We start from the raw sequence: 57,671 nt of genomic DNA, 5'->3' as shown, positions 1-57,671 counted from the left end.
CCGACTACACCTTCGAGGGAGAACCCAAACCCGACCGCGACGCCGAGGCAGGGGGGGATCACTACGCCCCCGAGGCGGACGCCGATCACCCCGAGATGCCCGCCGAACCCAACTTCCCCGCCGACCACGACGACGCCTGATCGGTCCGGCGAGCGGTCGGTCGCTCCTCGGCGCCGTCGCCCTTCGGCGTCCGATTAGAACAGGCCGTCGACGTCGCGCCGCTTCCGTTGCTCGCGATCGACGCGATCGCTCAGCCGCGCGGCTATCTGCGGCCGCGCGTCCGGCGTCCGGAGGTACGCGAACAGCAGCTCGGCGAACTCGGTCCGGCCGGTCCCGCGCTCCTCGCGGGCGAGGTCGGCCGCGGCGGCGAGCGCCCCCGGGTCGCCCGGCTCGCCCGCTCTCGCGAGCGCCGGTGCCGCGATCCCGACCGCGGCGAGCGACAGCCCGTCGAACGTCGGCGGCTCGCCGTCGACGCGGATCTGCGGCGGGCTCGTCGGATCCGCCCCCTCGGGGGCCGCGGCGAGCCGCTCGGCCCACTCCCTGACCGGGGCCAGCGCGACGCCTCCCGAGTCGGGAGCGCCCGCCAGCGCGGCGACGGCGTCGTCCGCGCGCTCCGCGGCACCGGACCGGTCGCCGTCGCGGTCGCGATGCGCCGCCGCCGCGGCCGCGGCCAGCCCCCGGCGCAGTCGCTCGACGTCGTCGCGTCCGTCGCGTTCGTCGGTCTCGTCGGTCTCGTCGCCGTCCGCCGGTCGCCGTCCTCCCTCCCAGACGTCGCGGGCCGCGGGGAACGCCCCCTCGTTGAACAGCGCGGCGCCGGCGGTGAGCGCGACTGGGGCGCCCGCCGCGTCGCGAGCGTCTCGGTCCTGACCGGTCTCGCGGTCGGTCACGCCTCTCGGTCCGCGACGCCGACTGATAAATGGCGAGTTCCGCGACTCGCGAGACGGGGGTCGGCCGACGACGCGGGTGAGCGGTCGGGAGCGAATCGCTCCGGCCGCCCTCCCCGACCACCAGTACACTAAGGGAGGCGGGCCGCGTACCTCCGCTCGACGTGTCCAGCAGCCTGCTGCCGGTGATCGCCGCGATACTCGTGTCGGGGCTCGCGGTCCAGCTGCTCGCTCACCGGTTCCGGGTGCCGAGCGTCATCTTCTACCTCGCGATCGGGGTTGTGTTGGGGCCCGAACTGCTGGGGCTGGTCACGCTGGAGACGTTCGGCGACGGACTGGAGATCATCGTCGGGCTCAGCGTCGCGATCATCGTCTTCGAGGGGGCGTTCGCGCTCCGCCTCGACCGGATCCGGCGCGCGTCGACGGCCTCGCTCCGGCTCGTGACCGTCAGCGCGGTCGTGATGTTCCTCGGCACCGCCGCGGCGGTCCGGGCGTTCACGGACGGCACGTGGGAGATCGCGCTGCTGGTCGGCGCGCTGCTAGTGGCGACCGGCCCGACGGTCATCACGCCGATCCTCGACGTGGTCCGGGTGCGGGACCACGTCGCGACCGCGCTGGAGACGGAGGGGATCGTCAACGACGTGACGGCCGCGATCGTCGCGGTCGTGATCTTCGAGACGCTGCTGCTCGACGACCTCGGCGTCCCCGCGACGGTGGTCTCGTTCCTCCAGCGGTTCGGCGTCGGCGTCGCGGCGGGGCTGCTCGCCACCGTCACCATCTACTTCGTTCTGGACAGCGACCTCGTCCCCGAACGCGACGTTCAGGCGTCGCAGTTCCTCGTGCTCGCGGCCGCGATCGGGTCGTTCGCCGCCGCGGAGGCCGTCGCCGCGGAGGCCGGAATCGCGGCGGCCGCGACGAGCGGCATCCTCCTCGGGAACCTCGGGCTCGACAACCGCGAGGAGATCGAGCGGTTCGCGCAGAACACCACCACGATCGTCCTATCCTTCGTGTTCATCTCGCTGGCCGCGCTGATCGACGTCGAGGCGATCGCCGGGCTCGGCCTCGGCGTGATCGGGATCGTCGCCGTCGTCATGCTCGTCCTCCGGCCGCTGGGGGCGTTCCTCGCGACCGTCGGCGTCGAGCGGTTCACGCGCCCCGAGCGGCTGTTCATCGCGAGCGTCGGGCCGCGGGGGATCATCCCGGCGAGCGTGGCGACGCTGTTCGCCATCGAACTGGAGCTGGCGGGCAGCGTCGCGGCCGGCGAGCTGCTCGTCGGTACGGTGTTCGCGGTCATCTTCGCGACGGTCCTCGTCGAGGCGGGGCTCGCGCGGCAGATCGGAGAGTACCTCGGAGTGTCACCAATGCGCACGATAATCATCGGCGGGGGCCGGATCGGTCAGGCGCTCGCCACGCGACTGGAGAACAGGGGCGAGTACGTCGTGGTCGTCGAGTCGGACCCGGAGGTGGTCGAGCGCGCGCGCTCGGACGGGTTCACCGTCTACGAGGGCGACGGCAGCGACACGGAGACGCTTCGCGAGGCCCGCATCGACGACGCGAAGCGATTCATCACGACGACGGCCGACGACGACATCAACCTTCTCGCGTGCCAGCTCGCTATCACCAAGTTCGACGTCGAGTCGGTGTACTCGCGGGTGAACGATCCGGACAACGTCGACGCCTTCGACAGCATCGGCGTCACCGGCATCGACGCCACGACGGCGACCGCGGTCGCCATCGACGACGAGATCGAGCGGCCCGCGCTCACCCACTGGATGAACGAACTCGGCGACAGCCACGACGTTCAGGAGATCGAGGTGACCTCGGCGGCGGTCGCGGGCAAGACCATCCGCGACCTCAACGCGCAGATCCCCGACGGCACCTTCGTCGCCGTCGTGAGCCGCGACGGGGAGAACCACGTCCCCTCGGCGGACAGCGTCCTCGAAATCGGCGACCGCGTGACGTTCATCGGCGACACCGACGCGGTCCGTCGCGCGATGGAGCGCTTCCACCCGCACGACTAAACAGTTGCTTGCGGGTCGACGGCGAACAGCGTCAAAGCCCCAGCCGGGCGGCGGGCGCACGCTCGCTGCGCTCCTCGGTCGCTCCACTCCCTGCGGTGCTTGCGTCACCTGCGCCCGCCGCCCGGCTGCCCCTTTGAGTCCCGCCCCGCACAGCACCGCAACCGCACCTCACGCCTCCCCAGCCTCGTCGGCGGCTCCCGTCGGTCGCCGCCGACTCCCTCGCGCGTGCTGCTCGGCCGCGGGGCGGCCTCGCAGGCACGCGCCACCGCCTCCGAGTCATAACGGACTGAGTGTGTCGCGCATGACCCACGCACGGCTCGCTACGCTCGCCGTTTGGTGTGTCCGAAAACGTCCTGACGGAGATTTGAACTCCGGTCCCTGGCTCCGCAAGCCAAGAGGATAGTCCACTACCCTACCAGGACTCATCTCCACGTACCGCGGTTGAACTTAAGACGGTTACGGTCCGCGGGCCGCGTGCCCCCGGTCCGCACGCACCCCGGCGCGGGATGAACACCTTTTGTACCGACGGGACCCATGAGCCTCTATGAGACGCCTTCGAGCCGCGACCGCGACCCGGATCGGTCGCCGCGACGACCGATCGGGTCCCGGCGCGAACCCCGGGCAACGGCAACGCTTATGCGCGACCTCGCCGACCACGGAGGGACGAGTATGGGAGCCATAGAGGAGGTGTACGAGGACCTCGACACCGACGTCGAGTTCGAGGAGTTCGAGGCCGCCGTCGAGGACAAGGTCGAGCAGATGGGCGGGCTCGCCGACGAGGAGACCGCCGCGATGCTCATCGCGCACGAGCTGCGCGACGAGGAGGCCGACACCATCGCCGACATCGAGCCGGGGATGAACGAGGTGAAGTTCCTCGGGAAGGTGACCGCCATCGGCGAAATCCGGACCTTCGAGCGCGACGACGAAGCGGCCGAGGAGGGCCGCGTCTGTAACGTCGACGTCGCCGACGCCTCCGGCTCTGTCCGAGTCGCGCTGTGGGACGACATGGCCGCGGCCGCGGAGGAGGAGCTCGAAGTCGGACAGGTCCTCAGGGTGATGGGCCGACCCAAGGAGGGGTACAGCGGTCTCGAAGTGAGCGCCGACAAGGTCGAACCCGACGAGGACGCCGAGGTCGACGTCCAGGTGCTCGACACGTACCAGGTCGAGGACCTCACGCTCGGCGCGTCCGACGTCGACCTCGTCGGCCAGGTGCTCGACACCGACTCGATCCGCACGTTCGACCGCGACGACGGCAGCGAGGGTCGCGTGGCCAACCTCACCGTCGGCGACGAGACGGGGCGCGTCCGCGTCACGCTCTGGGACGGGAAGGCCGACCTCGCCGAGGAGTTCGACGCGGGCGAGGTCGTGGAGGTCGGCGACGGCTACGTCCGCGAGCGCGACGGCGACTTGGAGCTCCACGTCGGCGACCGCGGCACGGTCGAGCGCGTCGACGAGGATGTCGAGTACGTGCCGGAAACGACCGACGTCGCCGACCTCGAGATCGGGCAGACGGTCGACGTCTCCGGCGGCGTCATCGAGACCGACCCGAAGCGGACGTTCGACCGCGACGACGGCAGCGAGGGACAGGTCCGCAACGTTCGGATCAAAGACGAGACGGGCGAGATCCGCGTCGCGCTGTGGGGCGACAAGGCCGACCGCGAGATCGAGCTGGCCGACCGGGTCGTCTTCACCGACGTCGAGATCCAGGACGGCTGGCAGGACGACCTGGAGGCGTCCGCGAACTGGCGCTCGACCGTCACCGTCCTCGACGAGGGGAGCGACGCGGCGACCGGCGTCGCGGACGGTGCGGCCGGGGCCGCCGCCGAGAGCGACGACCGCGGCGCCGACGAGACGGGCCTCGGCGCCTTCGCCGAAGACGGACAGAAGGCGGCCGCCGAGGCCGTCGCGGGGGAGTCCGGCGGCGACGACGGCAGCGCCGCGAGCGCCGAGGGCGGCGCGGCGGCCGCGACGGCGGAGCGGTCGAGCGAGGACGTCGAGTTCACCGGCACGGTCGTCCAGACCGGCGATCCGGTCGTCCTCGACGACGGTCAGCAGACGAAGGCGGTCGACACCGACGCGAGCCTCCGGCTCGGCGAGGAGATCACGGTCCGGGGGCCGGAGCGCGACGGCACCATCGACGCGGACGACGTCTTCTGACGCGGTCGGCCGCCGCGGTCGCCCCCTCTTCTCCGCCGGTCCGATTCCGGCTCCGGGTCCGTTCCGACACCGGCGGCGATGCGGCTAACGGAAAGCGTTATACGATACACGGACGCGACTGTGTGTATGAGTGTCGAGTTGCCGTTCGCGCCGGTCGACGGGATCATCCGGCGGAACGCGGGGGAGCTCCGGGTCAGCGCGGACGCCGCCGAGGAGCTCGCCCGACGGATCCAATCGCACGGCGCGGAACTGGCCGTCGACGCGGCCGAGCGAGCGACCACGGACGGCCGGAAGACGCTGATGGCGGCGGACTTCGGCGTCGAGCAGGTCGTCAGTCGGGAGGACCTCGCCCTGCCGGTCGCGCCGATCGACCGGATCGCTCGGCTCCGGATCGACGACCGGTATCGCGTCGGCGTCGACGCGCGGGTCGCGCTGGCCGACATCTTGGAGGACTACGCGGACAACGTCGCGAGCGCGGCCGCGACGCTGGCCCGACACGCGGACCGACGAACGGTACAGGCCGAGGACATCGAGACGTACTTCGCGTTGTTCGAGTAGATGCGGTTCGGCTACAGCGAGCGGTGTCTCGACCACGACACCGGCGAACGACATCCGGAGAACCCGGATCGGCTCCGCGCGATCCGCCGCGGCCTCGCGAAGCGGCACGGCGTCGAGTACGTCGAGGCGGACCCCGCGGAGAAAACGGCGGTCACGGCGGTCCACGACGCAGACTACGTCGACGAGCTGGAGTCGTTCGTGGCGGACGGCGGCGGCAGCTGGGACCCCGACACCGTCGCCAGCGACGGGACGTGGGACGCGGCGCTCACCTCGGCCGGGCTCGCCCAGTGGGCGGCTCGCGAGGCGCTCGGCGGGTCGACCGCGAGGCGGACGCCGTTCGCGATCGGCCGCCCGCCGGGCCACCACGCGGTCACCGACGACGCGATGGGGTTCTGCTTTTTCAACAACGCCGCCGTCGCGGCCCAGACCGCGCTCGACGACGACCTCGCGGACCGGGTCGCGGTCTTCGACTGGGACGTCCACCACGGCAACGGCACGCAGGACATCTTCTACGACCGCGGCGACGTCCTCTACGCGTCGATCCACGAGGACGGCCTCTACCCGGACACGGGGGATCTCGACGAGACCGGCGAGGCGGACGGCGAGGGAACGACGGTGAACCTCCCGCTGGCGGCGGGCGCCGGCGACGCCGACTACCTGTACGCCGTCGACGAGGGGATCGCGCCCGCGGTCGAGCGGTTCGACCCAGACTTGGTGATCGTCTCGGCGGGGTTCGACGCGCACCGCCACGACCCCATCTCGCGGATGCGCGTCTCTTCCGAGGGGTACGCGCTGCTGACCGACCGGATTCGAACGCTCGGCGACGACGCCGACGCCGCCACCGCGTACGTGCTGGAGGGCGGCTACGGCCTCGACACGCTCGCCGAAGGCGTCTCGATGGTCCACGAGACGTACGACGGTCGGACTCCCGTCGATACCGAAGAGGAACCGGACGCGAAGACCGAGACGCTCGTCGACGACCTCCGAGCGGAACTGGGCCTGTAGCTCGGGAGACGAGCCGCTGTCGGACTCGCTCGTCCTCAGATTCAAACCCCTCAGGCACGGTTTTGTTCCGACCGGACTCGCGGTTCGCGGTGCTCACCGCTCGTCGGTTAATCGGAACGAAACGCCCGGAGCGGGATTTGAACCCGCGTCACGACCGTGACAGGGTCGTATGATGGGCCACTACACCATCCGGGCAAACAAGCGACAGCGTCCCGAAACCGGGGACGCCCGGAGCGGGATTTGAACCCGCGTCACGACCGTGACAGGGTCGTATGATGGGCCACTACACCATCCGGGCTTGTCGCATCAGTTCGTATCCCTGTCTGGCAAATAAGGCTTGTCATCCCTGACGGGGGTGCGGGTCGGTGACAGGGAATCGGGCCCCGAGCCGCGACGCCGGACGGCAGTCGCGGCCGATATCCTTTTGTGTCGACCTCGCGTGTGTGGGAGTGTCGAACGCCCCGCGACCCGTGAGCCGCGCGCGGCGGCGCTTGGTAAGTCTTATGACGCTGGCGTATGTACATATCTGTAGTATCTCGTGATAGCTTCTCCCCACCACCAGCACCCATGGTAGACGTAAGCCAACACGAACTCGTCCCGGACCACGTCCTCCTCGACCCCGAGGAGATCGAGGCGGTCCTGGCGGAGTACGACGTGAAGAGAACGAACTTACCGAAGATCAAACGCACGGATCCCGCGCTCCCCGACGAGGCCGAGGTCGGAGACGTGGTGAAGATCGTCCGCGACTCCCGCACGACCGACGAGGCGGTCGTGTACCGACTGGTCGTCTCATGAACAGGCAAGACCGACGCGTGGTTTCACGCGAATACTTCTCCGACGAACGGCTCGCCGAACATCACTTCCGCTCGTTCAACAACTTCCTGGACCGCGGCATGCAGGAGGTCGTCGACGAGAAGGAGACGATCGAGACGGACATCGGCGACAAGGAGGGCCAAGAGCCGGTGTACGTCGAGCTCGGCGACGTGCGGATGGTCACGCCGCGCGTCCGCGAGGCCGACGGCTCCGAGGAGCTGCTCTACCCCCAAGAGGCCCGTCTCCGCAACATCACCTACTCGGCGCCCGTGTTCATGGAGATGTCCATCGTGCGCGGCGGCGAGGACGAACCCGAGCAGGTCGTCGACACGACCGAGACGAAGGTCGGCCGGATGCCGATCATGGTCGGCTCCGACAAGTGTAACATGGCGGGCTTCTCCGACGAGGAGCTCATCGACATCGGCGAGGACCCCGTCGACCCCGGCGGCTACTTCATCGTCAACGGCTCCGAGCGCGTGCTGATGACTTCCGAGGACCTGGCGCCGAACAAGATCCTCGCGGAGTACGACTCGAAGTACGGCGACGAGATTCAGGTCGCCAAGACGTTCTCCCAGCGCCGCGGGTACCGCGCCTTAGTCCTCTGCGAGCGCAACCGCGAGGGACTGCTCGAAGTGTCGTTCCCGTCCGTCTCGGGCTCGATCGACTTCGTGACGCTCGTCCGAGCGCTCGGGCTCGAATCCGACGAGGAGATCGTCCACCGCGTCTCCGACGACCCCGAGATCGTGAAGTTCATGCTGGAGAACTTGGAGGAGGCCGACGTCCAGACGACCGAGGGCGCCATCGAGACGCTCGGTGAGCGCGTCGCCTCCGGGCAGGGGAAGAACTACCAGCTCAAGCGGGCGAACTACGTCATCGACCGCTACCTCCTCCCGCACCTCCACGAGGAGGGCGTCGACGAGGAGGACGTCCGCATCAACAAGGCGTACTACCTCTGCCGGATGGCCGAGGCGTGCTTCGAGCTCGCCTTGGAACGCCGCGAGGCCGACGACAAGGACCACTACGCGAACAAGCGCCTGAAGGTCTCCGGCGACCTCATGCGCGACCTGTTCCGCACCGCCCTGAACAAGCTGGCGCGCGACGTGAAGTACCAGCTCGAACGCGCGAACATGCGGAACCGGCAGCTCACGGTGAACACCGTGGTCCGCTCCGACGTGCTGACCGAACGGCTCGAACACCCCATCGCGACCGGGAACTGGGTCGGCGGGCGCTCGGGCGTCTCGCAGCTCGTCGACCGCACCGACTACATGGGCGTGCTCTCGCACCTGCGTCGCCTGCGCTCGCCGCTGTCGCGGTCGCAGCCGCACTTCGAGGCGCGGGACCTTCACGCGACCCAGTGGGGTCGCATCTGCCCCTCCGAGACGCCGGAGGGACCGAACTGCGGACTCGTGAAGAACTTCGCGCAGGCGATGGAGCTCTCACAGACGGTCGAGGACGAACAGGGGCTGAAACGAGAACTGGCGTCGATGGGTGTCGAGGGGATCCCCGGCATCGAGGGCGTCGAACGACAGACGGCGGACGACTGATCATGGCACAAGCAGAACGCGAAGCGAAGGTGTACGTCAACGGGAGCCTCGTGGGCACCCACGAGAACCCGGACGAGCTCGCCGAACAGATCCGCGAGGCGCGCCGCCGCGGCGACGTCTCGGAGATGGTGAACGTCTCGGTGAAAGACCGGACCCGCGAGGTCATCGTCAACGCCGACGCGGGGCGGGCGCGGCGCCCGCTCATCGTCGTCGAGAACGGTGAACCGCTGCTGGGCGACGAGGAGATCGAGGCCCTCGAACGCGGCGACGTCGAGTTCGAGGACCTCGTCGAGCGCGGCTACGTCGAGTTCATCGACGCCGAGGAGGAGGAGGACATCCTCGTCGCCGTCGACGAGGAGGACGTGTCCGACGACCACACGCACCTCGAGATCGACCCGCAGCTCGTCTTCGGTATCGGTGCGGGGATGATCCCGTATCCCGAACACAACGCCTCTCCCCGCATTACGATGGGCGCGGGGATGATGAAGCAGTCGCTCGGGCTCCCCTCGGCGAACTACCGGATCCGGCCGGACACGCGTCAGCACCTCCTCCACTACCCGCAGCTGGCGATGGTGAAGACGCAGACCTCCGACCAGATCAGCTTCGACGAGCGGCCGGCGGCGCAGAACTTCGTCGTCGCAGTGATGTCCTACGAGGGGTTCAACATCGAGGACGCGCTGGTGATGAACCAGGGCTCCGTCGACCGCGCGCTCACCCGCTCGCACTTCTTCCGGACCTACGAGGGCGAGGAGCGCCGCTACCCCGGCGGTCAGGAGGACCGCTTCGAGATCCCGGACCAGGACGTGCGCGGCGCCCGCGGCGAGGACGCGTACACCCACCTCGACGAGGACGGCCTCGTCAACCCCGAGACGAAGGTCGACGAGTCGTCGGTCCTGCTCGGGAAGACCAGTCCGCCGCGCTTCCTCGAAGAGCCGGACGACATGGGCGGGCTCTCCCCGCAGAAGCGCCGTGAAACGAGTGTGACGATGCGCTCGGGCGAGTCGGGCGTCGTCGACACCGTGACGCTGATGGAGGGCGAGGACGGCTCGAAGCTCTCGAAGGTGAAGGTGCGCGACCAGCGCGTCCCGGAACTGGGCGACAAGTTCGCGTCCCGACACGGACAGAAGGGCGTCGTGGGCCACCTCGCGCCTCAGGAAGACATGCCGTTCACCGAGGAGGGGGTCGTCCCCGACCTCGTGATGAACCCGCACGCGCTGCCGTCGCGGATGACGGTCGGCCACGTGCTCGAGATGCTCGGCGGCAAGGTCGGCTCGCTGCGCGGCTCGCGGGTCGACGGGACGCCGTTCCAAGGCGAAGACGAGGAGGAGCTTCGCGGCGGGTTAGAGGAACACGGGTTCAAGTCCTCCGGCAAGGAGGTCATGTACTCCGGCGTCACCGGCGAGAAGATCGACGCCGAGATCTTCGTCGGGACGATCTTCTACCACAAGCTGTACCACATGGTGTCGAACAAGCTCCACGCCCGCTCGCGCGGGCCGGTCCAGGTGCTCACGCGCCAGCCGACCGAGGGGCGCGCCCGCGAGGGCGGGCTGCGCGTCGGGGAGATGGAGCGCGACACGATCATCGGCCACGGCGCGTCGATGGTGCTCAACGAGCGGCTGCTGGAGTCCTCCGACGCCGAGACGGTCCACGTCTCCGCGGAGACGGGGCTCGTCGCCGTCGAGGACCGCGAGCAGCGCCGCGTGTACGACCCGGTCACGGGCGACGAGGACGACATCCACGAGCTGGAGGTCAGCTACGCGTTCAAGCTGCTGCTCGACGAGATGATCGCCCTCGGCATCCGACCGAAACTCGAACTGGAGGACGCGATTTAGATGTCAATGCAAACACCGAAAGTGCTCGGCGGGATCGACTTCGGCCTCATGGACCCGGAGACGTACCGGGACATGTCCGCGACGAAGGTGATCACGGCCGACACGTACGACGACGACGGCTATCCGATCGACATGGGGCTGATGGACCCGCGGCTGGGCGTCATCGACCCCGGTCTGGAGTGTCGAACCTGCGGCTCCCACTCCGGCTCCTGTAACGGCCACTTCGGCCACATCGAACTGGCCGCGCCCGTCATTCACGTGGGCTTCACGAAGCTCATCCGGCGGCTGCTCCGCTCGACGTGCCGGGAGTGCGGGCGCCTCGCCTTGGACGACGCGCAGCGCGACGAGTTCCGCGACCGCTACGAGCGGGCGAAGGAGCTCGGCGACGACGAACACGACGTGCTGAAGGCCGCCGTCCGGCAGGCTCGGAAGGCGTCCACCTGTCCGTTCTGCGGCGAGCCGCAGGCGGACATCAAACACGAGAAGCCGACCACCTACTACGAGGTCCAGGACGTGCTCTCGGGCGAGTACTCGGAGCGGATCGCCGCCGCGATGCAGCCGGACGAGGAGGAAGACGACCCCGGCACTTCGCCCCAGGAGCTCGCCGACGCGACCGACATCGCCCTCGATCGGATCAACGAGATCATGGCCGGCGAGTTCCGCCCGCGCAAGGAGGACCGCCGCGCCATCGAGAAGGCGCTTGACGTCGACCTCACCGAGGAGGACATGAACAAGCTGATGCCCTCGGACATCCGCGACTGGTTCGAGGACATCCCGGACGAGGACCTCGAAGTCCTCGGCATCGACGCCGAACACTCCCGTCCCGAGTGGATGATCCTGACGGTGCTGCCCGTGCCGCCGGTCACCACCCGCCCGTCGATCACGCTCGACAACGGCCAGCGCTCCGAGGACGACCTCACGCACAAGCTGGTCGACATCATCCGGATCAACCAGCGGTTCATGGAGAACCGCGAGGCGGGCGCCCCGCAGCTGATCATCGAGGACCTCTGGGAACTGCTCCAGTACCACGTCACCACGTTCGTCGACAACGAGATCAGCGGGACGCCGCCCGCGCGCCACCGCTCCGGCCGTCCCCTCAAGACGCTCAGCCAGCGGCTGAAGGGGAAGGAGGGCCGCTTCCGCGGCTCGCTGTCCGGGAAGCGCGTCAACTTCTCCGCCCGGACGGTCATCTCGCCCGACCCGACGCTCTCGCTGAACGAGGTCGGCGTGCCCGACCGCGTGGCGAAGGAGATGACCCAGACGCTCAACGTCACCGAGCGCAACGTCGAGGAGGCGCGGCAGTACGTCCGGAACGGCCCCGAGGCCCACCCCGGCGCGAACTACGTGCGCCGCCCCGACGGGCGCCGCCTGAAGGTGACCGAGAAGAACTGCGAGGAGCTCGCCGAGAAGGTCGAGGCCGACTGGGAGGTGAACCGCCACCTCGTGGACGGCGACATCGTGATCTTCAACCGGCAGCCCTCGCTGCACCGGATGTCCATCATGGCCCACGAGGTCGTGGTGATGCCGTACAAGACGTTCCGGCTCAACACCGTCGTCTGTCCGCCGTACAACGCCGACTTCGACGGCGACGAGATGAACATGCACGCGCTCCAGAACGAGGAGGCCCGCGCCGAGGCGCGCGTCCTCATGCGCGTCCAAGAGCAGATCCTCTCCCCCCGCTTCGGCGGGAACATCATCGGCGCCATTCAGGACCACATCTCCGGAACCTATCTGCTCACCCACTCGAACCCCGAGTTCACCGAGACGCAGGCGCTGGACCTGCTCCGCGCCACGCGCGTCGACGAGCTGCCCGAGGCCGACGGCGTCGGCGACGACGGCCGAGAGTTCTGGACCGGCCGGACGCTGTTCTCGGAGCTGCTCCCGGACGATCTGGACCTCTCCTTTACCTCCTCGGCCGGCGACGACGTCGTCATCGAGGACGGTCAGCTAATCCGCGGCACCATCGACGAGGACGCGGTCGGCGCGTTCGGCGGCGAGGTCGTCGACACGCTCACGAAGGAGTACGGGGAGACCCGCGCCCGCGTGTTCATCAACGAGATCGCGTCGCTGGCGATGCGCGCGATCATGAACTTCGGGTTCTCGATCGGGATCGACGACGAGTCGATCCCGCCGGCGGCCGAAGAGCAGGTCGACGAGGCGATCGAGAGCGCCTACGACCGCGTTCAGGAGCTCATCGAGACGTACGAGGCCGGCGAGCTCGAATCGCTGCCGGGCCGCGGCGTCGACGAGACGCTGGAGATGAAGATCATGCAGACGCTCGGAAAGGCCCGCGACTCGGCCGGCGAGATCGCCGACCAGCACTTCGGCGACGATAACCCGGCGGTCGTGATGGCCCGCTCCGGCGCGCGTGGCTCGATGCTGAATCTGACGCAGATGGCCGGCTCGGTCGGCCAGCAGGCGGTCCGCGGCGAGCGGATCAACCGCGGCTACGAGGACCGGACGCTCTCGCACTACCGGCCGAACGACCTCTCCTCGGAGGCGCACGGCTTCGTGGAGAACTCCTACCGCGGCGGGCTCACCCCCGAGGAGTTCTTCTTCCACGCGATGGGCGGCCGCGAGGGGCTCGTCGACACGGCGGTCCGGACCTCCAAGTCCGGCTACCTCCAGCGGCGCCTCATCAACGCGCTCTCCGAGCTGGAGGCGCAGTACGACGGCACGGTCCGGGACACCTCGGGCCGCATCGTTCAGTTCGAGTTCGGCGAGGACGGCACCTCGCCCGTGAAGGTCTCCTCCGGCGAGGGGGACGGCATCGACGTCGACGGGATCGTCGACCGCGTGGTCGACGCCGAGTTCGCCTCCGACGAGGAGAAGGAGCGGTTCCTCGGCGAGCGCGAACCGCCGACGAACCTCTCGGAACACGCCGGTCCGGGGCTGAACAAGGCCGCGGAGCTGGAGGTGGAGTCAGATGACTGAGTACGACGGCGTCACCGACGACATGGAGGCGGTCGTGGAGGCGACCGAGCTCCCCCGTCGGCTCAAGACCGAGGTGTACGAGGCCATCGACCGGAAGGCCGAGGAGGTCGGCGAGGTCACCATCGAGCAGGCGACCGACATCGCCGAGGGCGTCGAGAACCGCTACGAGCGGACGCGGGTCGACCCCCTCGACCCGGTCGGTACGGTCTCCGCGCAGTCGATCGGCGAGCCCGGGACGCAGATGAGCGTCCCGCACGACGAGCGCGTCGTTGTTCGGCGGAACGGAACGACCGACGTCGTCGAGATCGGTCCGCTCGTCGACGAGGTACTGACGTCCCGCGAGTCCCGGTCCGTGGACGACCACGAGGTCGGGCTCGCACCCGACGGGCTGGAGACGCTCAGCCTCGACGGCGACGAGGGGGTACGCTGGAAACCCGTCGAAGAGGTCAGCCGCCACGACGCACCGGACGAACTGCTTCGGTTCGAACTCGAATCCGGTCGGACGATCCGGGCGACGAAGGCCCACTCGTTCGTCACCCGACGTGACAACGAGGTCGTCCCGGTCACCGGCGAGGACCTCGAAGCGGGCGACTGGCTCCCGGTCGTCGGATCGTACGAGAGCGACGGCGACGACGAGGTCGACCTCCGGGAGTACCTCCCGGCGACCGACTACTGGTACACCTCGACGCTCGCTGACGGCGGCGTTGACACCGCTCCGGTCGGACCGGATCAGCTCCGCAACAAGCGCGACGCGCTCGACGCCGGCGATCTCGACGAGGAGACCGTCTATCCGACCGGCGGTACGGTCGGTCTCCCGGAACGATTCCCGCTCGACGCGGAGACGGGATTCTTCGTCGGCGCGTGGCTCGCTGAAGGGTCGCTGACGGACCACTACGTGTCCGTCTCGAACGTCGACGAGACGTTCCAGGACGGCGTCCGAGCGTTCGCCGATCGGTTCGGCCTCTCGGTGAACGAGTACGAGAACGACAGCGAGTTCGCCCGCGGCTACGACGTTCGCGTGAACGGGACGGTCCTTGCTGACTTCCTGCGCGCTGCGTGTACGGAAGGCGAGCAGAAGATCGTTCCCGGATTCGCGTACGGCGCGGACGACGAGTTCGCCCGGGCGCTGCTCCGTGGGTACTTCAGCGGCGACGGCAACGTCGCGGAAAGCGCGGTCCGTTCCAGTTCGACCAGCGACCGGCTCACCGCGGGGATCGCGCTGCTGCTCGCTCGGTTCGACGTGTACGCGACGCTCGGCGAACAGGACGCGTCGCGGACGCTCCGCGTGCCGAAGAAACACGTCCGGCGTTTCGCCGACCGGATCGGGATGGTCGGCGAGCGGGGTGACAAACTCGACGCCGCGGCCGCCGAGCTGGACGAGACGGGTCCGGACGCGACGGATCAGATCCCGAACTTCGGTGACTCGCTCCGCGAGGTCGCGTCCGACGCCGGCATTCCGAGCCGACAGGTGAACGCGGCGTCGAACCGCCAGCGGATCGGCCGCTCCCGGCTCCGCCGGCTCGTTGACGAGGCGGAAGCGGCCGGCGTCGACTCGGAGGCGCTCGATGAACTCCGTCAGGCGGTCGCCGGCGACGTAGTGTGGGACCGGATCGAGTCGATCGAAGCCGTACCGACGGAACACGACCGGGTGTACGACTTCTCCGTCGAGGGACTGGAGACGTTCACCACGGCAGAGGGCGTCGTGACGCACAACACGATGAACACGTTCCACTACGCCGGCGTCGCGGAGATCGACGTCACGCAGGGGCTCCCCCGGCTCATCGAACTGGTGGACGCCCGGAAGACGCCGGACACGCCGATGATGACGGTCCACCTCGACGGCGAGTACGCGACCGACCGCGAGAAGGCCCACGAGGTCGTCTGGTCGATCGAGGCGACGCGAATCCTCGCGCTCGGCGACGTGTCGACCAACGTCGCCGACATGCTGGTCCGGATCGACCTGAACGACGACACCCTGTTAGAGCGCTGGCCGACCCACTCCGACCCGACGGAGATCGCGGAGATCATCGCCGAGACGATCGAGGACGCGCTGGGCGTCGACACGCGACAGGCCGGCACCGTGATCGAGTTCGGCCCCAACGAGCCGAGCTACCGCGAACTGCTCCAGCTGGTCGAGCGGCTCCGGGAGATCGTGTTCAAGGGGATCGAAGAGATCGAGCGCGTCGTCATTCGCAAAGAAGAGATCGACGGCGACGAGGAGTTCGTCCTCTACACCGAGGGGTCGGCGTTCGGCGACACCCTCGACATCGAGGGCGTCGACGCCTCGCGGACGACGTGTAACAACATCCACGAGATCTACCGCAACCTCGGGGTCGAGGCGGCCCGCGAGACGATCATCGACGAAACGAAGAACACGCTCGAAGAGCAGGGGCTCGACGACGTGAACGTCCGCCACCTCATGCTCGTCGCCGACATCATGACGAACAACGGCGAGATCGAGTCGATCGGCCGGCACGGCATCTCCGGCAACAAGGACTCGGTGCTCGCGCGCGCGGCGTTCGAAGTGACGGTGAACCACCTGCTCGACGCCGCGATCCACGGCGAGTACGACGACCTCGACGGCGTCATCGAGAACGTCATCGCCGGCAAACCCATCTCGATGGGGACCGGCGACGTCGACCTCCGGATGGGGTCGCGCGTCGTGAGCGACGACTAATGTACGTCGAGCTCTCCGACGAGGCGCGGCGCTACATCGGCCGGTTCGACGAGCTGACCGGCGTCACGCCGACGGACTGCCTCGTGGAGGGCGATCGGCTCGTGTTCGTGGTTCCGGCGGGCGAGATGGCGGCCGCGATCGGACAGGGCGGCGAGACCGTCGCGGAGGCCGAACGGCGACTCGACAAGTCGATCGAACTGGTCGAGGACGCGGACACCGCCGAGGCGTTCGTCGCGAGCGCGTTCGCGCCGGCGGCCGTCAACGCTGTCACCGTCTCCGAGCAGAACGACCGCGTCGCGTACGTCGAGGTCGAGGAGGCGGACCGGGGCGTCGCCATCGGCGCGGAGGGCGCGAACATCGAGACCGCTCGCCGACTCGCGGCGCGACACTACGACGTCGACGACGTCCAACTGACCTGACGCGGAACCCACGCCCTTTTGCGGACGCGCCCGTTCTTCGTCGCATGGATCGGAGGCACTTCCTCGCCGCGACCGGAGCCGGAGCCGCGGTCGGCGTCGCCGGCTGTCTCGGTGGGGGCTCGGATCGACCGTCACCCGACGATTCGGAGCGACCGTCCGCCGACGAGACCGACCGACCGTTTTCCGACGCCGAATGGCGGACCGAAGACACCCTCGACGTGGCGACTCTCTCCGAGCGACACGCCGACGCACTCGTCGACGCCGGGGGCGCCACACTGCTCTCGACGGCGGCGACGAGCCACGACGGGGACGCCGATCCGTCCCCGTGGCTCCCCTCACAGGAGTACGAGGCCGCGTACGACCTCGAAAACGGGCGCCAGTACGTGCGCCAGGAAGTGACCGAGACGGACGAGACGGACGTCTCGGAGCTGTACGTCGCCGACGGCACGGCGCTGATACGCCGGCAGACCGTCGACGAGACGCGGTACGGTAGCCAGTCGGTCGACCGGTCGTCGGGCGAGCTCGAAGCGACGATGCGCTCGGAGGTCGTGACGGGGATCCGCGTCGAGGGGGAGACCACGGACGGCGAGACGGAGTACGAGGGGCTGAACCTCTGGAATCCGACGAGCGATGGCGCGGGGAACGTTCGCGGTGAGCCGACCGCGCGGTTCACCGCCGACGCCTTCGAGGGCGATCGGAACGTCCCCGAGACGGTCGAGACGGCGTCGGCGACGGTTCACGTGTACGAGTCCGGGGTCGTCCCGCGGCTCGAACAGTCGTGGGCGGGCGATCACGACGGTCAGGGAGCGACGGTCGACGTCGACATCGACTACCGCGACTTCGGCGCCACGGTGCCGGAGCCGGACTGGGTCGAGACCGCGCGCGAGGAGACGAGCGGCTGATTCGGGGAGGGGTTCGCTCGAACCGAAACGACGGGCGCTCTCGTCGGCTTACCGGCTCAGCGTGATCGAGCGCCCGTCATTTCCGATACCGGATGTCCGTGAAACACCCTCAGATCGGTCGAGAGGTACCGCTCGGAGGATCTGAGGGCGTTTCGCGACGGAGAAAAGACGACGCTTAAGTAGCTCCGTTCGGAAGTAGATGTACGATGGCGAACGGCAAGTACGCGGCCCGTAAGCTCAAAAAGGACCGGCAGAAGCGCCGCTGGTCCGACTCCGAGTACGCTCGGCGAGAGCGCGGGCTCAAGACGAAGTCCGACCCCCTGGAGGGTGCCCCGCAGGCGCGCGGCATCGTCCTCGAAAAGGTCGGTATCGAGGCAAAGCAGCCGAACTCGGCGATCCGAAAGTGCGTCCGGGTTCAGCTCATCAAAAACGGAAAGCAGGTCACCGCGTTCTGTCCCGGTGACGGCGCGATCTCCTTCATCGACGAGCACGACGAGGTCACGATCGCCGGCATCGGCGGCGCGAAGGGCCGCGCGATGGGCGACCTCTCCGGCGTCAACTACAAGGTCGAGAAGGTCAACGGCGTGTCGATGATCGAACTGGTTCGCGGTAACGCGGAGAAGCCGGTCAGATGAGCGGCGAGGAGACCGAGGCGCCGTCCGAGGAGGACGTCGCCGCCGACGAGCCGGACCCGGACGCGCCGGCGTCGAGCGAGGCCGCCAACGAGAACGCCCAACTGTTCGGCGTCTGGGACGTCACCGAGATCGCCTACGAGGATCCCTCGACGAAGCGATACATGACGGTGACGCCCATCGCCCACACGATGGGTCGCCACGCGTCGAAACAGTTCAAGAAGTCCGAGATCTCGCTGGTCGAGCGGCTGATCAACCGCCTGATGCAGACCGAGGAGAACACGGGCAAGAAGCAGCAGGCGACCCGGATCGTCCGTGACGCCTTCGACATCGTCCACGACCGGACCGAGGAGAACCCGGTCCAGATCCTCGTGACGGCCGTCGAGAACGCCGCGCCCCGCGAGGAGACCGTCCGCCTGAAGTACGGCGGTATCTCCGTCCCGAAGGCGGTCGACGTCGCGCCCCAGCGCCGCGTCGATCAGGCGCTGCTCTTCATCTCCGACGCCGTCGCCAGCGCGACGTACAAGTCGAGCACCGCCGCCGCCGAGGCGCTCGCGAACGAGCTCGTCGCCGCCGCCGACTACGACGTCGAGGGCTCCTACTCCATCTCGCAGAAGGAAGAGCGCGAGCGCGTCGCCGCCGCGGCCCGCTAACGCGGACCCGGCCACCTCTCGCTTTCTCTCCGCTCCGCTTCCCGACTACCGACCGGTCCGTTCCGTCTCCCGTCCAGTGACCGGTCCGCTCCGTCTCCGGTCAGCGACCGATCCGCTCCGTCTCCGGTCAGCGACCGATCCGATCGCGTCCCCAGAAACTTCCCGCTCGCGGCCGCGTGCTCGCGTCGCGAGCGGTGTATGGCCCCGCCGCTGGCGACGGTGGAAAGAAGGGAAAATCGGTGTCGGGCCGAGGGGCGCGGTCGACCGCGCTCAGTCGTCGGCCGGCGCCGCGCCGGAGCCGCCGTCGGCGTGCTGCTGTTTGACCCACGAGAGCTTCCCGCCGGCCGCGAGGATGTCGCGCTCGCGCTCGGAGGCGTCGAGGTCGGCGGTGAACTCCCACTCGCCGTTGACGCTCACGGTGAACTCCTCCTGCCCGGAGCGGACGCCCGCGGGCACGTCGTCGACGATCTCGAGGTCGTCGCCCTGGTCGATCTTCTCGTACGTCTCCTCGTCGATCGCCAGCGGGACGATCCCGAAGTTGAACAGGTTCGCCTTGTGGATGCGGGCGAAGCTCTGCGCGAAGACGGCCTCGATGCCGAGGTACATCGGACAGAGCGCGGCGTGTTCACGCGAGGAGCCCTGACCGTAGTTCTCGCCGGCCACGAGGACGCCGCCGTCGGCGTTGAGCGCGCGCTCGGCGAACGTGTCGTCGACGCGCGAGAGCGTGAACTCGGAGAGCTTCTCGATGTTCGAGCGGAACTTCAGGATGTCCGCCGTCGCCGGGATGATGTGGTCGGTGGTGATGTTGTCCTCCATCTTGAGGAGGGCCTCCCCGCCGTCCACGTCGATCCCGTCCTTGAGCGGCACGTCGCCGATGTTCGGGCCCTTGACGAGCCCGTCGTCGATCGCCTCGTCGGGCGAGATGATGTCGGAGTCGTCCTGGCCCATGCCGGGACCGTAGCTGTCGCCCATCTCCAGACCGGGGGCCTCGAGATCGCCGAGCTCGTCGGCGAGGTCGCGCGGGTCGACGATCTCCCCGGTGATGGCCGCCGCGGTGGCGACCTCGGGGGAGCAGAGGAAGACGGAGTCGTCCTCGATGCCCGAGCGCCCCTCGAAGTTGCGGTTGAAGGTGCGCAGCGAGACGGAGTCGGAGGCGGGCACGTGACCGATGCCGATACACGCGCCGCAGGTCGCCTCGGAGAAGTTGACGCCGGCCGCCATCATCTCCGCGGTCCAGCCCTCGCGGGCCAGCATCTCGGACGCCTGCTTCGAGCCGGGCGCGACGATCATCTCGGTCTGCTTGGCGACCTCGCGGTCCTCCAGCATCTTCGCGCTGGGGAGGATGTCCTCGTAGGCGCCGTTGGTACAGGAGCCGACGATGACCTGCTCGACGTCGGTGCCCTCGTACTCGCTGACGGGGGCGACGTTGTCGGGCATCGAGGGCGCGGCCACGAGCGGTTCGAGCTCGTTTAAGTCGACCTCGATCGTCTCGGCGTACTCCGCGTCGTCGTCGGGCTGGAGGTCGACGTACTCCTCCTCGCGGTCCTGGCGCGCGAGCCAGTCCTTCGTCTTCTCGTCGGTCGCGAAGATCGAGGAGGTGGCGCCGAGCTCGGTGCCGAGGTTCGTGATCGTGGTGCGCTCGGGGATCGTGAGCTTCTCGGCGCCGGGGCCGGTGTACTCGAAGATCTTGCCGACGCCGCCCTTGACGGTGAGCTCGCCGAGCAGGTGGAGCGCGACGTCCTTGGCGGTCGCCCACTCGGGCAGCTCGCCTTCGAGGTGGACGTTGACGACCTCGGGCATCTCGACGTAGTAGGGGCCGCCGCCCATCGCGACGGCGATGTCGAGCCCGCCCGCGCCGATCGCGAGCTGGCCGAGTCCGCCGGGGGTCGGCGTGTGCGAGTCGGAGCCGAGCAGCGTCTTGCCGGGCGCCGCGAAGTTCTCCTTGTGGACCTGGTGGCAGATCCCGTTGCCGGGCCGGGAGAAGTACGCGCCGTACGTGCCGGCCGCGGAGCGGAGGAAGCGGTGGTCGTCGGTGTTCTTGAAGTCGAACTGGTACGTCTGGTGGTCGCAGTACTGCGCGGCCAGCTCCGTCTGGATCTCATCCATCTCCAGCGCCTCGAACTGGAGCCACACCATCGTGCCCGTCGTGTCCTGCGTCAGCACCTGGTCGATCTCGATGCCGATCTCTTCGCCGGGCGTCAGCTCGCCCTCGACGAGATGGTCATCGAGGATTTTCTCCGTAATCGTCTGTCCCATATCACGCGAAGATGGCTCTCCCGTGGATATAAAACCCGCGAGTTTCCCGAAGATCGACCGTGTTAGATCCGCCGCTGCGGCAATCTTCGCTCCTGTTTCACTGTGGTACCATCCACCGTGAAATACGTAGTCGTGCCGAGTGTTTTAATTCATTAAACGCCTGAAACGGCCGAAATTGGAAGTTTCGGAGTGTCCGGCGAGACCGACCGCTTTCGCCCCGTCGAGCGCGGAGCGCGGGCGACACCGTTTTGGCTCGCCCGCGGTACCGGACGCGCATGTTCGACTCAGGAGCCGCGGTCGCGGCGGCGCTGGAGGCGGCCGGCGCCGATCTCGACGACGCGCAGCGACAGCCGAACGGCGTCGACCTCACCGTCGACGCGGTGTTCGCACAGACCGAACCCGGCCGGCTCGGGCGCGACGGGAAGCGCGTCGGCGAGCGGCGGGAGCTGGAGCCCCGCGGCGACTGCTACCGGCTGGAACGCGGGAGCTACGTCGTTCGGTACGGCGAGCCGGTGCGGATCCCGGAAGGGCGGATCGGCTTCGTCCTGCCGCGCTCGACGCTGTTGCGCAACGCCTGTACCCTCGACACCGCGGTGTGGGACGCGGGCTACGAGGGGATCGGCGAGGGGCGGCTCGACGTGGGCCACCCGATCGAGATCGAACCCGGCGCGCGGATCGCGCAGCTAGTGCTCGCGGAGGCCGACCACGAGGGGACGTACGAGGGGGCGTACCAGGAGGAGAACCTCTGAACGAGCCGGCTACTCGCCGCTCCAGTCGCCGCCGACGCGGTCGATACCCATCATGTCCTCGCCCGCGTGTTCGGTGAACACGACCTTACAGTTCGGCTCCGGGACGCCGAACGCCTCGACGGCGCGCTCCATCACCGCCAGCGCGAACGCGCGCTTGTACTCGAAGGGGCGCCCCTCGCGGATCTCGGCGTCCAAGAACAGGAGCGGCCCCTCGACCCCCCGCCCGATCGCCATCGCCGACGGCTCGCGTTCCGCGATCGTCACGGCGACGTGGCCGGCCGTCGTCTCCATCTCCTCGGTGTACCGGTCGGTGACGAACGCGACGAACTCCGTCCGGTCCGCGGGCGACAGCGACGCGGTCGTCGCGAACTGTAACAGCGGCATACTCCCGACTGGGTCCGGGGCGACTTTGTCTTGCCGGCGCGCGAGCGACGCGGCCGACGGCGCTGCGGGAGCGACGCACGAACCATCGTTGCGGGAGCGACGTGCGCGAGATTGCCGCGGCTACGCGAGCGGCTCGCTAGGTACGTAAAGGAACGAACGGCACGCCCGTGCCGGGAAAAGGTGGCACGAGCGTGTCGTTCAGTAGGTCCCCGCTGACGCTTCGGCCCTCCAAGCGAAGCGTCACCTGAGACAAGTGGAGGTAGACACTTAAACATGCCGGGGGCGGCAGTGTTGTCGTATTAGCTAGCGGCAATCCGTTCACAACAGTTCGCTAATACGAGCCGCGAACCCACGCGAACGCGTCCTGTAGGGGCGGGATCCGAGCGGTCGCTGCGCTACTGCCGGGCGGGGTGATCCGCGCGGAGCCGCGTCTGGCCCTCGCCGAGGAGTCGCTCGCGGAGGGTCTCGCCCGGCGGCTCGGCGTCGGCCGGGGGGACGAGCCCGCGCTCGCGAAGCTCCGGGACGACGAGGTCGACGAAGTCGACGAGCGAGTCGGGGCGGACGATCTCCTTGACGTTGAACCCGTGAACGCCGACCTCCTCGTGCCAGCGCTGGAGCTCGTCGGCGACCTGCTCCGGGGTGCCGACGATCTTCGGCGAGGTGGTGCCGAGCCCGCAGAACTCCGCGACCTCGCGGACCGTCCACTCGCGGTCCGGCTGGGCCTTCGTGAACGCGTTCATCGTCCCCTGGATCGCGTCCGTCTCGATGTGTTCGACCTTCTGGTCCGGGTCGAGCTCCGAGAGGTCCATGTCGAGGAAGCCGGACAGGAGCGCGAGCGTCGCCTCGACGTCGACGTGTCGCTTGTACTCCTCGTACTTCGCCTCCGCGAGCGCCTCCGTCTCCCCGACGACCGGCACCACGCCGATGAAAAAGCGGAGGCTCTCCGGGTCGCGTCCGGCGTCGGCCGCGCGCGACTTCACGTCGTCCATGTACTCGACGACGCCGGCTTCCGTCGGCTGGCTGGCGAAGACGGCCTCGGCGTTGCGCGCGGCGAACGACCGGCCGTAGTCGGAGGAGCCGGCCTGATAGACGACCGGAGTGCGCTGGGGCGACGGCTCGCAGCCGTGCGGGCCGGGGACCGAGAAGTGGTCGCCCTCGTGGTCGATGGCGTGGACCTTCTCCGGGTCGCTGTACCGGCCGGCTTCGCGGTCGGCCTCGACCGCGTCGTCGTCCCACGACTCCTCCCACAGCGCGTAGCAGACGTCGAGGAACTCGTCGGCGCGGTCGTAGCGCGTCTCCTTGTCCATCCGCTCGTCGAGGCCGAGGTTCTCGGCGGCCGACTCCAGGTAGGAGGTGACGACGTTGATCGCGATCCGCCCGTCGGTAAGGTGGTCGAGCGTCGAGAACTCTCGCGCGAGCTGGTAGGGGTGGGTGTACGTCGTCGAGCGCGTCACCGCGAAGCCGAGGTCGTCCGTGACCTCCGCCATCGCGGGCACGACGAGCTGCGGGTCGTTCGCGGGGGTCTGGACCGCCCGCTCGACGGCCGTCTCGCGGTCGTCGCCGTACACGTCGTAGACCCCGCGTACGTCCGCGAAGAAGACGGCGTCGAAGCCGCCCCGCTCGGCCGTCCGCGCGACCTCGGTCCAGTACTCGCGGTCGGCGTAGTCCGTCGACCGGTCGCCGGGATACCGCCACGACCCGGGCGAGACGTGCTCGACCGAGGACATGGTGAAGAGGTTGAGGTGTAGGTGGTCGGACACGGACCTCGCTACGCGGTCCGACGTAATACGGCCACAGAAAGTGGCGTCACTTGTCGCGGTCGCGGACGCGCCCGGAACGACTGGGCGCGGCGCCCCGCCGACGAAACGCGGGCCGGGCCGCGCTCCGCGAGCGATCGTCGCTCGCGGGCGCTACGCCGAGACGGACTCCGGCGAGGAGACGTACGCGGCGAAGTCGGAGGTGGTGATGATACCGATCGGCGTCTTCCCGTCGACGACCGGGACGTGGTGGAACCCGTGTTCGAGCATCGTCGCGGCGACGGCCGCGACGTCGTCCTGCGCGCTCGCCGTGATCGGGTCGGCGGTCATGTACCGCTCGACGGTCGTCTCGGCCTTCGGCCGGCTCTTCGCGACGATGTCCACGAAGTCCGTCGAGGTGAGGATACCGAGGAGGTCCCCGTCGTCGTCCACGACCAGCGCCGAGCTGACGTCGTTGTCGAGCAGCACCGCGGCCGCGTCCTCGACCAGCGTGTCCGGTGTCACCGTGTGGAGGTCCGTCGACATCAGTCGCGCGACGAAGACGTCTTCGATCTCGTCCATATCGGAACCACCCGCCCTCGCCGTATAAGCGTTCTCACGGCGGCTCGGTCGCTCCCGCCGCGCCTCACAGGTACCGCGAGAGCCCCGACTGCCGCCGGGGTCCGTCCCCGTCCGGGTCGGCGACCCACGCGGTCCGCCGGTCCCGGAGTCGGTCGCGGCCCGTCTCCGGCGGGTCCGCGGGGTCGAAGGCGCGACAGCCGCTCCCGCACTCCCGCCCCGGGTCGACCACGCGGTCGAACTGCGCGCAGCGCGGTCGCCCGTCGGCGGTCGCCTCCGCGTGCGCACACCCCGGCGGCCGGGGCCGCCACCCCTTCCCGTACGCGCGCTCGGCGATCCGCCGCCGCTTGCGCGCCTTCGCCTCGGCGTCGACGAGCGCCACGTCGGTTCGCGACGGGCGTTCCGCCCGGATCTCGACGCCCGGCGCGTCCGGGTCGAGCGGCGTCGGCTCGCGGACCACCTCGCGCTCCCCGGTCTCGGGGTCGAACCGCCAGACCCCGACCGCGTCCGGGATCCGGTTCAGGTGCGCGCGGGTGACGTAGGAGCCGGTCGCGAGGACCACCTCGTCGAACAGCCCGAGCGCGGCGTCGTAGCGCAGTTGCGCCTCCAGGTCGCCCGGGGTTCCGAGGTCGGGCTTGTTTTCGACGGCGACGAGGCGGCCGACCCAGTCGTCCGGGTAGCGAGCGGTCGCCCGCACGGCCGGCCGCCCGTTTCGGCGCTCGCGTTCGAGGTAGCCGACCTCGACCGCGCGGTCGACGACGGCGGCGGCCCGCTCGGGCGGGAGGTCGAACGCGTCGGCGACGGGGACGGCCTCGCCCGGCCCGACGGCGGCCTCGATCGCCGGATCGGGGATCCGCTCGGCGCTGATCGCGGCCCGGTCTTCGAAGCCCGCACCGGGCGACAGCAGACAGACGTCGACGATGCGCGTTCCCGGCGTCTCGACGCCCGCGCCGAGCTGCCGGGCGACGACGCGGTCCGGGGATTCGAGCGCGGCGCACAACGCCAGCTCGAACCGGTACTCCATACCGCCGACAGGGACGCCGCGGGCTAAAGCGCGTCGGCGACCGCGACGGACGCTCGTTCCCGTCCGCCCTCTGCGACCGCGCCTCGATCGGTCGAAACCGGTATTCCCCGCCGCCCCCTACGGCGCGTATGCGCCGGGTCACCCGGAACCTCTTCGTCGCCATCGCCCTGGTCGTCGTCGCGCTGCTCGCGCTCGGCGCGCTCCCGAGCTACCTCGGGAGCGGCGACCCCTACTACCTCACCGTCGAACCGATCGAGACGAACGGCACCGCCGCCGACGTGAACAACGTCTCCGACCGGCGGTACCCGTACCTGATCGGCGCGATCGAGAGCGACGACGGTCGGTCGGCGGGGTACCAGACCGGCCCCTACGGGATGAAGGAGTGGTTCACGCACACGCCGTTCGACGAGGTGGACGCCCTGACACAGCAGGTGCCGAACGCCTCGACGGAGACGGGCGTTCGCGTGCGCCGCGACGGACAGGCGTACCACGCGGAGGTGGTCCGCCCGTGACGGCCGAGAAACCGGACTCCGAGGCTCCCGCCGCCGACCTTCGGGACCTCCCCGCGTTCGCCGACGGCCGCAACCACTCACTGCCGGGCGAGCCGGAGTGGCCGGTGAAGGAGGTCGTCGTCGAGTACGACGAGGGCTGGTTCGTCGGCGGCTACGACCGCGTCGAGCAGCCCGACGGGACCGAGAAGAAGTACTACTGGGCGGAGCTGTCGCCCGCGACGGTGATCGTCGCGGTCGCCGACGACCGAGTGCTGTTCGTCGAGCAGTACCGCCCGACCGTGCGCAACACGCAACTGGAGCTGCCGGCGGGGATCGTCGAGTCCGGCGAGTCGTACACCGAGGCGGGCGCTCGCGAACTCGCCGAGGAGACCGGCTTCGAACCCTCCTCGACCTCGCTGCTTCAGGAGGTGTGGTGTTCGACGGGCGTGTTGCGCCACAAGCGAGGGTACGTGTTCGCGGAGGGGTTGGAGCCGGTCGACGTCGACCACGACAGCAACGAGTTCCTCGCGCCCCGAGCGGTCCCGATCGAGGAGGCGCTGGACGTCGCCCGTGAGCCGCCGACGAACGACGCGACGCTGGAGGGGTTGCTGTTGGCCGAGCGCGAGGGACTGCTGTAGCCGACGCCCACGAAACCCGACGAACGTCCAGTCTACGGGGCCGAAGCGGGGGTATTAGTCACCTCGGTTCCTGAACTCGGGTATGAGCCAGAGCTCGGAGCAGTCGGTGTTGCTGTCGGACGACCCCCCGCTCGACCTCCGCCTCTCGGAGTCGGAACTGGAGGCGACCCGCGAGCGCATCGTCTCGTTCATCTCGGACCTCGTCGACGACGCGGGCGCGGACGGGGCGGTACTGGGCCTCTCGGGCGGCATCGACTCGACGCTCACCGCCCACCTCGCGGTCGAGGCGCTCGGGGAGGACAGTCTCCACGGGATCACGATGCCCTCGTCGGTGAACGACCCGGACGTGATGAGCGACGCGGAGCGCGTCGCCGAGACCCTCGGCATCGAGTACGACGTGGTCGAGATCCAGCCGATCGCGGAGGCGTTCTTCGACGCTGTCCCAGAGATGGCCGACGACCGCACGGCCGCGGGTAACGTCTACGTCCGCACCCGCGCCGTGTTGAACTACTTCGTCGCCAACGCGGAGGACCGGGTCGTCCTCGGGACCGGCAACCGCGCGGAGGCGATGACCGGCTACTACACGAAGTACGGCGACCAGGCGGTCGACTGTAACCCGATCGGGAACCTCTACAAACAGCAGGTGCGCCAGCTGGCCGCCCACGTCGGCGTCGACCGCGACCTCGTGATGCAGGAGCCGACCGCGGGGATGTGGGAGGGGCAGACTGACGCCGAGGAGATGGGACTCGACTACGACACCGTTGACGCGATCTTAGCGGTCCACGTCGACGGCGGCCTCTCCCGGGCGGCGACGGTCCGCGAGCTCGACGTGCCCGAGGAAGCCGTCGACCGCGTGGTCGACCTCCACGAGCGCAGCGCCCACAAGCGGGCGATGCCGCCGGCACCGGAGCGGTAGGGAGGGCCGAGCGGTCAGCGGGGGTCAGGCGTCCTGCGCCCGCTCCTTCGCGACCTCCGCGATCCCGGCGTTCGCCGAGCAGTTGGGACACGCGTGAACCTGTTCCCGGTCGTCCCCGAACACCTGAACGAACCGTTCGGAGACGTGCGCTTCGCAGTGTTCACAGGTCGGCATAGTGGTGGGTGGTATCGTGGGTCATTTTCGGTACACTCACGTTCGGTGCTCGGCGCTCAAGAGCGCTTTTCAAAACCCGTCCCAAATCAGACCCAAATTGGGGGGGACGAGACCGGAGAACGGGCGGAATCTCCGGCCGAGTAACCGAATTCGCCGGGTGGTCGACGGACGCGCGCGCGGCGCGCCGACGAACCGAACCGGCGTACCGTATGAGCCCGGCAGTCAGAACTCTCGCAGCGCTTCCAGCACGTCGTGCGCCGAGCCGTCGTCGATGACCTCGCGGGCCGCGTCGAGGCCCGCCTCGATGGAGTCGACGTCGCCGCCGGCGTAGATCCGGAGCGCGGCGTTGACCGCGACCGCGTCCGCGAAGGCGCCGTCGCGCTCGCCGGCTAGGACTTCCTCCGTGATCCGCGCCGAGTCGACCGCCACGTCGTCGACCGCGAGGTCCTCCTCTTCGAGGTCCATCCCGTACTCCGCGGTCTCTATCTCGAAGTCGTCGAAGGAGGCCCCCTCGCTGCCGGCCGCCGCTGCCGCATCGCCGTCGGCTCCGCCGTCAGCGTCGCCCGCCGCGTCCCACTCGGCGACCTTGGTGTAGCCGGGCCGGACGTCGTCGTACCCCTCCATGCCCTGGAACATCAGGACGCGGTCGAGGTCGTGGAACTCACTTTCGACGAACGTGTCGACCACCTTCTTCGCGAACGCGAGGTGGTAGAAGGAGCCGAGGTGGACGGAGGCGCCGGCGGGGTTCGCCAGCGTCTCGACGGTGTTGACGAACGACCGGACCCCCATCATGTCGCGGCGCTCGAACAGGTCGTCGATCGCGGGGTTGAACGCGGGTTGGTAGTAGAAGCCGAAGCCCGTCTCGTCGACCATGTCCGCGGAGTCCGACGGGGTCAACTCCGTGTGAACCCCCAGCTCGTCGAGGACGTGCTTGTACGCGTCCTGCTTCTGCGTGGGGACGCGGTCGCCCGAGTGGACGACGACGGGGGTGCCCGCGGCGGCGGCGACGGCGCCGGCCGCGACGCCCAAGATGGCGGTCCGGCCCTTCCCGTCGTAGTTGGCGCCGCAGTCGACGGGGTCGACGTCCGGTTCGGCGTACTCGACGCGCTCGCACATCACGTCGACGTACGCGCCCAGCTCCTCGGGCGTGTTCCGCTTCCAGCGGTTCGCGAGCCAGAACGCCCCGAGCGTCGTCGGGTCCGGCTCCCCCGCGAGGATGCGCTCGAACGCCTCGGTCGCCTGCGCGCGCGTCAGGTCGTCGGCCGACTTGTGGCCGGAGCCGCAGACCTCGGTCATCAGCCGCTTGAGGGGCCAGTCGCCGAACTCCTGAGTCGCCTGAGCCATACGCGCTGTTCGGGCTTCCGAACGAAAAGTCCCCCGTTCGGCTCCCGTGCGACGGGAACGCGTCGACGGGGCTTCGGCCCGCTCGACGCGGAACGACGCGGAACGACGCGAGATCGACGCGACCGCGAGATCGGGGTCGGCGCGCGGGAGCCTCGGACCCGGGCGAGCGCGGTCGTCCCCGCCGGCTCCGTGGGACTTGCTCGCACACAAGAAAAACACGTATGGTCGGTTGCTAGTAAAAATAAGAAACAAACAGACAGTTTAAAAGCTTTAGCATTTTGTATCAGGGCTACTATGCCGTCAGAGTTATATATTCGTCCATCTATTGGTTGGTTGTACCCGATGACGTCCAAATCCGTCGCCACCGCGCTCACGCTGTACCGCTCCCGCACCCTGACGCTCGAACAGGCCGCGACCGTCGGCGGCTGCTCGACGGCGCAGCTGGAGGAGAGCGCCCGGGCGTTCGCCCCGACGCCGGGCGACGCGCCCGCCGACGACTGACTCGCAGACGCTCTGACGCCCCACGTGCGTCCCGCTGACGATCGACGCTCTCCGAAACCTGTAGGTACGCCCGCCCCCTAACCGACGCAATGAGTCTGGACGCCGACTGGCGGGCCGACCTCGACGCGGTCGACGCGGCCCTCATCGACGAGTACCAGAGCGGCTTCCCCGTCGAACCTCGACCGTTCGAGCGGGTCGCCCGCGAAATTTCGGCCGAGACGGGAACCGACGTCGACGCCGACGCGATCCTCGATCGGGTCCGAAACCTCCGCGAGCGCGGCGTGTTCCGGCGGTTCGGAGCCGTCCTCAACCCGCCAGTCATCGGTTCGTCGACGCTCGCGGCGGTGCGTGCGCCCGAGGACCGCTTCGACGAGGTCGCCGAGGTGATCAACGGCTACCGGCAGGTGAACCACAACTACCGGCGAGATCACGAGTGGAACCAGTGGTTCGTCGTCACCGCGGGCTCGCGGGAGACGCGCGACGAGATCCTCGCGGAGATCGAGGAGCGCACCGACTGCGAGGTGCTGGCGCTCCCGATGCTGACCGACTACTACATCGACCTCGAGTTCCCCGTCGTCAACGGGGACCGGTTCGCCAGGGAATCGCTGGAGGAGACCGACGTCTCCGCCACCCGAATCTCCGAGGACGCTCGCGGGGACCTGAGCGACCTGGAGGCCGACCTCCTCTTGGCGATTCAGGACGGCTTCCCGCTGTCGGCGACGCCGTACGCCGACGTGGCAAGCGAGATCGCCGCGAGCGGGTCCGGCGTCGACCCGACCGTCGACGACGTGCTCGCGGCGGTCGAGCGCCTGCTCGCGGACGGCTGTATCAAACGGATCGGCTGCGTCGTCAACCACGTCGTCACCGGGTTCACGAACAACTGTATGGTGGTCTGGGACGTGCCGGACGACGAACTGGACGAGCGCGGTGAGGCGGTCGGCAGCCTCCCGTACGTCACCCTCTGTTACCACCGGCCCCGGCGCCCCGACCAGGACTGGGAGTACAACCTGTTCACGATGATCCACGGCCGCGAGGCCGACGCCGTCGACGCGAAGATCGACGAGCTGGCGGCCGACCACCTCCCCTTTCCCCACGAGCGGCTCTACTCGACGGCGACGCTGAAACAGACCGGCGCGCGCTACGAGGACCTCGTCGCGGACGGGGAGTGAACAAAAAGGCGACAGAGGGGAAACGGTCCGCGGCTCAGTCGTCGCCGAGGACCGTCGTCTGCCCTTCGCCCGCGGAGTCGGCGGCGGCGAACTCGCGTTCGGCGTCCGCCCCGAGGCCGCTGCCGGCACCGAGGCGGTCGAGCGCGTCCGCGCCCGCGACCGCGACGACGACGAAGCCGACCTTCGAGACGATGTCGAGGTAGACGAACACGAGCATCTCCGTCGCGGGCGTCAGCAGGCCGAGTCCGGTGGGTGCAAGTAGCCACACGACCGGATACAGCGTCCACAACACCACAGTGATGTTCCGAAGCGTACCGAAGACGGCGCGGACTCGGTCGCTCTCCGCCGAGGCCGACCGCGGAAGCGAGACGAGCAGCCCGTAGACGAGCGCGAGGTACGCGACCCCGGCGACGCCGAAGGTGACCCACGAGACCGTTCCGGCGGTCGCGGCGGCGGTGATCCCGCCGGCGATGATCACCACGTCGACGCCGATCAGTCCGGCGAGCACGCGCCGGGACGGCCGCGCGAGCAGGCCGAGGTAGAGCAGCAGAAGCGGCGTCGTTAGGAGCCAGTCGACGTACCGAGCGACGTCGAGCTCTCCGGCCGACAGCGAGACGCTGCCGACCCCGAGCGCCATCAGGACGTACGCGATCGCCGCGATGCCGGTGACCCCGGCGAGGGTGCCGTAGTAGACGGCGTGCGACTCGTCGGTCTCCGAGGACCGAGCGAACCACGCCCACAGCGGCGGAATCGTCCCGGCGCCCATCGCGAGGGCGCCGATCCACGCCCAAATGGCGGTGTCGACGAGCATCTCAGTTCACCCCCTCCTCGGCGGCCGCGTCGTCGCCCCTCCCGTCGGCGCGTGAGAAGTCGAACTCGGTTTCGTCGCCGTCCGCGGTCCCCCCGTCAGAGACCGCCGTGGCGGTCGCGTCCGCGCCGTCCGTGTTCCCGGCGAGCCCGTTGTCGGCCGCGAACTCGAAGTCGTCGACCGCGTCGCGCAGCGCGAGCGCGCGGTCGGAGAGCGACCCGGCCGCGGTTTCGACCGCCCCGAGGGTCTGCTCCTGTTCGTCGACCGCGCCGGTGACGTCGCCGGCCGCGCTGGCCGTCTGCGCGCTGATCGCGGAGACGTCCTCGACGTGGCCGACGACCGCGTCGACGGAGTCAGCCTGCGTCTCGGTCGCGCGGGTGATCTCGGTCATGCTGGTGTCGGTACGCTCGGAGGCCTCCGCGAGGCGCTCCAAGGCGTCGATAGACGTCTCGACCGTGTCGACGCCGGCGGAGATCCGCTGTTCGGTGCGCGCCATCGCGTCGGCGCCCGTCTCCGCCCGCTCTTGGACGGAGCGGATCCGGGCTTCGATCTCGCTCGCGGACTCCTGCGTCTCCTCGGCCAGCGCCTTCACCTCCTCGGCGACGACCGCGAAGCCGGCGCCCTCTGCGCCGGAGCGGGCCGCCTCGATCGAGGCGTTCAGCGCGAGCAGGTTCGTCTGCTCCGCGATCTCCGAGATGGTGTCGACCACCTCTCCGATCTCCTCGACCTCCTCGGCGAGCGCCTCGACCTCCGCGGTCGTCTCCGCGGTCGTCTCCTCGACCGCGTCCATCTCCGCGAGCGCCTCCTCGGCGGCCTCGCGGCCCTCCTCGCCGACCGCGGCCGCGTGCTCCGCCGTCTCCGCCACGTCGGTGACGGTGGAGGCGACCTCCTCGGCCGAGGACGCGAGGTTCTCGGCCTCGTCGGTCGCCGCTTGGAGGTCGTCGCGCTGGGTGCGCGCACCCTCGGCGATCTCCGTCACCGCCTCGCTCACGGTCCCGGTCGTCGCCCGCAGGTCGTCCGTGCGGTCGTCGACGGTCCCGGCCACGTCGGCGGTGTCCTCGGCGACGGTCGCGACGGACGCGACGGTCTCCTCCAGCTCGTCGGCCATCTCGTTGAACGCAGTGCCGACCCGCGCCATCGCCTCGTTGTCTGCGTCGGCGTCGACCCGCCGGGTCAGGTCGCCGTCGGCGAGCGCGCGCATCGCCGACTCGTACTCGGTCGCCTTGCGCTCGACCGTCTCGGCGCGCTCCGTCGCCTCCCGGCGCGCCCGCTCCGCCTCCTCGCGGGCCGTTTCGGCGTCGTCGATCTCAGTTCGGAGCGACGATCGCATGGCGTCGAACGCCCCGAACAGCCGCCCTATCTCGTCTGTTCGCCCCGTTTCCAGTCGCACGTCGAGGTCTCCTTCCGCCATCCGCTCGGCCTTGGCCGTGAGCTGTCGAAGGGAGATGACCGTGTTCGATCCGACGGTGACCCCGATGAGCGCGAGCCCGATCACCGTCAACAGCGTCATCCCGATGAGCCCGGAACGCACCGCTGCGCCCGCGGCGCCGGCCTCCTCCGCCCGGAGGTAGACGATGACCCCGTATGAAACTGAGACCCCCATGACCCCGATCAGCGACAGCGCGAGCTTCGCGCCGTAACTCGATCGAACCCCGGAGGACGATCCCACTTGCATGTGTATTAGAACGACTGGGATCGTATCGGGATAATAACTGCCACCCGAATATTGCGTGTGATAACGGTATCCGAGGCGGAACCGGCCGTCAGCGCCGGAGTGGACGGCCCCTCACCCGAGGAGGTAGCGCGTCCAGGGGTACCGCTCGACGAGCGGCTGGCCGCCGACGTCGTACTCCTCGACGAACGAGTCGAGCCCGAGGATCCGCCCGGCGCCGAACGCGGCGACCGAGAGGAACACGAGCATGTACGCGAAGTCGCCGTTGATGTAGCCGTGCGAGATGTCCCAGTTGCCGAGGTAGAAGAGGAGCATCATGAACGCGCCCCAGAACGAGGCGAGTCGCGTGAGGAACCCGACGATCACGCCGAGGCCGATGAGCACCTCGCCCCACGGCACCGCGACGTTCACGAAGTCGACGAACAGCGCGTTCTCGCCCATCGCGGTGAACAGGCCGGCGGCCGGGCTCCCGTTCGCGGCGGGCGCGTTCTGGAGGTAGCCCGCGGCGCTGAACTCTCCGCTCAGGACCTTGTCGAGCCCGCTCTGGAAGAACGCGAGACCGATCATCAGCCGCAGCGCGAGGATGAACCAGACGCTGAGCGTGTGGAGCTTCCCCTCGACCGAGACGCCGCCGATCGTGCTTCGCAGCGTTACTTCTCTCGTTGACATACCTCCCCGAACTCCGGGTGGTGACTTAAAAAGCACTGAGGATTCTCGGGTGGCGCGATCGGTTCCTGAGCCGCACCGTCGCTCGCCCGCGCTCCGATCGCGCCGTCCGCCCGGACCGGAACTGAACGGGCCGTTCGCTCGATCCGGCGCCGAGCGTCTCCGCGGTCGCCGGTTTCACTTCCGCTTTCGGGCGCGTTTTTAAACGGTGCGGGCACGACGGGTCCGGTATGAGCCAATCCACGTTCGACGACGACGACCTGTTCGGCGAGGCGGCCGAAGAGACCCGCGCCGAGGTCGAGGAACACCTCGCGGCGGCGCGCGAGGCGCTCCCCGATCCCGACGCGGTGTGGGAGACCGACGCGGACAACGTCCTCGGTGCGCTCAACGGGCTGAAGTCCGCGCTCGACGCCGAGGACGCCATCGAGGGCGTGCGCTCGGCGAAGAAGGCGTACGTCCTCGGCGAGCGCGCCGACGCCTTCGACGACGCCGACGATCTCAAAGCCGAGATCGAGGAGCTGGAGTCGCTCGTCGGCGACATCGAGGCCGCCGCCGAGGAGGTCTCCTCTCTCACCGGCACCGTCCCGGCGATCCGGGGCGCGCTTCAGGACGCGGCAGACTCCGGCGACGAGGACGCGGCGGAGTAGCGACCGCTGCGGACCGCTCTCACACAGCGTCTCGGTCGACGACCGCCGCCGCCAGCTCCGCTAGCGCCGCGCTCGCACGGTCCAGCAGGACCGCGCCGCGCTCGGCGTCGCCCTCCCGGGGGTCGCCGACCACGCCGTTGTCGGTGAACTCGTCGGAGTCGTGCGCGAGGTTCACCCCGGCGACCCACTCACCCCATCGGCCGGCGGCCCCCGCGCTCGCCTCGTCGACTCGGTCCTCTCGGACCAGTTCCGGGTTCGTCGCGCGCAGCAGCGCCGTCTCCAGCGGCCCCCCGTGACCCATGTCGCTCGCGTGGTCGCCGACGGCATCGAACCAGGTGAAAGCGACGCCGTACCCCGCGTGGTCCGGGTCGCGCGAGAACCGGCGAGCGACCTCCGCGAGCGCCTCGACGTTCCCCCCGTGGCCGTTGACGAACACGACGCGATCGATCCCGTGCGAGACCAGCGACGCCGCGGCCTCGCGGACGTACGCCCGGAACGTCTCCGGGGAGACCCACATCGTCCCGTCGAACGCGCGGTGTTCCTCGGCGACGCCGACCGGGACCGGCGGCGCGACCGCGACCTCCCCTCGGTCCGGCATCGGCGTGTCGCCCGCTCCCGGCCCCTCGTAGGCGTCGGCGCCGGCCTCGGCGACCGCGACGGCGTTCAGCGCGTCGGTGCCGAGCGGGGCGTGCGGCCCGTGCTGTTCCGTGCTGCCGACCGGGAGGAACGCGACGTCGACGTCGGCGTCGCGGACGTCCGTCCACGTGACCTCGCTGAGGCGCATACCGGACCCTCGGCGGCCGGCGTCGTATAGGCGGCGGTGGTCGCCGGCGCCGTGAGAACCCGCCGCTCGCGGCGCTCGCCGCGCTCGCGGCGCTCGGCTGCCGTGCCGGCCCCCGTCCCGGACGCTCCCGGGGTATTATGGCGCTCGGCACGGATCGCGGCTTCATGAGCGGTGACAACGCGGAACACGACCCGGAGGCGCACGATCCGGCCTCAGCCGTGACATTCGGCCCGCTGAAGCGGGCGCTCCGCGAACACCGCTACCCGGTGACGGCGGCGGAACTGATAGAGCAGTACGGTGCCGCGGTCGTGGAGACACGGACGTCGACGGAGCGGTTCGACGGCCTGCTCGAAGGCCGCGAGGAGACGCAGTTCCGCGACCCCTCGGAGGTCCGCGAAGCCGTCCTCGACGCGCTGGGGTACGCCGACGCGTCCGCGGAGACGGCCTCGGAGGAGTGGACGCGGCTCCCGCGGTGACGGCTCTGGCGGAGCGGATCGGCTCCCGCGGTGACGGTTCGTTCGGGCGGTCGCGCGGCTCTGCGCCGTCTCGGGGTCCCGGTCAGTCGTCGTCGCTCTCGGCGTCCTCGACGATCCGGGCGGTGCGCTCCTGTGCGCGGTCGATGAACTCCTGTGGCAGCTCGTCGATCTCGCCCGCCTGAACGCCCCAGAGGTGCGCGTACAGCCCGTCGTTGTCGAGCAGTTCGTCGTGCGTGCCGCGCTCGACGATCTGCCCGCCCTCCAACACGAGGATGGTGTCCGCGTCCTTGATCGTCGAGAGCCGGTGGGCGATCGCGAAGGTCGTCCGGTCCTCCGTGAGCCGGTCGAGCGACCGCTGGATCAGCATCTCGGTCTCCGTGTCGACGTCGGAGGTCGCCTCGTCGAGGATGAGGATGTCCGGGTCCTTCAGCACCGCCCGCGCGATGGTGACGCGCTGGCGCTGCCCGCCGGAGAGCTTCACGCCGCGCTCGCCGACCATCGTGTCGTAGCCGTCGGGGAGGTTCTCGATGAACTCGTGGGCCTCGGCGGCCTCGGCGGCCTCGCGGACCTCCTCGTCGGTCGCGTCGAACGTGCCGTAGGTGATGTTCTCGCGGACCGTTCCGTAGAACAGGTACGACGACTGGCCGACGTAGCCGATCGACCGGCGCAGCGACTTGAGCGTCACGTCGCGGACGTCCTGCCCGTCGATCTCGATGGCGCCCTCGTCGACGTCGTACATCCGGAGGAGCAGCTTCAAGACGGTCGACTTCCCGGCGCCGGTGGGCCCCACGAGCGCGAGCGTCTCGCCGCCCTCGACCGCGAAGTCGACGTCCTCGACGATCGTCTCCTCGTCGTAGCCGAAGGAGACGTCGTCGTAGACCACGTCCCCGTCGCCGACCGAGAGGTCCTCGGCGCCCGGGTCCTCGGCGAGCCGCGACGGCTCGTCCATCAGGCCGAAGATCCGCGCCGAGGAGGCGCGGGCGCGCTGGTACATGTTGATGATCTGCCCGAACTGGGCCATCGGCCAGATGAACCGCTGCGTGTAGAGGATGAAGACGACGAACATCCCGACCGAGAGCTCGCCGGTGAACGGCCCCGGCGGGCTCTCTTGGAACACCCAGAGCCCCCCGACGACGAACGTGAGGACGAAGCCGATCCCGGCGAGCACGCGGAGCCCCGGGAAGAACTTGATCCGGGTCGTGATCGCGTCCCAGTTGGCGTCGAAGTAGTCCATCGAGACGTCGTCGACCCGGTCGGACTCGTAGTGTTCGGTGTTCGACGACTTGATCACCTGAATGCCGCCGAGGTTGTTCTCAAGCCGAGAGTTCATCTTCCCGACCGACGAGCGCACCTCGGCGTACTTCGGCTGGATGATCCTGATGAACAGGTAGGTGAACCCGCCGATGATCGGTACCGGCAGCAGCGCGACCAAGGCGAGCTGCCAGTTGATCCAGAAGAGGAGGACGCCGATGCCGAGGACCATCACCGACAGCCGGAACAGGGAGTTCATCCCGTCGTTTAAGAACCGTTCGAGCCGGTTCACGTCGTTCGAGAGGATGGACATCATCTCCCCGGTCTGTTTGTCCGAGAAGAAATCCATGTTGAGCCGCTGCATCTTGTCGTAGGTGTCCGTCCGGACGTCGTGCTGGATGTTCTGCGCGAACGCGTTGAACCCCCAGTTGCGGACCCAGTGGAACCCGGCGCCGATCCCGAACGCGCCGCCGATGACGGCGATGGTGAACCAGAACTGTTCCGTCTGTCCCGTCGGGAGCCACGCGTCGGGGAGGACGACCAGCGGGATCTGCTCGCTGAACAGGGCGTCCTCGTAGAACACGGCGTCGATGGCGATCCCGAGCATTAGCGGCGGGAGCAGGTCGAGCAGCCGCGCGAAGACGCTCGCGAACACCCCGACCGTCACCTGCGGGACGTAGTCGCGGCCGTACTCGACGAACAGCCGCTTCATCGGATTCTCGATCTTGTCCCGCTGCTCCTCGAAGGGATCGTCTTCCTCCCAGTCGACGCCACTCATCGAATCTCCGTATCAGGTAAGCGGGCAAATAGGTTTCCTTCGAACCGAAATACATCGGCAGAAAACACCGGTATCACGCCTTCGATCGGCTGATATCGTCTCCGACGGCCTCGGATTCGCCGCCGTCCGGGTCGGACGAGGCGTCTTCGTCGCCCCCGCGTCGGACTCACAGGTCGCGCCGCTCGACGGCCGAATCGATACCGGCCTCGTCGAGGTCGCCCCGGACCCGCCGCCGGAGCGGGTCCGGAACCCCGTCGCGCGGGACCGGCGCCGCCGTTTCCCCCTCGTCGTCGTCGGTCGGGACGGACCAGTAGAGGACGTGTCCCGTCTCGGCGTAGAACTCCACCGCGAACCGGTCGTCGCCCCCCTCGTAGTGGACGCGGGCGGCCGCTCCCTCGGCGCGCCATCCCTCCTGTCGGACTAAGGCCGCGATCGGCTCTCGCATGGCCGCGTTCGGGCGCCCGGACAGATGTGGCTGTCGACCGTCGGTCGGGTCGACTCCTGCCTCCCCCGCATCGACACCGGTTTACAACCGCCGCCCCGACGACTCGCCATGTCTCTTCGCGTCACGTTCCTCGGGACGGGGGGCGCCGTTCCCACCGTCGAGCGCGCGGCGAGCGCCGTCTTCGTCAACCGCGAGGGCGACCGCTTCCTCTTCGACTGCGGCGAGGGCACCCAACGCGAGATGATGCGCGCCGGCACCGGGTTCGCCGTCGACCGCGTGTTCGTCTCGCACCTCCACGGCGACCACGTCCTCGGGATCCCCGGTCTCGTCCAGACGCTCGGGTTCAACGACCGCACCGACCCGCTGACGATCCACTGTCCGCCGGGCACCGACGGCCACCTCCGCGACCTCGTCCACGCGGTCGGCCACGACCCGGCGTTTCCGGTGCGGATCGAACCGGTCGCGCCCGGCGAGGTCGCCTACGAGACCGACGAGTACGCGGTGCGCGCCTTCGAGACGGAACACCGGACGGTGTCGCAGGGGTACGTGCTGGAGGAAGACGACCGCCCGGGGCGGTTCGACCGCCCGAAGGCGGAGGAGCTCGGCGTCCCCGTCGGCCCGAAGTTCGGGCGTCTCCACGAGGGGGAGCCGGTCGAGGCCGAGGACGGGACCGTCGTCGAGCCCGAGCAGGTCGTCGGCCCGGCGCGTCCGGGGCGCAAGCTGGCGTACACCGCGGACACGCGCCCGCGAGAGGCCACCGTCGAGGCGGCCGAAGACGCCGACCTGCTCATCCACGACGCCACCTTCGCCGACGACATGGCCGACCGCGCCCGCGACACGGCCCACTCGACCGGCCGCGAGGCGGGGTCGATCGCGGCCCGGGCGAACGCGAAACGGCTCGCGCTGGTTCACATCTCCTCGCGGTACGCGGCGAACCCGAGTCCGATCCGCCGGGACGCCCGGGAGGTCTTCGACGGCGAGTGTCTCCTCCCCGACGACGGCGACCTGATCGAGGTGCCGTTCCCGGACGCGAACTGAGATGACAACTACGCAGAGGCGAACCGATGTCCGACGACCGGTTTCACGGCCAAAACCGCCGAAGTCCCAGTCGCTCGGCTGTACGATACTGTTTCTACTTATAAACACCCGCTCGACACGAACACTCCCGAAGCCCCAGTCGCGACGGCTCGCGCGGCTCGCTTCGGTCCTCGTCGCTCGCTTCGCTCGCTCCTGCGGTCCTTGCTTTGCCGTGCTTCGCCCTCGCGACTGCCCCTTCGAGTCCCACTGCGACCGCACAGCACCTCGCACCTCCCCAGCCTCGTCGCTCGCTCGGGCTCCCTTCGGTCGCCGTTCGCTCGCGACTCCCTCGCGCGGCGCTCCTCGCGCCCTCTCGGGCGCTCGGAGGCGCGCGCCACCGCCCCGGTTCGTCACCACCGTCGGATCCTCACCCGTGTGACTCCGCCCCGTGTCATCGTTCCACTCGAAACGAAGCCCGCGCACGGCTGACGAGCGTCTGACGCGGTTGGAGGCCCCGGCGTCGTCCGATCTCCCCGAATCGAAAGAACACCGCGTAGCGGCCCTCAAGTGGGCGTTTCGTTCCACTTTCACCGCGGTCACGTACATTTTAATACCATCTGGAACCAACCGTCGTACGCCTCCCACTGAAAACAAGACCGGAGGCGGAGACACCCCATGAGCGAACTGCGACAGGAAGCGGAAGCGATAGCGGAACAGTTCTCGGACCACACCGACGTCGATCCCGACGACGTCGAGGAGCGGCTCGAAACGCTCGTCGACGAGTACCGCGTGCCGCTCGACGAGGCGAGCCGGAGCGTCACCAACAGCTACCTCGAAGACGCCGGAATGGAGCGCGACGAACTCGGCCGCGGCGGCAGCGAGGAGGTCCTCGTCAACGACATCGACGAGGACGAGCAGTGGGTCGACTTACGCGTGAAGCTGGTCGACCTGTGGGAACCCCGAAGCGACTCCATCTCGCAGGTCGGGCTCCTCGGCGACGAGTCGGGCACGATCAAGTTCGTCGCCTTCGAGACCTCCGACCTCCCCGAGCTGACTGAGGGGCAGTCCTACGAGCTCTCGAACGTCGTCACCGACGAGTACGAAGGGAGCTACTCGGTGAAGCTCAACCGGACGACGGGTATCACCGAGATCGACGAGGAGATCGAGGTCGGCGACAACGCCGACACCGTCGAGGGCGCCCTCGTCGACATCCAGTCCGGCTCCGGGCTGATCAAGCGCTGCCCCGAGGAGGACTGTACGCGCGTCCTCCAGAACGGGCGCTGCTCCGAGCACGGGCAGGTCGAAGGGGAGTTCGACCTCCGGATCAAGGGTGTCCTCGACGACGGCGAGACCGTCACCGAGGTCATCTTCGACCGCGAGGCCACCGAGAATCTCACCGGCATGAGTCTCGAGGAGGCCAAGGACATGGCGATGGACGCGCTCGACACCACCGTCGTCGCCGAGGAGATGGGCGAGGACGTGCTCGGGCGCTACTACCGCGTCACCGGCCCCACGTTCGGCCGGTACGTCTTGGTCGACGAGATGGAGGACCCGGGCGCCGTCGACGTTGAAAGCGCGCTGATCGAAGCGAGGTCGATTTAAATGAGCCAATCCGCACCCACCCGAGAGGTCGCCCGGCGCGTGTTCGCCACCGAGTTCAACGACGCCGGCTACACGTTCACCGAATCCGACGACGAGCGCGCCCCCGTCTACGCGCTGTTACCGACCGGCGAGTCCTCGAACCGCGTGTTCTTCGTGGGCACGCTCACGGAGAAGGAGGACGTCGGCGAGGACAGCGAGTACTGGCGCGGCCGCATCGTCGACCCGACGGGCACGTTCTTCGTGTACGCCGGCCAGTACCAGCCGGAAGCCGCTTCCAAACTCCGGGAGTTGGAGCCCCCGGCCTACGTCGCAGTCGTGGGGAAACCCCGGACCTACGAGACCGACGACGGCACGGTCCGGGTCTCCGTCCGCCCCGAGTCGATCACCGAGGTCGACGCCGCCACCCGCGACCGCTGGGTCGCGGAGACCGCCCGTCGCACCGTCGAGCGCGTCGCCGCGTTCGACGACGAGAGTAACGAGTACGCGCGGATGGCCCGCGAGGAGTACGATCTCGACCCCGCGACGTACAAGGCCGCCGCGCTGTCGGCGCTGGAGGACCTCGACGAGAGCGGCGACGAACTCGCGGACGACGAGTCCGCGACCGACGCGGGCGCCGACGCCGCGCTCGGCGACGCACCGGACGGGACCGATCCGGCCGACGCGCCGGAGCCCTGACGCGACCGGCGCGTCGGGCGCCCCGATAGCCGTTCGGATCGCCCCGAGACTCCCGTTCTTGCGACCGTCTGACAAACGCTTAAGTGATCTGCGGAACGAACGGTCCGATAATGGGCAACAAGAACAAGACGATCTCGTTCCGCGTCAACGAGGACGCGTTCGAGACCCTCCGCGACATCGCCGAGGAGCGAGACATCTCGCTGTCGGCGGTCTTCCGGGACTACGTGGATACGCTCGTTGCCCACGACGGCCAGGTCCGGGTGATCCCGGAGGCCGAACTGGACAGCATGGGCGAGAGCGGGGAGTCGTTCCCCCCGAAGATCGAGGTCCCGAAGAGCTTCGTCCGCGAGCACGAGCGGTTAGAGCTCGAGGCCGAACACCTCCGCGAGCAGCTCGAAGAGCACAAGCGGTACGTCAACTACCTCCGCGAGCAGCTGGAGGACGGCGACGAAGAGGTGATCCAGCTGGAGGACCTCGACGGCGAGCCGGACGAACCCTCCTTCCGACTCGGATAGCGGCTCTGTCGGCCCCAGACGGCCCGTCCGACTATTTCCTCGATATCGACCTCCTTCGATCGGGTAGCGTCGGCGCTCCGAAACGTCACCCGCACGCTCCGAAGTGCCAGCCGATTGCTCCGACCCGTCAGTCGGCGCTCCGGGGGCCGGCACCGGCGCGAAAACCTTCCTGTTCGTCCGTTACTGACCGGCGAAACGCACATGTTGGCGAAAATATTGCCGAACACCTCCGAGCTTGTTCAGAAATGTCCGATTCTCACCCCGTCTGATGGACGGTTTCTCAGAGCGACGCCGCTATTTCTGAGCATACTAAATTATTTACGAAAACGATATTACCCGGGCGGTGGACGGATCGGACATGCGAAGGTGGGTTCGACCGTGAGCGTGTTCGACAGGGCGTACGACGAGACGGTTCGCGTCCTCGACGAGGACGGCGAGGTCGTCGGCGACGTCCCCGACCTCGACGACGAGTCGCTCGTCGAGATGTACAGGCACATGCGGCTAGCGCGACACTTCGACGGCCGCGCGGTGAGCCTCCAGCGGCAGGGCCGGATGGGGACGTACCCCCCGCTCTCCGGGCAGGAGGGCGCCCAGGTCGGGTCGGCGTACGCGCTCGACGCGGACGACTGGATGGTGCCCTCGTACCGCGAGCACGGCGCGGCCCTCGTCCATGGGCTCCCGCTGAAACAGACGCTGCTCTACTGGATGGGCCACGAGGACGGCAACCGCGCCCCCGACGACGTCAACGTCTTCCCGGTCGCCGTCCCCATCGCGTCGCAGGTGCCCCACGCCACCGGCGCCGCGTGGGCGTCGAAGCTGCGCGGCGAGAACGACGCGTTCATCTGCTACTTCGGCGACGGCGCGACGAGCGAGGGCGACTTCCACGAGGGGGTCAACTTCGCCGGCGTGTTCGACACGCCGACGGTCTTCTTCTGTAACAACAACCAGTGGGCGATCTCCGTGCCCCGCGAGCGACAGACTCGGAGCGCGACGCTGGCGCAGAAGGCCGAGGCGTACGGGATCGACGGCGTTCAGGTCGACGGGATGGACCCGCTCGCGGTGTACAGCGTCACGGAAGCGGCCTTGGAGAAGGCGCGCGACCCCGACACCGACCGGCCGCGGCCGACCCTCATCGAGGCGGTCCAGTACCGGTTCGGCGCGCACACGACCGCCGACGACCCGACCGTCTACCGCGACGACGACGAGGTCGAGCGGTGGCGGCGGAAGGACCCGATCGACCGGCTCGAGTCGTACCTCCGGGACGAGGGCGTCCTCGACGACGAGCGCGTCGCGGAGATCGAGTCGTCGGTCGAGGCCCGGGTCGCCGACGCGATAGACGCCGCGGAGTCGATGGCGCGCCCGGAGCCGCGCGCGCTGTTCGAACACGCCTACGCGGAGCTTCCGCCCGAGCTGGAACGGCAGTACGAGGAGTTCGCCGCGCTGCGCGACGACCGCGGCGACGCGGCGTTCTTGGAGGAGTAAATGACCGAGACACAGAATCTCACGCTGGTACAGGCGGTCCGAGACGGATTACACACCGAACTGCGCGAGGACGACGACGTCGTCGTGATGGGGCAAGACGTCGGGAAGAACGGCGGCGTCTTCCGCGCCACCGAGGGGCTGTACGACGAGTTCGGCGGCGACCGCGTGATCGACACGCCGCTCGCCGAATCGGGGATCGTCGGCACCGCGGTCGGGATGGCCGCGATGGGGATGCGACCGGTCCCGGAGATCCAGTTCTCCGGGTTCATGTACCCCGGTTTCGACCAGATCGTCTCCCACATGGCGCGGTTCCGCGCCCGCAGCCGCGGACGGTTCACGCTCCCGATGACGCTGCGAGCCCCCTACGGCGGCGGGATCCGCGCGCCCGAACACCACTCCGAATCGAAGGAGGCGTTCTACGCCCACGAGGCGGGGCTGAAGGTCGTCATCCCCTCGACCCCCTACGACGCGAAGGGGCTGTTGGCGGCGTCGATCCGCGACCCCGACCCGGTGATCTTCCTCGAACCGAAGCTCATCTACCGGGCGTTCCGCGACGAGGTGCCCGAGGAGCCGTACACGGTCCCCCTCGGCGAGGCGGTCACCCGACGCGAGGGCGACGACGTCGCCGTGTTCACGTACGGCGCGATGACCCGCCCGACCATGGAGGCCGCCGAGACGCTCGGCGAGGAGGGGATCGAGTGCGAGGTCGTCGACCTCCGTACGGTCTCGCCGCTCGACCGCGAAGCGATCGTCGAGGCCTTCGAGAAGACCGGCCGCGCGGTCGTCGTCCACGAGGCGCCCAAGACGGGGGGACTCGCGGGCGAGATCACGGCGATCCTTCAGGAAGAGGCGCTGCTGTACCAGGAGGCGCCGATCGGCCGCGTCACCGGCTTCGACGTGCCGTACCCGCTGTACGCGCTGGAGGACTACTACCTCCCGTCCGCGGCGCGCATCGAGGAGGGAATCCTGGAGGCGGTCGAATTTTAAGATGACCCCCGGAGATACACCCATGACCACAGCGGAGGCCGATCGATGACGATCGAGGAGTTCAAACTGCCCGACGTCGGCGAGGGCGTCGCGGAGGGCGAACTGGTCAGCTGGCTGGTCGCGCCCGGCGACCGCGTCGAGGAGGACCAGCCCGTCGCGGAGGTCGAGACCGACAAGGCGCTCGTCGAGGTGCCGTCGAGCTACGACGGCGTCGTCGAGGAGCTGTTCGTCGAGGAGGGAGAGATGGTCCCCGTCGGCGACGTGATCATCTCGTTCCGCGTCGACGATGGGGGCGACGCCGACGAGGGCGGCGCGGCCGATCCGGCGGCGTCGGCCGACGAGGCGGATGCGGAGTCCGAGCCGGAAGCGGAGCCGAACGCGGCCGCCGACACGGCAGACTCGGAGCCCGCCGAGCCCGACACCCCGTCGGGACGGACGTTCGCGCCGCCGTCGGCCCGCCGGCTCGCCCGCGAGCTGGGCGTCGATGTCGCGGCCGTCGACGGGAGCGGTCCCGGCGGGCGCGTGAGCGAGGCCGACGTTCGAGCCCACGCCGAGGAGGATGCGGCGTCCGCCGACGCGGCCGGAGCGGACGACGGATCCGAACCGCGTCCCGCGCCGACCGACATCGACGCCGGCGGGCGCAAGTCCGCGGTCAGCAAGCGCGGCGCCGCGGGGCAGTCGGACGACTCCGCGGCGACGACGGCCGCTGGCGGTCCCGAACCGGCCGGTCGCGACACGACGCTCGCGACCCCCGCGACGCGCAAGGTCGCGCGCGAGCGCGGCGTCAACCTCGACGACGTGCCGACCGACGAGACCCGCGACGGCGAGGCGTTCGTCACGGCCGACGCCGTGAACGCGTACGCGGACGCGCTGGAGTCGCCGCCCGAGCCGACGCCGGAGCCGGTCGACGCCGGCGGCGAGCCCGCTTCGACGTCGGCCGACGCGGCCGCGACGACCGGCTCCGCCGACGCCGACTCGGGCGACGAGACGGTCCCCTACCGCGGCGTGCGGCGCACCATCGGGAAGCAGATGGAGCGGTCGAAGTACACGGCACCGCACGTCACCCACCACGACACGGCCGAGGTCGACGCGCTCGTCGAGGCGCGAGCGGAGCTGAAGCCGAAGGCCGAGGCCGAGGGGGTGAAACTCACCTACATGCCGTTCGTGATGAAGGCGATCGTCGCCGGGCTGAAGGAGTTCCCCTACCTCAACAGCGAGCTCCGCGAGGACGACGAGGAGATCGTGTTGAAGGGCGACTACAACCTCGGTATCGCGGTCGCGACCGACGCGGGCCTCATGGTGCCCGTCGTCGAGGACGTCGACGAGAAGGGGCTCTTCGAGCTGGCCGACGAGGTGAACGACCTCGCCTCCCGCGCCCGCGAACGGAAGCTCAAGCCCGCGGAGATGAAGGGCGGCACCTTCTCTATCACCAACTTCGGCGCGATCGGCGGGGAGTACGCCACGCCGATCATCAACTACCCCGAGACCGCGATCCTCGGGCTCGGCGCCATCGAGGAGCGCCCCGTCGTCCGGGACCACGCCGACGTCGACTCCGATTTCCTCGACGACTCGGACGACTCGACCGTCGTCCCGGCGCCGACGCTGCCGCTGTCGCTGTCGATCGACCACCGGGTCGTCGACGGCGCGGTCGCGGCCGAGTTCGCGAACACCGTCATGGAACACCTAGAAAACCCCCTGCTGCTACTCAACGAATAATGGTCGTCGGAGACGTCACCACGGGAACGGAGGTACTGGTCATCGGCGCGGGGCCGGGCGGCTACGTCGCCGCCATCCGCGCCGCACAGGAGGGGCTCGACACGACCTTAGTCGAGAAGGACGCCTACGGCGGCGCCTGTCTCAACCGCGGCTGTATCCCCTCGAAGGCGCTGATCACCGGCAGCGGGCTCGCCCACGAGGCCGGCAACGCGGAGTTCATGGGCGTCCACGCGGACCCCGCCGTCGACATGGGCAAGATGACCGAGTGGAAAGACGGCGTCGTCGATCAGTTGACGGGCGGCGTCGAGAAGCTGTGTAAGGCGAACGGCGTGAATCTGATCGAGGGGACCGCCTCGTTCGTCGACGAGTCCACCGTCCGCGTCGCGCACGGCGGTGACGGACAGGGCTCGGAGACGCTCTCGTTCGAACACGCGATCGTCGCGACCGGCTCGCGGCCGATCCAGATCCCCGGCTTCGACTTCTCGGAGGACCACGTCTGGAGCTCCGCCGACGCGCTCGACGCCGACAGCGTCCCGGACCGGCTCGGGATCGTCGGCGGGGGGTACATCGGTATGGAGCTGGCAACCACGTACGCGAAGCTCGGCGCGGACGTGACGGTCGTCGAGATGCTCGACGACATCCTCGACCCCTACGAGGACGACGTAAAGCGGATCGTCCGCAAGCGCGCCGAGGAGCTCGGGATCGAGTTCAACTTCGGCGAGGGCGCGAGCGAGTGGTCCGAGGCGCCCGACGGCGGCTACCTCCTCCACACGGAGACGGAGGACAGCGAGGCGCAAAGCGCCTCTGGAAGCCGGACGCAGTCCGGCGATGGCGAGGAGTCGACGTACGGCGTCGACAAGATCCTCGTCGCGGTCGGCCGCCAGCCCGTCACCGACGGGCTCGACCTCGGGAACGCCGGGATCGAGACGGACGAGCGCGGGTTCGTCGAAACCGACGATCGCACCCGAACCGCGGTCGAGGGCATCCACGCCGTCGGCGACGTGGCGGGCGACCCGATGCTCGCGCACGCGGCCTCCAACGAGGGGATCGTCGCGGCCGAGGTGATCGCCGGCGAGCCGGCTGCGCTCGACCGGCAGGTGGTTCCCGCGGCCGTCTTCACCGACCCCGAGATCGGCACCGTCGGCATGACCGAGGCGGAGGCCGACGACGCCGGATTCGAGCCGGCGGTCGGCGAGATGCCGTTCAACGCCTCCGGCCGGGCGATGACGACCGGCCACACCGAGGGGTTCGTCCGGATCGTCGCCGACGAGGAGACCGGGTTCGTCCTCGGCGGACAGATCGTCGGTCCCGAGGCGTCGGAGCTGATCGCCGAGGTCGCGCTCGCGGTCGAGATGGGTGCGACCCTCGAAGACGTGGCCGCGACCGTCCACACTCACCCGACGCTCGCGGAGGCCGTGATGGAGGCGGCCGAGAACGCCCGCGGACAGGCGATCCACACGCTGAACCGCTGAGCGTTCCGAACGCCCTCGGCGACCCCCGAACTGTCTGCCCGCCGAACTGATCGGCTTTTCTATTTCCCCTCTGTCCTCGCAAACGCCGCGGAGTATCGCTGCGGTCCTCCATGGTGACTTCGCAGATCGACAAATAGAACTTCATAATTTCGATAGAATCCATTCATTATACCGATGATTCCCTTTCCGAATTAGACAATATTATCACCGACGAGGAGCGACTATTTTTTGATGGTTAGTAATACCCAAAACTGGTGGCCGGACCAGTTGGATCTGGAGCTACTCGATCAGAACTCCGCCGACCTCGGTCCGTACGACGAGGCGTTCGACTACGCGGAGGCGTTCGACGAGCTCGACCTCGACGCGGTCAAATCCGACCTCGAAGACGTGATGACCGACTCGAAGGAGTGGTGGCCCGCCGACTACGGACACTACGGGCCGCTGTTCATCCGGATGGCGTGGCACAGCGCCGGCACGTACCGCTCCCTCGACGGGCGCGGCGGCGCCGCCGGCGGACATCAGCGCCTCCCGCCGATCAGCAGCTGGCCGGACAACGTGAACCTCGACAAGGCCCGACGGCTGCTGGAGCCGGTCAAGACGAAGTACGGCGAGAAGCTCTCGTGGGCGGACCTCATCGTGCTCGCCGGCAACGTCGCGCTGGAGTCGATGGGCTTCGAGACGTTCGGCTTCGCGGGCGGCCGCGCCGACGACTTCAGGGGCGACGACGCCGTCGACTGGGGGCCCGAAAGCGAGTGGGAGATGACCTCCGAGGAGCGCTTCGACGAGGAGGGTGACCTGAAAGCGCCGCTCGGCAACACCGTGATGGGCCTCATCTACGTCAATCCCGAGGGCCCGAACGGCGAGCCGGATCTGGAGGGCTCGGCGAAGAACATCCGGCAGTCGTTCAGTCGTATGGCGATGAACGACAAGGAGACCGTCGCGCTCATCGCCGGCGGCCACACGTTCGGGAAGGTCCACGGCGCCGACGACGGCGATAACCTCGGCCCGGAGCCCGAGGACGCCCCCATCGACGTCCAGGGCCTCGGCTGGGACAACGAGTTCGGCGAGGGGATGGGTCCCGACACGATCACCAGCGGCATCGAGGGGCCGTGGAACGCCACCCCGACCGTCTGGGACCTGAGTTACGTCAACAATCTGCTCAGCTACGAGTGGGAGCCGGAGAAGGGCCCCGGCGGCGCGTGGCAGTGGACCACGAAGAACGACGAGCTCGACGACGCCGCGCCCGGCGTCGCGGACCCCGACGACAAGGAGGACGTCATGATGCTCACGACGGACGTCGCCCTCAAAGAGGACGACGACTTCCGGGCCGTCCTCGAGGAGTTCCGCGACGACCCCGACGAGTTCCAGGAGACGTTCGCGAAGGCGTGGTACAAGCTCATCCACCGCGACATGGGCCCGCCGGAGCGCTTCCTCGGCCCCGAGGTCCCCGAGGAGACGATGATCTGGCAGGACCCGCTCCCGGACGCCGACTACGAGACGATCGGAGACGCGGAGATCTCCGACCTCAAGGGTGCGCTCCTCGACTCCGGGCTGTCGACCGGCGAGCTCGTCAAGACCGCGTGGGCGGCGGCGTCCACCTACCGCGACAGCGACAAGCGCGGCGGCGCCAACGGCGCGCGCATCCGCCTCGAACCGCAGCGGAGCTGGGAGGCCAACGAGCCCGAGAAGCTCGCCGACGTCCTCGCGACGCTCGAAGACGTTCAGGCTGAGTTCAACGAGTCGCGGTCCGACGACGTCCGCGTCTCGCTCGCCGACCTCATCGTGCTGGGCGGCACCGCCGCCGTCGAGCAGGCCGCGGCCGACGCGGGATACGACGTCGAGGTCCCGTTCGAGCCTGGGCGCGTCGATGCGACGGCGGAGCAGACGGACGAGGAGTCGTTCGAGGCGCTCAAGCCCGAGGCCGACGGCTTCCGTAACTACCTCGGCGACACCGACGAGGACGTCGAGGACCTCATGGTCGACAAGGCGGACCTGCTGAACCTGACCGCGAGCGAGATGACCGTGCTGGCCGGCGGCCTCCGCGCGTTGGGCGCGACCTACGGCGACTCCGACCGCGGCGTCTTCACCGACGAGCCCGGTACGCTCACCAACGACTTCTTCGTGAACCTGCTCGACATGGAGTACGAGTGGGACGCGGTCACCGAAGACGAGGACGTCTACGACATCCGCGACCGCGAGACCGGCGAGGTCGCGTGGGAAGCGACGCGCGCCGACCTCATCTTCGGGTCGAACGCGCGGCTCCGGACCATCGCTGACGTGTACGCGAGCAACGAGGAGCGGTTCGTGGAAGACTTCGTCGAGACGTGGAGCGAGGTCATGAAGCTCGACCGCTTCGACCTCGACTAACGCGGCCGCGCGGTTCTTTCCTTTTTCGCGCTTCTCGGCCGCTCCGAGAGACGCCGTCGTCGCTCTCCGTCGTCGAGCGGCCGCGAATCACGACCTTCCTCCGCCCCGGCTTGCGACGCGACCCCGGCTCGTCGATCGGCACGTCTCGGAATTCTATATCGCGTTATATGATTTATCGACGCGTTCGCTCCGAAGCGCCCGAGTGACCACTCCGGCGGGCTTTTCGAGCGTCTCGGCGCCGATCGACCGGCTTTTTTCCCGCCGGTTCCTCGCTCGCGACATGGCCGACGAGTTCGACCCGGAGAAGTTCGAGGACAAGTACGCGCACTACTTCAACGAGCTTCAGCGGGCGTACAAGAACGCGTTCAACCAGATGAACGACCGGTACGACTCGGAGCTGATCCACGGGATCGACCAGACCGTCCTCAACGAGTCGGAGCCGTTCTACGAGGACGGCGAGTTCCGCGTCGAACTCCCGGAGAACCCGCGCGAGCGCATCCGGGGCGCCGTCGCGGTCGACGACGAGACGTTCGAGGAGACGCTCGACGAGTACGTCGAGCGGATCGAGTCCGAGCTGTACCGGACGCTCGGCGTCGATCGACCCGAGTAACGGACCCGAGTAACGGACCCGACGAACTCCCCGTCGTCGGCCCGAATCCGGCCGAACCAAAGGCATAAGCCCGCCGCCCGCCAACTCGCGGGCATGAGCACGGACGCAACTGACGCGGACAACGACCTCCGCGAGCGGATCACGAACTTCCTGCGGCGCAACTTCCCGCAGATCCAGATGCACGGCGGGAGCGCCGCTATCGCCCACCTCGACCGCGAGAAGGGCGAGGTCACGGTCCAGCTCGGCGGCGCCTGTTCCGGCTGCGGTATCTCGCCGATGACGATCCAGGCGATCAAGTCCCGGATGGTCAAGGAGATCCCGGAGATCGAGACGGTCCACGCCGACACCGGCGCGGCCGCCGGCGCGGACGGCGACCTCGGCGGCACCAGCAGCGGCGGGATGTCTCCCTCGTTCCCCGGCGAGACGACCGACGACGGCGGCGACGACGAAGGCCCGCAGGCCCCGTTCTGAGTCGGTCCGCTCCGCGACGCTTTCTCTCTTTCCGCTCCGTGAGTCACATCGCCGCTTTCGGCTGATCGACCGTTTTAGCCGGATAGACGCGTCTTGATGCCCTCTCTGTCGTATCTCCTGTGTACCCGCTCGCCGCCAAGTAAATCATATGGCGCTATATTAAATCGAGTCCGGCGGTCCTCACTCGGTTCGACTGAAGCCTTTTTCTCCCCCGCGGTCGTGGGAAGTCGCTATGTACCATCGCGAGGTCGAACCCACGGCGGAGTACGTCGCGCGGTTCGAGACGGGCGCCGACTGGCGCGAGGAGATCGAGTCGCTCGCCCGCGAGGAGGACGTCGAGGCCGGCTGGTTCACGGCGCTCGGCGCGGTCCAGGACGCGGACGTCTGGTTCTACGATCAGGAGGAGACCGAGTACCGCTCGGTGACGTTCGACGAGCCGCTGGAGGTGGCCGCCTGCGTCGGCAACGTCTCGCTGTTGGAGGGCGACGTGTTCGCGCACACCCACGCCGTGCTCTCGCGGCCGAGCGGGCAGGCGCTCGCGGGCCACCTCGACTCGGCGACCGTCTGGGCGGGCGAGTGCCACCTGCGCGCGTTCGCCGAGCCGCTGGAGCGCTCGCACGACGAGGCCACCGACCTCGACCTGTGGCTGTGACCCGACGAGCGAAGCGGCCGGTCCCCGCGACCGAGACCCGATGAGACCGGACGACGAGCGCTACTTCGCGCGGATCGAGGAGCGTCTCGACGAGGCGTGGGACGTCGCCGAGGCGGCCAAAGAGCAGGGCCGAGACCCGGAGCCGGAGATCGAGATCCCGGTCGCCCGCGACATGGCCGACCGCGTCGAGAACATCCTCGGCATCGACGGCGTCGCGGAGCGCGTCCGCGATCTGGAGGGCGAGATGTCGCGAGAAGAGGCGGCGCTGGAGCTCGTCACCGACTTCGTCGACGGCAACGTCGGCGATTACGACTCCCGCGAGGGGAAGATCGAGGGGGCGGTCCGGACCGCCGTCGCGCTGCTCACGGAGGGGGTCGTCGCCGCCCCGATCGAGGGGATCGACCGCGTCGAGCTGCTGGAGAACGACGACGGCACCGAGTTCGTCAACGTCTACTACGCCGGACCGATCCGCTCGGCGGGCGGGACCGCGCAGGCGCTGTCGGTGCTCGTCGCCGACTACGCCCGGTCGCTGCTCGACGTCGACGAGTACAAGCCCCGAGACGTCGAGGTCGAGCGCTACGCCGAGGAGATCGCCCTCTACGACAAGGAGACCGGGCTCCAGTACACGCCGAAGGACAAGGAGTCGAAGTTCATCGCGAAGCACATCCCCGTAATGTTAGACGGGGAGGCGACGAGCGACGAGGAGGTCTCGGGGTTCCGCGACCTCGAACGCGTCGACACGAACTCGGCCCGCGGGGGAATGTGCCTCGTCGCCGCCGAGGGGATCGCGCTGAAGGCCCCGAAGATCCAGCGGTACACCCGCGATCTGGACGAGGTCGACTGGCCGTGGCTCCAGGACCTCATCGACGGGACGATCGGGAAGGACGGCGCCGGCGACGGCGACGGGGCGGAGGCCGAAGCGACCGACGCAGCGAACGGCGACGGTGAGGGGGGCGACGGCGAGTCGGACGACGGGGCGTCCGAGACCGACGGCCCGACCGACGACGAGGCCGCGGGGCCGCCGCGCGCGGAGCCCTCGCAGAAGTTCCTCCGGGACCTCATCGCGGGCCGCCCCGTGTTCACCCACCCGAGCGAGGCCGGCGGGTTCCGCCTCCGATACGGTCGCGCGCGCAACCACGGGTTCGCGACCGGCGGCGTCCACCCGGCGACGATGCACATCGTCGACGACTTCCTCGCGGCCGGGACGCAGATCAAGACCGAGCGGCCGGGGAAGGCCCACGGCGTCGTCCCGGTCGACTCCATTGAGGGCCCGACGGTCCGGCTCGCCAACGGCGAGGTCCGCCGGATCGACGACCCGGAGGAGGCGAAGGAGCTCCGAAACGGGGTCGAGAAGGTGCTCGATCTGGGCGAGTACCTCGTCAACTACGGGGAGTTCGTCGAGAACAACCACCCGCTCGCGCCCGCCTCCTACGCCCCCGAGTGGTGGGTCCAGGAGTTCGAGGCCGCCGGCGCCGACGTTCAGGCCATGGGGGACGACCCCCACGTCGACCTCGAACATCCGGACGTCGACCAGGCGCTCGCGTGGGCGCGCGAGTACGACTGCCCGCTCCACCCCGAGTACACGTACCTCTGGCACGACGTCTCGGTCGAGGCGTTCGAGGCGCTCGCCGACGCGGTCGCCGGGGGCGAGATCGTCGCGGGCGTCCTCGCGATCGAGCGCACCGAGCCGGTCCGGGACGCGCTGGAGTCGCTTTTGATCGAACACGCGGCGACGCCCGACGCGCTCCGGATCCCGACGTGGCGCCCGCTCGCGCGGTCGCTCGGCGTCGACGACGGGCTCCGGAAGGAGTGGGACTCGGCGGACCTCTCGACCGCGGCCCGCGAGTACGCCGACGGCGAGAACGCGGTCCGCGCCGTCAACGAGGTCGCGCCCTTCGAGGTCCGCGAGCGCGCCCCGACCCGGATCGGCAACCGGATGGGGCGCCCGGAGAAGTCGGAGAGCCGCGACCTCTCGCCGGCGGTCCACACCCTCTTCCCGATCAACGAGGCCGGCGGTCCCCAGCGCGACGTGGCCGAGGCCGCGAACGTCATGGACGACACCGGGCGGCGGGGACGCCACGAGTTGGAGGTCTCCGACCGCGTCTGTCCCGACTGCGGTGAGCACACCTACGCCGCCCTGTGCCCCGACTGCGAGACGCACACGGAGCCGCACTACGAGTGCGGCGACTGCGGCACCGTCTGTACGCCCGACGAGGCCGGCCGCGTCGAGTGCCCGAACTGCGAGTGGGAGGTGACGGCCGCGACCTACCAGGAGGTCGACGTCAACGACGCGTACCGCTCCGCGCTGGAGACGGTTGGCGAGCGCGAGTCGGCGTTCGAGATCCTCAAAGGGGTCCAGGGGCTCACCTCGCGGAACAAGACGCCGGAGCCGATCGAGAAGGGGGTCCTCCGCGCGAAGAACGGCGTCACGTCGTTCAAGGACGGCACGGTCCGCTACGACATGACCGACCTCCCGGTCACCGCGGTCAAGCCGGAGGAGCTCGACGTCACCGCGGACCACTTCCGCGAACTCGGCTACGAGACAGACGTCGACGGCGAGCCCCTCCGCCACGACGACCAGGTGATCGAGCTCCGCGTTCAGGACATCGTGCTCTCCGACGGCGCCGCCGAGCACATGCTCAAGACCGCGGACTTCGTCGACGACCTGCTCGAACAGTTCTACGGGCTCGACCGCTTCTACGAGGTGAACGAGCGCGACGACCTCGTCGGCGAGCTCGTCTTCGGGATGGCCCCCCACACGAGCGCGGCAACTGTCGGGAGAGTGGTAGGTTTCACCTCGGCCGCCGTGGGATACGCGCATCCGTACTTTCACGCCGCGAAACGGCGGAACTGTTTCCACCCGGAGACGAAAATCTGGTACGAGGACGAGACCGGTCAATTGAGATACGACGAAATCGACGACTTCGTCGAGACGTACCTCGAGCAGTCGGATGTCGAGTTCGACGACTTCGGGACCGCAATCGGCGAGTTGGAGGGAGTCGACGGAGAGCTGTCAGTTCCATCATTGACAGCGGACGGAAAACAGGTTTCTCGGCCGATCGAGGCAGTCAGCAAACATCCCGCTCCCGATCACATGGTGAAGATCCATACTCGATCTGGTCGATCTCTCACCATTACCCCAGATCACGAGGTTCACGTCTATAATTCTGAACAGGATAAGATGAGTAAAAAAGAAGCACGGGAGTTGTCTGATACTGATCGGCTTGTAACTCCCCATTCAATTGAGGACAATGTACGATATGGGACGAAGCAGTTCGATCTCCTCAAAGAGTTCATTTCGGTTGACGAAGTGCCGAACGACCGCTTAATGATAAAAGGATTACAGAAAGAACGCCTCTACGATCTGTTTGAGAGTACCTTTGCTGACGCGTGGGACGGCCCATTTTATCCGCTCCAGAGTATGACTGAAATATTTGAGACGAACAAGAAGACGCTAAGCAATTATCTCTATCGAGAAAGCTTCCCGGTTGCGTACCTTCAGCAGTGCTTCGACTCGGTCGATGATCTCCTTGAGTTCGTACCCAACGATGCTTCTCTCGGAATCAAACGCGACCGAACGGAGATTGATCGGTACCTCGAAATAAACGAATCAGTTGCCACTCTACTCGGGTACTACGCGGCAGAGGGATTCACCCGTGAGCAACAGACTCCAAAGGGAATAATCCACCAAACGACAATCTGTGGAACCGAGACAGAAGCCCGTCAGTTCTTCCTCGATACCCTTGTTGAGGAGTTCGGCGTGGATCCCTACGAAGAAAATCACGCTAAAGTCACCGTTTCCGGTCGACTAGTCCGGATTCTCTTTGACACGGTACTTGACGCTGGGATCTCTGCCGACACAAAACGAGTTCCGAGCCCCATATTCGACGCATCCGACGAGATCATCTCCGCATATCTCTCAGGGTATTTTAGTGGCGATGGATCTGTTGAATCCAACGGTATTGGAGTACGTGCGACAACAATTAGTACGGAACTCAAAACGGATCTAATAGCATTACTAACACGAATCGGAATCAAAGCGAGGGTGAGAGAGCCGGACAGAACGCTGCTACGCGATAGATTCCCAGAGTTCTACGATGATGACGATGAGACGCTAATGGCTCAATCCTACGAAATTACGGTTTCGTCTGTAGACGCCGTTCGATTTTCTGAACAGGTTGACATTCATCTAACTCGCAAGCAGACACAACTCGAAAATAGTATTTCAAATTACAACACTCAGGGATCACGTGTGTTTGATGGTGGATCCGATGTCTTCTATTTAGACGAAATCTCACAAATCGAACTAATTGAATCCGACTGCCAGCATGTCTACTGTCTTTCCGTGGAGGGAACTCATTCATTAATCTCAAATGATATATCATCTAAGCAATGTGACGGCGACGAGGATTGTGTAATGCTCCTCATGGACGGACTTCTCAACTTCTCGAAGGAATTTCTGCCGGACCAGCGCGGCGGGCGGATGGACGCGCCGCTCGTCATGTCCTCGCGGATCGACCCCTCGGAGATCGACGACGAGGCGCACAACGTCGACATCGTGCGCGAGTATCCGCTGGAGCTGTACGAGGCGTCGCGGGAGCTGGCCGATCCGGAGGAAGTCGAGGAGCTGATCCAGATCGGCGAGGACACGCTCGGCACGGACGACGAGTACCACGGATTCGATCACACCCACGACACGACGAACATCGCGATGGGGCCGGACCTGTCGGCGTACAAGACGCTCGGCGACATGATGGAGAAGATGGACGCGCAGCTGGAGCTGGCCCGGAAGCTGCGCGCGGTCGACGAGACGGACGTCGCCGAGCGCGTGATCGAGTACCACTTCCTGCCGGACATCATCGGGAACCTCCGCGCGTTCTCGCGGCAGGAGACGCGCTGTCTCGACTGCGGCGAGAAGTACCGCCGGATGCCCCTGACGGGCGAGTGCCGCGAGTGCGGCGGCCGCGTGAACCTCACCGTCCACGAGGGCTCGGTGAGCAAGTACGTCGACACCGCCATCGAGGTGGCCGAGCGGTTCGACTGTCGGCCCTACACGAAACAGCGACTGAAAGTGTTAGAGGGGTCGCTCGAATCGATCTTCGAGGACGACACCAACAAGCAGTCCGGCATCGCGGACTTCATGTAACAGATCGGGTTTATAAGACGTTTTGTGTATATCCGTCTGTGGTGATTGGTGCCGTCGGCAGTTCGTGTCCGATCGATACGACGAACGCCGCTGACACCCCACCTGCTCGCTTATAAATAATCGAAGCTGGATATTCGAGGAACACCTCCAAAGCCCCAGCCGCGATGCCGGCGCACGCTCGTTGCGCTCCTCGCTCGCGTTGCTCGCTGCGGTGCTTACGTCCCCTGCGCCGGCATCGCGGCTGCCCCTTTGAACCCCACCCCGCACCGCTCCGCACAGCACCTCACGCCTCCCCAGCCTCGCGGTTCGCGCTCTTTAGTGATAGTCATAACTTTTGAATAGATAAGAAGCGATCAATCCATGACTTTGCGAAGCTTATCCGATCGGCGTAGTCGTGAAAGATCGAACAGACCAGTTCTCGATACGTTTCAAGATCTGAC

General features: G+C 68.3%; 49 protein-coding genes and 3 tRNA genes (1 of these 52 running past the window's edge). 35 read left to right on the top strand and 17 right to left on the bottom strand.

All coding sequences use genetic code 11. From position 1 onward, the window contains the following. A protein-coding gene (gene azf, locus EXE46_RS09340) for an NAD-dependent glucose-6-phosphate dehydrogenase Azf (protein ID WP_137688129.1) crosses the window boundary here: on the top strand, positions 1–140 show its end. Its footprint begins 748 nt before the window's first position; only the last 140 of its 888 coding nucleotides appear in the window; its start codon lies beyond the left edge, outside the window; it ends in the stop codon at positions 138–140. A 54-nt stretch (positions 141–194) separates the two neighbouring features. Here azf and EXE46_RS09335 read toward each other — a convergent pair whose 3' ends face one another. Continuing rightward, entirely contained in the window at positions 195–887 is a 693-nt protein-coding gene (locus EXE46_RS09335) for a hypothetical protein (RefSeq protein ID WP_137688128.1), read from the bottom strand. Between the two features lie 182 nt (positions 888–1,069). Here EXE46_RS09335 and EXE46_RS09330 point away from each other — a divergent pair, with 182 nt between their 5' ends. Continuing rightward, positions 1,070–2,905, top strand: coding sequence for a cation:proton antiporter (locus EXE46_RS09330; protein WP_137688144.1), 1,836 nt, complete (start codon positions 1,070–1,072; stop codon positions 2,903–2,905). 349 nt (positions 2,906–3,254) lie between these two features. Here the strand turns inward: EXE46_RS09330 and EXE46_RS09325 are convergent. Then, positions 3,255–3,327 (bottom strand) — tRNA-Arg (locus EXE46_RS09325). 247 nt (positions 3,328–3,574) lie between these two features. On the opposite strand from EXE46_RS09325, the gene EXE46_RS09320 reads away from it, so the two are divergent. From EXE46_RS09320 to EXE46_RS09310, 3 genes are all read left to right on the top strand, one after another. Then, positions 3,575–5,062 carry a single-stranded DNA binding protein gene (locus EXE46_RS09320; protein ID WP_199234146.1) on the top strand — a complete coding sequence of 496 codons (1,488 nt, stop codon included), beginning with the start codon at positions 3,575–3,577 and terminating at the stop codon, positions 5,060–5,062. 126 nt (positions 5,063–5,188) lie between these two features. Next, on the top strand, positions 5,189–5,620 hold the full coding sequence (locus EXE46_RS09315; RefSeq protein WP_137688126.1) for a histone family protein: 432 nt from the start codon (positions 5,189–5,191) through the stop codon (positions 5,618–5,620). Next, positions 5,621–6,625, top strand: coding sequence for a histone deacetylase (locus tag EXE46_RS09310; RefSeq protein WP_137688125.1), 1,005 nt, complete (start codon positions 5,621–5,623; stop codon positions 6,623–6,625). A gap of 122 nt (positions 6,626–6,747) precedes the next feature. Here EXE46_RS09310 and EXE46_RS09305 read toward each other — a convergent pair. Together EXE46_RS09305 and EXE46_RS09300 are read right to left on the bottom strand one after the other, a co-directional pair. After that, a tRNA-Asp gene (locus EXE46_RS09305) sits at positions 6,748–6,820 on the bottom strand. A 30-nt stretch (positions 6,821–6,850) separates the two neighbouring features. Further along, positions 6,851–6,923: transfer RNA gene (locus EXE46_RS09300), tRNA-Asp, on the bottom strand. 269 nt (positions 6,924–7,192) lie between these two features. Here EXE46_RS09300 and EXE46_RS09295 point away from each other — a divergent pair. The 9 genes from EXE46_RS09295 to EXE46_RS09255 all read left to right on the top strand — a co-directional run bounded on the left by EXE46_RS09295 (position 7,193) and on the right by EXE46_RS09255 (position 19,031). Further along, complete coding sequence (locus EXE46_RS09295) at positions 7,193–7,420, top strand: DNA-directed RNA polymerase subunit H (RefSeq protein ID WP_137688124.1); 228 nt, start codon at positions 7,193–7,195, stop codon at positions 7,418–7,420. Then, the gene (locus EXE46_RS09290) at positions 7,417–8,982 is read left to right on the top strand and encodes a DNA-directed RNA polymerase subunit B'' (protein ID WP_137688123.1); all 1,566 of its coding nucleotides are present in this window, start codon (positions 7,417–7,419) and stop codon (positions 8,980–8,982) included. Before EXE46_RS09295 ends, EXE46_RS09290 begins: the two co-directional genes overlap by 4 nt. A gap of 2 nt (positions 8,983–8,984) precedes the next feature. Continuing rightward, positions 8,985–10,814, top strand: coding sequence for a DNA-directed RNA polymerase subunit B (gene rpoB / locus EXE46_RS09285; RefSeq protein WP_137688122.1), 1,830 nt, complete (start codon positions 8,985–8,987; stop codon positions 10,812–10,814). A 6-nt stretch (positions 10,815–10,820) separates the two neighbouring features. Continuing rightward, positions 10,821–13,748 (top strand): DNA-directed RNA polymerase subunit A', encoded by a 2,928-nt coding sequence (locus EXE46_RS09280; RefSeq protein WP_137688143.1) that lies wholly within the window; start codon positions 10,821–10,823, stop codon positions 13,746–13,748. Further along, the gene (locus EXE46_RS09275) at positions 13,741–16,425 is read left to right on the top strand and encodes a DNA-directed RNA polymerase subunit A'' (protein ID WP_137688121.1); all 2,685 of its coding nucleotides are present in this window, start codon (positions 13,741–13,743) and stop codon (positions 16,423–16,425) included. Before EXE46_RS09280 ends, EXE46_RS09275 begins: the two co-directional genes overlap by 8 nt. Beyond that, positions 16,425–16,844, top strand: coding sequence for a NusA-like transcription termination signal-binding factor (locus EXE46_RS09270; RefSeq protein ID WP_137688120.1), 420 nt, complete (start codon positions 16,425–16,427; stop codon positions 16,842–16,844). The genes EXE46_RS09275 and EXE46_RS09270 overlap by 1 nt, the downstream gene beginning before the upstream one ends. A 44-nt stretch (positions 16,845–16,888) precedes the next feature. Next, complete coding sequence (locus tag EXE46_RS09265) at positions 16,889–17,746, top strand: hypothetical protein (protein WP_137688119.1); 858 nt, start codon at positions 16,889–16,891, stop codon at positions 17,744–17,746. Positions 17,747–17,952: 206 nt separating this feature from the next. Beyond that, entirely contained in the window at positions 17,953–18,381 is a 429-nt protein-coding gene (locus EXE46_RS09260; protein ID WP_006111505.1) for a 30S ribosomal protein S12, read from the top strand. Then, on the top strand, positions 18,378–19,031 hold the full coding sequence (locus EXE46_RS09255; RefSeq protein WP_137688118.1) for a 30S ribosomal protein S7: 654 nt from the start codon (positions 18,378–18,380) through the stop codon (positions 19,029–19,031). The genes EXE46_RS09260 and EXE46_RS09255 overlap by 4 nt, the downstream gene beginning before the upstream one ends. A 270-nt stretch (positions 19,032–19,301) precedes the next feature. Here the strand turns inward: EXE46_RS09255 and EXE46_RS09250 are convergent, their stop codons facing one another. After that, positions 19,302–21,287 carry an aconitate hydratase gene (locus EXE46_RS09250; RefSeq protein WP_137688117.1) on the bottom strand — a complete coding sequence of 662 codons (1,986 nt, stop codon included), beginning with the start codon at positions 21,285–21,287 and terminating at the stop codon, positions 19,302–19,304. A 275-nt stretch (positions 21,288–21,562) separates the two neighbouring features. Here EXE46_RS09250 and EXE46_RS09245 point away from each other — a divergent pair, with 275 nt between their 5' ends. Beyond that, positions 21,563–22,036 carry a deoxyuridine 5'-triphosphate nucleotidohydrolase gene (locus tag EXE46_RS09245; RefSeq protein ID WP_137688116.1) on the top strand — a complete coding sequence of 158 codons (474 nt, stop codon included), beginning with the start codon at positions 21,563–21,565 and terminating at the stop codon, positions 22,034–22,036. 9 nt (positions 22,037–22,045) lie between these two features. Here EXE46_RS09245 and EXE46_RS09240 read toward each other — a convergent pair whose 3' ends face one another. From EXE46_RS09240 to EXE46_RS09225, 4 genes are all read right to left on the bottom strand, one after another. Then, positions 22,046–22,420, bottom strand: a complete 375-nt coding sequence (locus tag EXE46_RS09240) for a tautomerase family protein (RefSeq protein WP_137688115.1) — start codon at positions 22,418–22,420, stop codon at positions 22,046–22,048. A gap of 395 nt (positions 22,421–22,815) precedes the next feature. Further along, the gene (locus tag EXE46_RS09235) at positions 22,816–24,180 is read right to left on the bottom strand and encodes an LLM class flavin-dependent oxidoreductase (RefSeq protein ID WP_137688114.1); all 1,365 of its coding nucleotides are present in this window, start codon (positions 24,178–24,180) and stop codon (positions 22,816–22,818) included. A gap of 150 nt (positions 24,181–24,330) precedes the next feature. Further along, positions 24,331–24,738, bottom strand: a complete 408-nt coding sequence (locus EXE46_RS09230) for a cyclic nucleotide-binding/CBS domain-containing protein (RefSeq protein ID WP_137688113.1) — start codon at positions 24,736–24,738, stop codon at positions 24,331–24,333. 64 nt (positions 24,739–24,802) lie between these two features. Next, positions 24,803–25,759 (bottom strand): DUF5787 family protein, encoded by a 957-nt coding sequence (locus EXE46_RS09225; protein ID WP_137688112.1) that lies wholly within the window; start codon positions 25,757–25,759, stop codon positions 24,803–24,805. Positions 25,760–25,887: 128 nt separating this feature from the next. Here EXE46_RS09225 and EXE46_RS09220 point away from each other — a divergent pair, with 128 nt between their 5' ends. From EXE46_RS09220 to EXE46_RS09210, 3 genes are all read left to right on the top strand, one after another. After that, on the top strand, positions 25,888–26,271 hold the full coding sequence (locus tag EXE46_RS09220; protein WP_137688111.1) for a hypothetical protein: 384 nt from the start codon (positions 25,888–25,890) through the stop codon (positions 26,269–26,271). Next, positions 26,268–26,888, top strand: coding sequence for an NUDIX hydrolase (locus EXE46_RS09215; protein ID WP_137688110.1), 621 nt, complete (start codon positions 26,268–26,270; stop codon positions 26,886–26,888). The genes EXE46_RS09220 and EXE46_RS09215 overlap by 4 nt, the downstream gene beginning before the upstream one ends. An 82-nt stretch (positions 26,889–26,970) precedes the next feature. After that, a complete protein-coding gene (locus tag EXE46_RS09210; protein WP_137688109.1) occupies positions 26,971–27,804 on the top strand; it encodes an NAD+ synthase in 834 nt (277 codons plus the stop codon). Positions 27,805–27,828: 24 nt separating this feature from the next. On the opposite strand, the gene EXE46_RS17150 is transcribed toward EXE46_RS09210, so the two are convergent. Together EXE46_RS17150 and EXE46_RS09205 are read right to left on the bottom strand one after the other, a co-directional pair. Next, positions 27,829–27,978 carry a hypothetical protein gene (locus tag EXE46_RS17150; RefSeq protein WP_199234145.1) on the bottom strand — a complete coding sequence of 50 codons (150 nt, stop codon included), beginning with the start codon at positions 27,976–27,978 and terminating at the stop codon, positions 27,829–27,831. Between the two features lie 222 nt (positions 27,979–28,200). Next, positions 28,201–29,322, bottom strand: coding sequence for an anthranilate phosphoribosyltransferase (locus EXE46_RS09205; protein ID WP_137688108.1), 1,122 nt, complete (start codon positions 29,320–29,322; stop codon positions 28,201–28,203). Between the two features lie 342 nt (positions 29,323–29,664). On the opposite strand from EXE46_RS09205, the gene EXE46_RS17145 reads away from it, so the two are divergent. Next, positions 29,665–29,823: a hypothetical protein gene (locus EXE46_RS17145; protein WP_199234144.1), complete on the top strand. Its 159-nt coding sequence runs from the start codon at positions 29,665–29,667 to the stop codon at positions 29,821–29,823. 89 nt (positions 29,824–29,912) lie between these two features. After that, positions 29,913–30,992 (top strand): Lrp/AsnC family transcriptional regulator, encoded by a 1,080-nt coding sequence (locus EXE46_RS09200; protein WP_137688107.1) that lies wholly within the window; start codon positions 29,913–29,915, stop codon positions 30,990–30,992. Between the two features lie 34 nt (positions 30,993–31,026). Here EXE46_RS09200 and EXE46_RS09195 read toward each other — a convergent pair whose 3' ends face one another. The 3 genes from EXE46_RS09195 to EXE46_RS09185 form a co-directional block, all read right to left on the bottom strand. Continuing rightward, positions 31,027–31,803, bottom strand: a complete 777-nt coding sequence (locus tag EXE46_RS09195; RefSeq protein WP_137688106.1) for a bacteriorhodopsin — start codon at positions 31,801–31,803, stop codon at positions 31,027–31,029. A gap of 1 nt (position 31,804) precedes the next feature. Beyond that, a complete protein-coding gene (locus EXE46_RS09190) occupies positions 31,805–33,475 on the bottom strand; it encodes a methyl-accepting chemotaxis protein (protein WP_137688105.1) in 1,671 nt (556 codons plus the stop codon). A 111-nt stretch (positions 33,476–33,586) separates the two neighbouring features. Next, a complete protein-coding gene (locus EXE46_RS09185; RefSeq protein ID WP_137688104.1) occupies positions 33,587–34,141 on the bottom strand; it encodes a DoxX family protein in 555 nt (184 codons plus the stop codon). Positions 34,142–34,368: 227 nt separating this feature from the next. Between EXE46_RS09185 and EXE46_RS09180 the strand changes: the two genes are divergently transcribed. Further along, entirely contained in the window at positions 34,369–34,785 is a 417-nt protein-coding gene (locus EXE46_RS09180) for a DUF5790 family protein (RefSeq protein ID WP_137688103.1), read from the top strand. 19 nt (positions 34,786–34,804) lie between these two features. On the opposite strand, the gene EXE46_RS09175 is transcribed toward EXE46_RS09180, so the two are convergent. Then, complete coding sequence (locus EXE46_RS09175; RefSeq protein ID WP_137688102.1) at positions 34,805–35,569, bottom strand: creatininase family protein; 765 nt, start codon at positions 35,567–35,569, stop codon at positions 34,805–34,807. A gap of 164 nt (positions 35,570–35,733) precedes the next feature. Between EXE46_RS09175 and EXE46_RS09170 the strand changes: the two genes are divergently transcribed. Beyond that, a complete protein-coding gene (locus EXE46_RS09170) occupies positions 35,734–36,045 on the top strand; it encodes a hypothetical protein (protein WP_137688101.1) in 312 nt (103 codons plus the stop codon). 82 nt (positions 36,046–36,127) lie between these two features. Here EXE46_RS09170 and EXE46_RS09165 read toward each other — a convergent pair whose 3' ends face one another. Together EXE46_RS09165 and EXE46_RS09160 are read right to left on the bottom strand one after the other, a co-directional pair. After that, positions 36,128–38,074 (bottom strand): ABC transporter ATP-binding protein, encoded by a 1,947-nt coding sequence (locus tag EXE46_RS09165; protein ID WP_137688100.1) that lies wholly within the window; start codon positions 38,072–38,074, stop codon positions 36,128–36,130. Positions 38,075–38,240: 166 nt separating this feature from the next. Next, a complete protein-coding gene (locus tag EXE46_RS09160; protein WP_137688099.1) occupies positions 38,241–38,519 on the bottom strand; it encodes a hypothetical protein in 279 nt (92 codons plus the stop codon). 108 nt (positions 38,520–38,627) lie between these two features. Here EXE46_RS09160 and rnz point away from each other — a divergent pair, with 108 nt between their 5' ends. The 13 genes from rnz to polC all read left to right on the top strand — a co-directional run bounded on the left by rnz (position 38,628) and on the right by polC (position 57,231). Beyond that, positions 38,628–39,557 carry a ribonuclease Z gene (gene rnz / locus EXE46_RS09155; protein ID WP_137688098.1) on the top strand — a complete coding sequence of 310 codons (930 nt, stop codon included), beginning with the start codon at positions 38,628–38,630 and terminating at the stop codon, positions 39,555–39,557. Between the two features lie 654 nt (positions 39,558–40,211). Continuing rightward, complete coding sequence (locus tag EXE46_RS09150; protein ID WP_137688097.1) at positions 40,212–41,138, top strand: replication factor A; 927 nt, start codon at positions 40,212–40,214, stop codon at positions 41,136–41,138. Continuing rightward, positions 41,139–41,813 (top strand): RPA family protein, encoded by a 675-nt coding sequence (locus tag EXE46_RS09145; protein ID WP_137688096.1) that lies wholly within the window; start codon positions 41,139–41,141, stop codon positions 41,811–41,813. A gap of 110 nt (positions 41,814–41,923) precedes the next feature. After that, on the top strand, positions 41,924–42,328 hold the full coding sequence (locus EXE46_RS09140) for a CopG family transcriptional regulator (protein ID WP_017341905.1): 405 nt from the start codon (positions 41,924–41,926) through the stop codon (positions 42,326–42,328). Positions 42,329–42,706: 378 nt separating this feature from the next. Further along, complete coding sequence (gene pdhA, locus EXE46_RS09135) at positions 42,707–43,810, top strand: pyruvate dehydrogenase (acetyl-transferring) E1 component subunit alpha (RefSeq protein ID WP_137688095.1); 1,104 nt, start codon at positions 42,707–42,709, stop codon at positions 43,808–43,810. Next, positions 43,811–44,797, top strand: a complete 987-nt coding sequence (locus EXE46_RS09130) for an alpha-ketoacid dehydrogenase subunit beta (protein WP_137688094.1) — start codon at positions 43,811–43,813, stop codon at positions 44,795–44,797. It abuts the gene before it with no gap. Between the two features lie 45 nt (positions 44,798–44,842). Continuing rightward, the gene (locus EXE46_RS09125) at positions 44,843–46,513 is read left to right on the top strand and encodes a dihydrolipoamide acetyltransferase family protein (RefSeq protein ID WP_137688093.1); all 1,671 of its coding nucleotides are present in this window, start codon (positions 44,843–44,845) and stop codon (positions 46,511–46,513) included. Continuing rightward, the gene (gene lpdA / locus EXE46_RS09120; protein WP_137688092.1) at positions 46,513–47,985 is read left to right on the top strand and encodes a dihydrolipoyl dehydrogenase; all 1,473 of its coding nucleotides are present in this window, start codon (positions 46,513–46,515) and stop codon (positions 47,983–47,985) included. The genes EXE46_RS09125 and lpdA overlap by 1 nt, the downstream gene beginning before the upstream one ends. 231 nt (positions 47,986–48,216) lie before the next feature. Beyond that, positions 48,217–50,352, top strand: coding sequence for a catalase/peroxidase HPI (gene katG, locus EXE46_RS09115; protein ID WP_137688091.1), 2,136 nt, complete (start codon positions 48,217–48,219; stop codon positions 50,350–50,352). A gap of 280 nt (positions 50,353–50,632) precedes the next feature. Further along, positions 50,633–50,962 carry a DUF5783 family protein gene (locus EXE46_RS09110; RefSeq protein ID WP_048077171.1) on the top strand — a complete coding sequence of 110 codons (330 nt, stop codon included), beginning with the start codon at positions 50,633–50,635 and terminating at the stop codon, positions 50,960–50,962. A 93-nt stretch (positions 50,963–51,055) separates the two neighbouring features. Then, positions 51,056–51,433, top strand: coding sequence for an iron-sulfur cluster biogenesis protein NfuA (locus tag EXE46_RS09105; protein ID WP_048077172.1), 378 nt, complete (start codon positions 51,056–51,058; stop codon positions 51,431–51,433). Positions 51,434–51,665: 232 nt separating this feature from the next. Next, a complete protein-coding gene (locus tag EXE46_RS09100; RefSeq protein WP_004598657.1) occupies positions 51,666–52,085 on the top strand; it encodes a PPC domain-containing DNA-binding protein in 420 nt (139 codons plus the stop codon). Between the two features lie 40 nt (positions 52,086–52,125). After that, positions 52,126–57,231: a DNA polymerase II large subunit gene (gene polC, locus EXE46_RS09095; protein WP_137688090.1), complete on the top strand. Its 5,106-nt coding sequence runs from the start codon at positions 52,126–52,128 to the stop codon at positions 57,229–57,231. The last annotated feature ends 440 nt before the right edge of the window (positions 57,232–57,671 follow it).

It is taken from the genome of Halorubrum sp. GN11_10-6_MGM (assembly GCF_005435165.1).
Classification (GTDB): domain Archaea; phylum Halobacteriota; class Halobacteria; order Halobacteriales; family Haloferacaceae; genus Halorubrum.
Note: the sequence above shows the minus strand (reverse complement) of the source record. Positions and strands in the feature narration are given on the sequence as shown.

Excerpts from the sequence above, each read along its gene's own strand:
- EXE46_RS09185 (WP_137688104.1), bottom strand. The coding sequence starts at position 34,141 with ATGTCAACGAGAGAAGTAACGCTGCGAAGCACGATCGGCGGCGTCTCG.
- EXE46_RS09130 (WP_137688094.1), top strand. The coding sequence starts at position 43,811 with ATGACCGAGACACAGAATCTCACGCTGGTACAGGCGGTCCGAGACGGA.
- EXE46_RS09160 (WP_137688099.1), bottom strand. The coding sequence starts at position 38,519 with ATGCGAGAGCCGATCGCGGCCTTAGTCCGACAGGAGGGATGGCGCGCC.
- EXE46_RS09105 (WP_048077172.1), top strand. The coding sequence starts at position 51,056 with ATGAGCACGGACGCAACTGACGCGGACAACGACCTCCGCGAGCGGATC.
- EXE46_RS09255 (WP_137688118.1), top strand. The coding sequence starts at position 18,378 with ATGAGCGGCGAGGAGACCGAGGCGCCGTCCGAGGAGGACGTCGCCGCC.
- EXE46_RS09315 (WP_137688126.1), top strand. The coding sequence starts at position 5,189 with ATGAGTGTCGAGTTGCCGTTCGCGCCGGTCGACGGGATCATCCGGCGG.
- EXE46_RS09220 (WP_137688111.1), top strand. The coding sequence starts at position 25,888 with ATGCGCCGGGTCACCCGGAACCTCTTCGTCGCCATCGCCCTGGTCGTC.
- EXE46_RS17150 (WP_199234145.1), bottom strand. The coding sequence starts at position 27,978 with ATGCCGACCTGTGAACACTGCGAAGCGCACGTCTCCGAACGGTTCGTT.
- katG (WP_137688091.1), top strand. The coding sequence starts at position 48,217 with ATGGTTAGTAATACCCAAAACTGGTGGCCGGACCAGTTGGATCTGGAG.
- EXE46_RS09240 (WP_137688115.1), bottom strand. The coding sequence starts at position 22,420 with ATGCCGCTGTTACAGTTCGCGACGACCGCGTCGCTGTCGCCCGCGGAC.
- EXE46_RS09125 (WP_137688093.1), top strand. The coding sequence starts at position 44,843 with ATGACGATCGAGGAGTTCAAACTGCCCGACGTCGGCGAGGGCGTCGCG.
- EXE46_RS09200 (WP_137688107.1), top strand. The coding sequence starts at position 29,913 with ATGAGTCTGGACGCCGACTGGCGGGCCGACCTCGACGCGGTCGACGCG.
- EXE46_RS09145 (WP_137688096.1), top strand. The coding sequence starts at position 41,139 with ATGAGCCAATCCGCACCCACCCGAGAGGTCGCCCGGCGCGTGTTCGCC.
- EXE46_RS09245 (WP_137688116.1), top strand. The coding sequence starts at position 21,563 with ATGTTCGACTCAGGAGCCGCGGTCGCGGCGGCGCTGGAGGCGGCCGGC.
- EXE46_RS09265 (WP_137688119.1), top strand. The coding sequence starts at position 16,889 with ATGGATCGGAGGCACTTCCTCGCCGCGACCGGAGCCGGAGCCGCGGTC.
- EXE46_RS09275 (WP_137688121.1), top strand. The coding sequence starts at position 13,741 with ATGACTGAGTACGACGGCGTCACCGACGACATGGAGGCGGTCGTGGAG.
- EXE46_RS09180 (WP_137688103.1), top strand. The coding sequence starts at position 34,369 with ATGAGCCAATCCACGTTCGACGACGACGACCTGTTCGGCGAGGCGGCC.
- EXE46_RS09270 (WP_137688120.1), top strand. The coding sequence starts at position 16,425 with ATGTACGTCGAGCTCTCCGACGAGGCGCGGCGCTACATCGGCCGGTTC.
- rpoB (WP_137688122.1), top strand. The coding sequence starts at position 8,985 with ATGGCACAAGCAGAACGCGAAGCGAAGGTGTACGTCAACGGGAGCCTC.
- EXE46_RS09150 (WP_137688097.1), top strand. The coding sequence starts at position 40,212 with ATGAGCGAACTGCGACAGGAAGCGGAAGCGATAGCGGAACAGTTCTCG.
- EXE46_RS09195 (WP_137688106.1), bottom strand. The coding sequence starts at position 31,803 with ATGCTCGTCGACACCGCCATTTGGGCGTGGATCGGCGCCCTCGCGATG.
- EXE46_RS09260 (WP_006111505.1), top strand. The coding sequence starts at position 17,953 with ATGGCGAACGGCAAGTACGCGGCCCGTAAGCTCAAAAAGGACCGGCAG.
- EXE46_RS09205 (WP_137688108.1), bottom strand. The coding sequence starts at position 29,322 with ATGGCTCAGGCGACTCAGGAGTTCGGCGACTGGCCCCTCAAGCGGCTG.
- EXE46_RS09110 (WP_048077171.1), top strand. The coding sequence starts at position 50,633 with ATGGCCGACGAGTTCGACCCGGAGAAGTTCGAGGACAAGTACGCGCAC.
- EXE46_RS09210 (WP_137688109.1), top strand. The coding sequence starts at position 26,971 with ATGAGCCAGAGCTCGGAGCAGTCGGTGTTGCTGTCGGACGACCCCCCG.
- EXE46_RS09320 (WP_199234146.1), top strand. The coding sequence starts at position 3,575 with ATGGGAGCCATAGAGGAGGTGTACGAGGACCTCGACACCGACGTCGAG.
- EXE46_RS09175 (WP_137688102.1), bottom strand. The coding sequence starts at position 35,569 with ATGCGCCTCAGCGAGGTCACGTGGACGGACGTCCGCGACGCCGACGTC.
- EXE46_RS09140 (WP_017341905.1), top strand. The coding sequence starts at position 41,924 with ATGGGCAACAAGAACAAGACGATCTCGTTCCGCGTCAACGAGGACGCG.
- EXE46_RS09290 (WP_137688123.1), top strand. The coding sequence starts at position 7,417 with ATGAACAGGCAAGACCGACGCGTGGTTTCACGCGAATACTTCTCCGAC.
- EXE46_RS09170 (WP_137688101.1), top strand. The coding sequence starts at position 35,734 with ATGAGCGGTGACAACGCGGAACACGACCCGGAGGCGCACGATCCGGCC.
- EXE46_RS09225 (WP_137688112.1), bottom strand. The coding sequence starts at position 25,759 with ATGGAGTACCGGTTCGAGCTGGCGTTGTGCGCCGCGCTCGAATCCCCG.
- EXE46_RS09250 (WP_137688117.1), bottom strand. The coding sequence starts at position 21,287 with ATGGGACAGACGATTACGGAGAAAATCCTCGATGACCATCTCGTCGAG.
- polC (WP_137688090.1), top strand. The coding sequence starts at position 52,126 with ATGAGACCGGACGACGAGCGCTACTTCGCGCGGATCGAGGAGCGTCTC.
- EXE46_RS09280 (WP_137688143.1), top strand. The coding sequence starts at position 10,821 with ATGCAAACACCGAAAGTGCTCGGCGGGATCGACTTCGGCCTCATGGAC.
- rnz (WP_137688098.1), top strand. The coding sequence starts at position 38,628 with ATGTCTCTTCGCGTCACGTTCCTCGGGACGGGGGGCGCCGTTCCCACC.
- EXE46_RS09310 (WP_137688125.1), top strand. The coding sequence starts at position 5,621 with ATGCGGTTCGGCTACAGCGAGCGGTGTCTCGACCACGACACCGGCGAA.
- EXE46_RS17145 (WP_199234144.1), top strand. The coding sequence starts at position 29,665 with ATGACGTCCAAATCCGTCGCCACCGCGCTCACGCTGTACCGCTCCCGC.
- EXE46_RS09165 (WP_137688100.1), bottom strand. The coding sequence starts at position 38,074 with ATGAGTGGCGTCGACTGGGAGGAAGACGATCCCTTCGAGGAGCAGCGG.
- lpdA (WP_137688092.1), top strand. The coding sequence starts at position 46,513 with ATGGTCGTCGGAGACGTCACCACGGGAACGGAGGTACTGGTCATCGGC.
- EXE46_RS09190 (WP_137688105.1), bottom strand. The coding sequence starts at position 33,475 with ATGCAAGTGGGATCGTCCTCCGGGGTTCGATCGAGTTACGGCGCGAAG.
- EXE46_RS09230 (WP_137688113.1), bottom strand. The coding sequence starts at position 24,738 with ATGGACGAGATCGAAGACGTCTTCGTCGCGCGACTGATGTCGACGGAC.
- EXE46_RS09100 (WP_004598657.1), top strand. The coding sequence starts at position 51,666 with ATGTACCATCGCGAGGTCGAACCCACGGCGGAGTACGTCGCGCGGTTC.
- EXE46_RS09295 (WP_137688124.1), top strand. The coding sequence starts at position 7,193 with ATGGTAGACGTAAGCCAACACGAACTCGTCCCGGACCACGTCCTCCTC.